This is a genomic window from Vreelandella sp. GE22 (assembly GCF_968212445.1).
Genome location: NZ_OZ309110.1, coordinates 3,819,005 through 3,875,721, shown reverse-complemented (window position 1 = coordinate 3,875,721; position 56,717 = coordinate 3,819,005). Strand labels below are relative to the sequence as shown.

Annotated in this window: 55 protein-coding genes (2 of these 55 running past the window's edge); 36 read left to right on the top strand and 19 right to left on the bottom strand. The window is 58.3% G+C overall.

Translation table 11 applies throughout. The annotated features are described in order from the left end of the window. Both hemW and rdgB read right to left on the bottom strand, forming a co-directional pair. On the bottom strand, positions 1–824 hold the 5' portion of the coding sequence (gene hemW / locus ACWHRL_RS18160; RefSeq protein WP_447894755.1) for a radical SAM family heme chaperone HemW. The gene continues 343 nt to the left of window position 1, outside the view; 824 of the gene's 1,167 nt are visible here — the first part of the coding sequence; it begins with the start codon at positions 822–824; its stop codon lies off the left edge, out of view. Then, complete coding sequence (rdgB, locus tag ACWHRL_RS18155; protein WP_447530471.1) at positions 817–1,425, bottom strand: RdgB/HAM1 family non-canonical purine NTP pyrophosphatase; 609 nt, start codon at positions 1,423–1,425, stop codon at positions 817–819. Before rdgB ends, hemW begins: the two co-directional genes overlap by 8 nt. 256 nt (positions 1,426–1,681) lie before the next feature. Between rdgB and ACWHRL_RS18150 the strand changes: the two genes are divergently transcribed. From ACWHRL_RS18150 to ACWHRL_RS18125, 6 genes are all read left to right on the top strand, one after another. Next, the gene (locus ACWHRL_RS18150) at positions 1,682–2,374 is read left to right on the top strand and encodes a LuxR C-terminal-related transcriptional regulator (protein ID WP_447530470.1); all 693 of its coding nucleotides are present in this window, start codon (positions 1,682–1,684) and stop codon (positions 2,372–2,374) included. A gap of 20 nt (positions 2,375–2,394) precedes the next feature. Then, positions 2,395–2,892 carry a CsgE family curli-type amyloid fiber assembly protein gene (locus ACWHRL_RS18145; protein WP_447530469.1) on the top strand — a complete coding sequence of 166 codons (498 nt, stop codon included), beginning with the start codon at positions 2,395–2,397 and terminating at the stop codon, positions 2,890–2,892. Next, complete coding sequence (locus ACWHRL_RS18140; RefSeq protein WP_447894754.1) at positions 2,892–3,314, top strand: curli assembly protein CsgF; 423 nt, start codon at positions 2,892–2,894, stop codon at positions 3,312–3,314. The genes ACWHRL_RS18145 and ACWHRL_RS18140 overlap by 1 nt, the downstream gene beginning before the upstream one ends. An 83-nt stretch (positions 3,315–3,397) precedes the next feature. Further along, positions 3,398–4,228: a CsgG/HfaB family protein gene (locus ACWHRL_RS18135; protein WP_447894753.1), complete on the top strand. Its 831-nt coding sequence runs from the start codon at positions 3,398–3,400 to the stop codon at positions 4,226–4,228. Positions 4,229–4,476: 248 nt separating this feature from the next. Beyond that, the gene (locus tag ACWHRL_RS18130; protein ID WP_447894752.1) at positions 4,477–5,001 is read left to right on the top strand and encodes a hypothetical protein; all 525 of its coding nucleotides are present in this window, start codon (positions 4,477–4,479) and stop codon (positions 4,999–5,001) included. A gap of 56 nt (positions 5,002–5,057) precedes the next feature. Further along, positions 5,058–5,894, top strand: a complete 837-nt coding sequence (locus tag ACWHRL_RS18125) for a curlin subunit CsgB (protein WP_447894751.1) — start codon at positions 5,058–5,060, stop codon at positions 5,892–5,894. A 112-nt stretch (positions 5,895–6,006) separates the two neighbouring features. Here ACWHRL_RS18125 and ACWHRL_RS18120 read toward each other — a convergent pair whose 3' ends face one another. The 5 genes from ACWHRL_RS18120 to ACWHRL_RS18100 all read right to left on the bottom strand — a co-directional run bounded on the left by ACWHRL_RS18120 (position 6,007) and on the right by ACWHRL_RS18100 (position 10,883). Continuing rightward, positions 6,007–6,276, bottom strand: coding sequence for a hypothetical protein (locus ACWHRL_RS18120; protein ID WP_447530464.1), 270 nt, complete (start codon positions 6,274–6,276; stop codon positions 6,007–6,009). A 174-nt stretch (positions 6,277–6,450) separates the two neighbouring features. Next, the gene (gene hemL, locus ACWHRL_RS18115; protein WP_447894750.1) at positions 6,451–7,731 is read right to left on the bottom strand and encodes a glutamate-1-semialdehyde 2,1-aminomutase; all 1,281 of its coding nucleotides are present in this window, start codon (positions 7,729–7,731) and stop codon (positions 6,451–6,453) included. A gap of 93 nt (positions 7,732–7,824) precedes the next feature. Beyond that, positions 7,825–8,634: a bifunctional hydroxymethylpyrimidine kinase/phosphomethylpyrimidine kinase gene (gene thiD, locus ACWHRL_RS18110; RefSeq protein ID WP_447894749.1), complete on the bottom strand. Its 810-nt coding sequence runs from the start codon at positions 8,632–8,634 to the stop codon at positions 7,825–7,827. Beyond that, positions 8,634–9,065, bottom strand: a complete 432-nt coding sequence (gene hemJ / locus ACWHRL_RS18105; protein ID WP_447530461.1) for a protoporphyrinogen oxidase HemJ — start codon at positions 9,063–9,065, stop codon at positions 8,634–8,636. The genes thiD and hemJ overlap by 1 nt, the downstream gene beginning before the upstream one ends. A gap of 9 nt (positions 9,066–9,074) precedes the next feature. Beyond that, the gene (locus ACWHRL_RS18100) at positions 9,075–10,883 is read right to left on the bottom strand and encodes a chloride channel protein (protein WP_447530460.1); all 1,809 of its coding nucleotides are present in this window, start codon (positions 10,881–10,883) and stop codon (positions 9,075–9,077) included. Between the two features lie 218 nt (positions 10,884–11,101). Between ACWHRL_RS18100 and argC the strand changes: the two genes are divergently transcribed. The 19 genes from argC (at position 11,102) to mgtE (ending at position 28,806) form a co-directional block, all read left to right on the top strand. Beyond that, the gene (gene argC / locus ACWHRL_RS18095; protein ID WP_447530459.1) at positions 11,102–12,130 is read left to right on the top strand and encodes an N-acetyl-gamma-glutamyl-phosphate reductase; all 1,029 of its coding nucleotides are present in this window, start codon (positions 11,102–11,104) and stop codon (positions 12,128–12,130) included. A 120-nt stretch (positions 12,131–12,250) separates the two neighbouring features. Further along, a complete protein-coding gene (gene erpA, locus ACWHRL_RS18090) occupies positions 12,251–12,604 on the top strand; it encodes an iron-sulfur cluster insertion protein ErpA (RefSeq protein ID WP_447530458.1) in 354 nt (117 codons plus the stop codon). A 166-nt stretch (positions 12,605–12,770) separates the two neighbouring features. Continuing rightward, positions 12,771–13,538 carry a transporter substrate-binding domain-containing protein gene (locus tag ACWHRL_RS18085; RefSeq protein WP_447894748.1) on the top strand — a complete coding sequence of 256 codons (768 nt, stop codon included), beginning with the start codon at positions 12,771–12,773 and terminating at the stop codon, positions 13,536–13,538. A gap of 103 nt (positions 13,539–13,641) precedes the next feature. Then, complete coding sequence (locus tag ACWHRL_RS18080) at positions 13,642–14,313, top strand: amino acid ABC transporter permease (RefSeq protein WP_447530456.1); 672 nt, start codon at positions 13,642–13,644, stop codon at positions 14,311–14,313. Between the two features lie 10 nt (positions 14,314–14,323). Next, positions 14,324–15,082 carry an amino acid ABC transporter ATP-binding protein gene (locus ACWHRL_RS18075; protein WP_447894747.1) on the top strand — a complete coding sequence of 253 codons (759 nt, stop codon included), beginning with the start codon at positions 14,324–14,326 and terminating at the stop codon, positions 15,080–15,082. Between the two features lie 576 nt (positions 15,083–15,658). Further along, positions 15,659–17,563, top strand: coding sequence for a tRNA uridine-5-carboxymethylaminomethyl(34) synthesis enzyme MnmG (mnmG, locus tag ACWHRL_RS18070; RefSeq protein ID WP_447894746.1), 1,905 nt, complete (start codon positions 15,659–15,661; stop codon positions 17,561–17,563). After that, positions 17,560–18,225: a 16S rRNA (guanine(527)-N(7))-methyltransferase RsmG gene (gene rsmG / locus ACWHRL_RS18065; protein ID WP_447894745.1), complete on the top strand. Its 666-nt coding sequence runs from the start codon at positions 17,560–17,562 to the stop codon at positions 18,223–18,225. The genes mnmG and rsmG overlap by 4 nt, the downstream gene beginning before the upstream one ends. Further along, positions 18,225–18,992 (top strand): ParA family protein, encoded by a 768-nt coding sequence (locus tag ACWHRL_RS18060; protein ID WP_447894744.1) that lies wholly within the window; start codon positions 18,225–18,227, stop codon positions 18,990–18,992. The genes rsmG and ACWHRL_RS18060 overlap by 1 nt, the downstream gene beginning before the upstream one ends. A gap of 53 nt (positions 18,993–19,045) precedes the next feature. Next, positions 19,046–19,978: a ParB/RepB/Spo0J family partition protein gene (locus ACWHRL_RS18055; protein ID WP_447894743.1), complete on the top strand. Its 933-nt coding sequence runs from the start codon at positions 19,046–19,048 to the stop codon at positions 19,976–19,978. A 224-nt stretch (positions 19,979–20,202) separates the two neighbouring features. Next, a complete protein-coding gene (locus ACWHRL_RS18050) occupies positions 20,203–20,592 on the top strand; it encodes an ATP synthase subunit I (RefSeq protein WP_447894742.1) in 390 nt (129 codons plus the stop codon). 16 nt (positions 20,593–20,608) lie between these two features. After that, positions 20,609–21,436, top strand: coding sequence for a F0F1 ATP synthase subunit A (gene atpB / locus ACWHRL_RS18045; protein WP_447530449.1), 828 nt, complete (start codon positions 20,609–20,611; stop codon positions 21,434–21,436). Positions 21,437–21,542: 106 nt separating this feature from the next. After that, positions 21,543–21,770, top strand: coding sequence for a F0F1 ATP synthase subunit C (atpE, locus tag ACWHRL_RS18040; RefSeq protein WP_018918432.1), 228 nt, complete (start codon positions 21,543–21,545; stop codon positions 21,768–21,770). 76 nt (positions 21,771–21,846) lie between these two features. After that, positions 21,847–22,317, top strand: a complete 471-nt coding sequence (locus ACWHRL_RS18035) for a F0F1 ATP synthase subunit B (RefSeq protein WP_447530448.1) — start codon at positions 21,847–21,849, stop codon at positions 22,315–22,317. An 11-nt stretch (positions 22,318–22,328) separates the two neighbouring features. Beyond that, on the top strand, positions 22,329–22,862 hold the full coding sequence (locus tag ACWHRL_RS18030) for a F0F1 ATP synthase subunit delta (RefSeq protein WP_447530447.1): 534 nt from the start codon (positions 22,329–22,331) through the stop codon (positions 22,860–22,862). A 16-nt stretch (positions 22,863–22,878) separates the two neighbouring features. Further along, positions 22,879–24,423, top strand: a complete 1,545-nt coding sequence (gene atpA / locus ACWHRL_RS18025) for a F0F1 ATP synthase subunit alpha (RefSeq protein WP_447530446.1) — start codon at positions 22,879–22,881, stop codon at positions 24,421–24,423. A 65-nt stretch (positions 24,424–24,488) separates the two neighbouring features. Beyond that, complete coding sequence (gene atpG / locus ACWHRL_RS18020) at positions 24,489–25,376, top strand: F0F1 ATP synthase subunit gamma (protein ID WP_447530445.1); 888 nt, start codon at positions 24,489–24,491, stop codon at positions 25,374–25,376. A 68-nt stretch (positions 25,377–25,444) separates the two neighbouring features. Beyond that, positions 25,445–26,824 carry a F0F1 ATP synthase subunit beta gene (gene atpD / locus ACWHRL_RS18015; RefSeq protein ID WP_447894741.1) on the top strand — a complete coding sequence of 460 codons (1,380 nt, stop codon included), beginning with the start codon at positions 25,445–25,447 and terminating at the stop codon, positions 26,822–26,824. A 24-nt stretch (positions 26,825–26,848) separates the two neighbouring features. After that, positions 26,849–27,277, top strand: a complete 429-nt coding sequence (locus ACWHRL_RS18010; RefSeq protein WP_447530443.1) for a F0F1 ATP synthase subunit epsilon — start codon at positions 26,849–26,851, stop codon at positions 27,275–27,277. Between the two features lie 149 nt (positions 27,278–27,426). Continuing rightward, positions 27,427–28,806: a magnesium transporter gene (gene mgtE, locus ACWHRL_RS18005; RefSeq protein ID WP_447530442.1), complete on the top strand. Its 1,380-nt coding sequence runs from the start codon at positions 27,427–27,429 to the stop codon at positions 28,804–28,806. Between the two features lie 192 nt (positions 28,807–28,998). Here the strand turns inward: mgtE and ACWHRL_RS18000 are convergent, their stop codons facing one another. Next, complete coding sequence (locus tag ACWHRL_RS18000) at positions 28,999–30,192, bottom strand: cation diffusion facilitator family transporter (RefSeq protein WP_447894740.1); 1,194 nt, start codon at positions 30,190–30,192, stop codon at positions 28,999–29,001. Between the two features lie 179 nt (positions 30,193–30,371). Between ACWHRL_RS18000 and ACWHRL_RS17995 the strand changes: the two genes are divergently transcribed. The 5 genes from ACWHRL_RS17995 to nhaD all read left to right on the top strand — a co-directional run bounded on the left by ACWHRL_RS17995 (position 30,372) and on the right by nhaD (position 37,154). Beyond that, entirely contained in the window at positions 30,372–31,172 is an 801-nt protein-coding gene (locus tag ACWHRL_RS17995) for an undecaprenyl-diphosphate phosphatase (RefSeq protein ID WP_447894739.1), read from the top strand. A gap of 27 nt (positions 31,173–31,199) precedes the next feature. Further along, positions 31,200–32,312, top strand: coding sequence for an FAD:protein FMN transferase (locus ACWHRL_RS17990; protein ID WP_447894738.1), 1,113 nt, complete (start codon positions 31,200–31,202; stop codon positions 32,310–32,312). Between the two features lies 1 nt (position 32,313). After that, complete coding sequence (gene glmU, locus ACWHRL_RS17985) at positions 32,314–33,681, top strand: bifunctional UDP-N-acetylglucosamine diphosphorylase/glucosamine-1-phosphate N-acetyltransferase GlmU (protein WP_447894737.1); 1,368 nt, start codon at positions 32,314–32,316, stop codon at positions 33,679–33,681. 30 nt (positions 33,682–33,711) lie between these two features. Next, positions 33,712–35,538: a glutamine--fructose-6-phosphate transaminase (isomerizing) gene (gene glmS, locus ACWHRL_RS17980; protein WP_447894736.1), complete on the top strand. Its 1,827-nt coding sequence runs from the start codon at positions 33,712–33,714 to the stop codon at positions 35,536–35,538. Between the two features lie 149 nt (positions 35,539–35,687). Next, positions 35,688–37,154, top strand: coding sequence for a sodium:proton antiporter NhaD (gene nhaD / locus ACWHRL_RS17975; RefSeq protein ID WP_447894735.1), 1,467 nt, complete (start codon positions 35,688–35,690; stop codon positions 37,152–37,154). A 116-nt stretch (positions 37,155–37,270) separates the two neighbouring features. Here the strand turns inward: nhaD and ACWHRL_RS17970 are convergent, their stop codons facing one another. The 3 genes from ACWHRL_RS17970 to ACWHRL_RS17960 all read right to left on the bottom strand — a co-directional run bounded on the left by ACWHRL_RS17970 (position 37,271) and on the right by ACWHRL_RS17960 (position 40,084). Then, positions 37,271–37,885, bottom strand: a complete 615-nt coding sequence (locus ACWHRL_RS17970; RefSeq protein ID WP_447894734.1) for a CBS domain-containing protein — start codon at positions 37,883–37,885, stop codon at positions 37,271–37,273. Positions 37,886–38,015: 130 nt separating this feature from the next. Next, on the bottom strand, positions 38,016–39,410 hold the full coding sequence (locus tag ACWHRL_RS17965) for an ATP-binding protein (protein ID WP_447894733.1): 1,395 nt from the start codon (positions 39,408–39,410) through the stop codon (positions 38,016–38,018). Continuing rightward, complete coding sequence (locus ACWHRL_RS17960) at positions 39,407–40,084, bottom strand: response regulator transcription factor (RefSeq protein WP_447530433.1); 678 nt, start codon at positions 40,082–40,084, stop codon at positions 39,407–39,409. Before ACWHRL_RS17960 ends, ACWHRL_RS17965 begins: the two co-directional genes overlap by 4 nt. Before the next feature lie 71 nt (positions 40,085–40,155). Between ACWHRL_RS17960 and ACWHRL_RS17955 the strand changes: the two genes are divergently transcribed. Both ACWHRL_RS17955 and ACWHRL_RS17950 read left to right on the top strand, forming a co-directional pair. Continuing rightward, positions 40,156–41,082, top strand: coding sequence for a GNAT family N-acetyltransferase (locus ACWHRL_RS17955; protein ID WP_447894732.1), 927 nt, complete (start codon positions 40,156–40,158; stop codon positions 41,080–41,082). A gap of 383 nt (positions 41,083–41,465) precedes the next feature. Next, complete coding sequence (locus ACWHRL_RS17950) at positions 41,466–42,062, top strand: c-type cytochrome (protein ID WP_447894731.1); 597 nt, start codon at positions 41,466–41,468, stop codon at positions 42,060–42,062. A 57-nt stretch (positions 42,063–42,119) separates the two neighbouring features. Here the strand turns inward: ACWHRL_RS17950 and rep are convergent, their stop codons facing one another. After that, positions 42,120–44,186 (bottom strand): DNA helicase Rep, encoded by a 2,067-nt coding sequence (rep, locus tag ACWHRL_RS17945; RefSeq protein ID WP_447894730.1) that lies wholly within the window; start codon positions 44,184–44,186, stop codon positions 42,120–42,122. 229 nt (positions 44,187–44,415) lie between these two features. On the opposite strand from rep, the gene ACWHRL_RS17940 reads away from it, so the two are divergent. Continuing rightward, positions 44,416–44,880, top strand: a complete 465-nt coding sequence (locus tag ACWHRL_RS17940) for a tRNA (cytidine(34)-2'-O)-methyltransferase (RefSeq protein ID WP_447894729.1) — start codon at positions 44,416–44,418, stop codon at positions 44,878–44,880. On the opposite strand, the gene pyrE is transcribed toward ACWHRL_RS17940, so the two are convergent. Next, the gene (gene pyrE / locus ACWHRL_RS17935; protein WP_447894727.1) at positions 44,875–45,552 is read right to left on the bottom strand and encodes an orotate phosphoribosyltransferase; all 678 of its coding nucleotides are present in this window, start codon (positions 45,550–45,552) and stop codon (positions 44,875–44,877) included. The two genes, ACWHRL_RS17940 and pyrE, sit on opposite strands and share 6 nt — an antisense overlap. A 136-nt stretch (positions 45,553–45,688) precedes the next feature. On the opposite strand from pyrE, the gene ACWHRL_RS17930 reads away from it, so the two are divergent. Next, a complete protein-coding gene (locus ACWHRL_RS17930; RefSeq protein ID WP_447894726.1) occupies positions 45,689–46,456 on the top strand; it encodes an exodeoxyribonuclease III in 768 nt (255 codons plus the stop codon). 104 nt (positions 46,457–46,560) lie between these two features. Here ACWHRL_RS17930 and rph read toward each other — a convergent pair whose 3' ends face one another. Next, positions 46,561–47,298 (bottom strand): ribonuclease PH, encoded by a 738-nt coding sequence (rph, locus tag ACWHRL_RS17925; protein WP_447894725.1) that lies wholly within the window; start codon positions 47,296–47,298, stop codon positions 46,561–46,563. A gap of 124 nt (positions 47,299–47,422) precedes the next feature. Here rph and ACWHRL_RS17920 point away from each other — a divergent pair, with 124 nt between their 5' ends. Together ACWHRL_RS17920 and ACWHRL_RS17915 are read left to right on the top strand one after the other, a co-directional pair. Then, on the top strand, positions 47,423–48,301 hold the full coding sequence (locus ACWHRL_RS17920) for a YicC/YloC family endoribonuclease (protein ID WP_447894724.1): 879 nt from the start codon (positions 47,423–47,425) through the stop codon (positions 48,299–48,301). A gap of 93 nt (positions 48,302–48,394) precedes the next feature. After that, positions 48,395–49,141, top strand: a complete 747-nt coding sequence (locus ACWHRL_RS17915) for a glutathione S-transferase family protein (protein WP_447894723.1) — start codon at positions 48,395–48,397, stop codon at positions 49,139–49,141. Between the two features lie 144 nt (positions 49,142–49,285). On the opposite strand, the gene ACWHRL_RS17910 is transcribed toward ACWHRL_RS17915, so the two are convergent. The 5 genes from ACWHRL_RS17910 to ACWHRL_RS17890 all read right to left on the bottom strand — a co-directional run. Then, positions 49,286–49,999 (bottom strand): M48 family metallopeptidase, encoded by a 714-nt coding sequence (locus ACWHRL_RS17910; RefSeq protein WP_447894722.1) that lies wholly within the window; start codon positions 49,997–49,999, stop codon positions 49,286–49,288. A gap of 16 nt (positions 50,000–50,015) precedes the next feature. Further along, positions 50,016–53,105: a type I restriction endonuclease subunit R gene (locus ACWHRL_RS17905; RefSeq protein ID WP_447894721.1), complete on the bottom strand. Its 3,090-nt coding sequence runs from the start codon at positions 53,103–53,105 to the stop codon at positions 50,016–50,018. Between the two features lie 145 nt (positions 53,106–53,250). Beyond that, positions 53,251–54,723, bottom strand: coding sequence for an ATP-binding protein (locus ACWHRL_RS17900; protein ID WP_447894720.1), 1,473 nt, complete (start codon positions 54,721–54,723; stop codon positions 53,251–53,253). Then, positions 54,713–56,038, bottom strand: coding sequence for a restriction endonuclease subunit S (locus ACWHRL_RS17895; RefSeq protein WP_447894719.1), 1,326 nt, complete (start codon positions 56,036–56,038; stop codon positions 54,713–54,715). Before ACWHRL_RS17895 ends, ACWHRL_RS17900 begins: the two co-directional genes overlap by 11 nt. Next, positions 56,031–56,717: the 3' portion of a PDDEXK nuclease domain-containing protein gene (locus ACWHRL_RS17890; RefSeq protein WP_447894718.1), read on the bottom strand. The gene runs 366 nt beyond the window's last position; 687 of the gene's 1,053 nt are visible here — the last part of the coding sequence; its start codon lies off the right edge, out of view; the stop codon is at positions 56,031–56,033. The genes ACWHRL_RS17895 and ACWHRL_RS17890 overlap by 8 nt, the downstream gene beginning before the upstream one ends.

The following is a 56,717-nucleotide window of genomic DNA, read 5'->3' as shown; positions in this document are numbered from 1 at the left end:
ATGTGCGAAAGTTTGCCGTGGGCACCGGCGCCTATCCCCAGGTAGTCGCCGAACTGCCAGTAGTTGAGGTTATGACGGCTTGCCTTGCCAGGCCTTGCATAGGCGGATATTTCGTAACGTGAAAGACCCGCCTTGACGAGACGCTCGTGGCCTCGCTCCTGAATATCCCAAAGCGCCTCCTCTTCGGGGAGTACCGGGGGGCTTGAATGAAATGCGGTGTTGGGTTCGAGCGTTAGCTGATACCAGGAGAGATGCTCCGGCGAAAGCGCCAGCGCCTGGTCGATATCCTCCAAGGCAAGCGTAGGTGTCTGGCCCGGCAGACCGTGCATCAGGTCGATATTCAGGTTATCAAAGCCCGCCACGCGGGCATGGCCCACTGCCTTGATGGCTTCATCGGCGCTGTGAATGCGTCCAAGGGCCTCGAGCTGAGCGCTTTGAAAGCTTTGGGTGCCGATCGAAAGACGGTTGATCCCCGCCTCCCGGTAGCCAACGAAGCGCGCCTGTTCGGTGGTGCCCGGGTTGGCTTCCAGCGTGATTTCGATATCCGGGGCGAAGGGCAGCCGCGCCTGTACTTCGCCTAAAAGGCGTCGGTAAAACGCCGGCGAGAGCAAACTCGGCGTGCCGCCGCCGATAAAGATCGTGGCGAGCTCGCGCCCGTCGGCCAGGGCCAGGTCATCGTCCAGGTCACTTAAAAGCGCCGCGAGATAGGCCTTTTCCGGCAGCGCCTGGGAACTCGGCTCGTGGGAGTTGAAGTCGCAATAAGGGCACTTGCGAACGCACCAGGGGGTGTGGATATAAAGCGAAAGCGGCGGGGTACTACCCATGCGCCACCTTCAAAAAATCGACCAGGCCCTGCAGGGCGCGGCCGCGATGGCTCAGTCGGTTTTTGGTATCCGCAGGCAGCTCGGCCACGCTCATGCTCTGCTCGGGTAGCCAGAAAAGCGGGTCATAACCGAAACCGTTTTCGCCTCGCGGATGGGCGAGAATCTCACCGTCCCAACTGCGCTGAACGATAATCGGTACCGGATCCTCGGCGTGGCGCAGGTACACCAGCACGCACCAGTAGCGCCCGCTACGCTGGCCCTCGGCGCAATCGGCAAGCGCACTCAAGAGTTTTTCGTTGTTGCGTTCATCGCTTTTGGGCTCACCGGCAAAGCGCGCCGAGTAGATACCCGGGGCACCGTGGAGCGCGTCGACTTCCAAACCCGAGTCATCGGCCAGCGCCGGCAACCCGCTAACCCGGCTGGCCTCGCGCGCCTTGAGCAGCGCATTTTCGACGAAGGTCAATCCGGTCTCTTCTACGTCATGAACGCCAAACTCCGACTGCAGGCGCACATCGAGCATCAAGGGGGCCAAAAGCTGTTTGAACTCTTTTAACTTGCCAGCATTGCCACTGGCTAACACAAGCGTATTGACGGCGGACATGGCGTAACCTCCCAGTAAGAGCCGCTCAGTTTACGCCTAACCGCACGCCAGCTAAAGATGCCTCGTCATCAGTACGGCCTCCCACCGGCCGTCTGCTGCCGCGCATCCAGTTTTTACCCCTATATTTCCTAATCGCATACTTCCATGAGCATTACTATTCGAACATTTTTAGTAACATAACTTTACTAAAAAATTATTATAGGTAACAATCCGCCCATGATCGTCTCACACTTTATTAGCAGCCGGAGGGTTATCAATGGCGCAGCACAAAACCCCGGGCGTGGTGTATATCGTCACCGAAAAAAGCCCTCAGTCTCACTTGTTTGCCGAGTATTTGAATAAGCAGACGGGTTACACCATTCATCTGTATGCCCCCGGGGTTTCACTGCCGGAGGCCACTATCGGCAAACAGCTTCTGCTGGTGGATGCCGACCACGTCAGCGTCGACGCCATCCCGGATTGGCAGGAGAAGCTTCCCGAGTCGCTCTCCCAGGCGCCGCTGGCGGCGTTTAACATCCGCGACATGGATCACGCCCTGGAAGCCCTCTCCTGCTCCCAGCTCAAGGGGGTGTTCTACCGTAACGAGAGTCTCGAGGTGATCTGCAAGGGCATTCACGCCCTGCTCAACGAAGAGCTTTGGATGTCCCGCGATTTAATGGCGCGGCTGATCATTTTTTACCGCAAATACCAAAGCAATGCGTTCCGCCCGGCCTGCGGGCTGACCAACCGGGAGATGGAGATCATCTCGCTTCTCAGCGGCGGGTCCTCCAACCAGCAGATCGCAGAAAAGCTTTTTGTCAGCGAGCACACGGTCAAATCGCACCTTTACAACATCTTTAGAAAGATCAATGTGCATAACCGTATTCAAGCGCTGAACTGGATCCACCAGAATCTCGGCCCCATCCTGCCCAATATCGAGACGGCGCGTAGCCTGCAGCGCGGGCGCTAAACCCTAACGAGAAAACGACCATGGTCTTGTATCGCACGCTTCTGCTGTTGGGTGCGCTGTCACTGGCGCTTGCGGGACCGGTATCGGCAAGCGACTCGCTGCCGGGAAACGAGCAGGCAGCGGTCGATGCGATCAACCGTCTCTCCGGCCCTGACGGGGCCGAGGTTGAGCCGCGCGGCTACGGTAGCAGCGAACTGACCGGTGTGATGGTCGACCGCACCATCACCATGGCAGGCAAGACCTTCTACCGCGCTTTTAGCCAGCGGGCCATGGGTAATCCGCTGATCAATAACGCGACCCTCATTGTTCAGGAGCGTCCGGATGCCCGCTGGGGAAGCCAGCTTTGGATCCTGCAGGGCAACCAGATGTATTTCCGTACACAGCTTTCGCCACGCATCAATCAGGCGGATCAAGCGGCAGAAGAGGCCGTGCAAATCGTTCAGGACGCGCTGCTGCGCGAGCAGTTGGCTACCACCCTGACCTTCGATAAAGACCTGGGAAGTGAGGAGTTACGATAATGAACGTCAAACGACACCCCCTGTGGCTAGGCACTATCGCGGTGGTAGCGCTTGCCGGGGGGAGCGCTGCGTTGGCAGGGGATCTTGTGTACCGGCCGCTGAACCCATCCTTTGGTGGCGACCCCTTCATGGGCACGTATCTGCTGGGTAAGGCGCAGGCGCAAGACACCAACACCGACCCCAATGCACGCAGCATACAGCAGCTCTCCTCCACGGACCGTTTGGTTCAAAACCTGGAAAGCCGGCTGATTTCACAGCTGATTTCCGATGTAGGCGCGGGTAACGCCAATCAGGGCTCTTTCGATAGCGGCGAGTTCAACGTAGTGGTCAGCGACAACGGCGGCCAGCTCGTGGTGCGCGTGGTGGACAAGCTTACCGGCGATGTCACCAATATCAGCGTGGGCGGGCTCTTCAACCCATAGTGAAGCGGTATTCGACACTGTTCAAAAATCAACCGGCTCAACACCAACATAACGCTTACGTGTGTCGTCAGGGGAACCTCTAAATGAAAATCATCGCTTCACTCATGCTGGCGGCGCTGTTGAGCGGCTGCGCCGGCATGGTCGCTAATTCCAACAATCTGGAAGGCGCCCAGGCCACGCTGACCCCCCGCGGCTCGACCTATCAAGACCTGGTTTCTTTACCGCCACCGGCGGGTAAAATTTTCGTTTCCGTCTACGACTTTCGCGATCAAACCGGCCAATACCGCCCGGCACCGGCCAGCACGTTCTCGACCGCGGTGACCCAGGGCGCGGCGGCAATGCTGACCGGGGCGCTGGCGGACTCCGGCTGGTTCATTCCGCTAGAGCGGGTCGGCCTGCAGAATCTTCTAACCGAGCGGCGTATCATCCGCGCCGAGTTCGAACGCTTCAATCAGCCGGATACACTCCCTTCGCTGCGCGCGGCCTCGGTCATGCTCGAAGGCGGCATCATCGCCTACGAATCCAACGTGCGTACCGGCGGCGCCGGAGCGGAATACTTCGGTATCGGCGCTTCCGGCCAGTATCAGGTCGACCAGGTAACGGTGAACCTGCGGGCGGTCGAAATATCCACCGGCGAGATACTCGCCAACGTCACCACGACCAAAACCATCTATTCGAAAGAGCTTCGCGCAGGCGTTTACCGGTTTATCGATTTCCGGCGCTTACTGGAAGCCGAAGTCGGCATTACCTCCAATGAGCCTGTTCAGATGGCCGTCATGTCGGCGGTCGAGTCGGCGGTCATTCATCTCATTGCCCGGGGCGTCGAGAATAATCTCTGGAACCTGGCCAGCAACGCTAACATGCAGGACACCCTATTAGCCGAATATCTTAATGCGCCAACGCCTGCTTTATAGGCCACTATCATGATTGGCCTACTAAAAAAATACTCATACGTTTAATTAACAAAAGCGGCGCTACTTAACGGTAGCGCCGCTTTTGTTAATTTTATTACGGGATATTAGAAAAACCGTACTTCAGAGTGCCGCTGTTTTTAGATATTTGATCACGCGTTTAAGAAAAGCCCTGATAGCGCAATTTATTAAATAGTTCAAACTCGACGCATCAATACACTTAGATACAAAACTTTTCAAAAGGTAATGAGATGAAGACTCGACAGGCGTTTTTACCACGTAAAACGCTGGCGCTCTCGAAGCCCCTGGTTCGGTCTTTTATAGCGTTTTTCATCACCTATTCAGCCGCGGTGAATGCCCAAGCTCAAAGCCGTGTAGAGCAGTACGCTCAAACCTCTCAAGCACCTGTTTATAAAGAAAATTACAGCATTATAAGACAAAACGGCCATCACAACCGTACCGCCGTAACACAGTCGTATTCCGCCCAATATCAACACGGCAACTTTTCCAATATTCGCCAAACCGGCAACTTCAATACCGCCTCCATTACGCAAGCCGGAGGTAATAATGCCGGGGTCATTTTACAAAATGGCGACCGTCACCTCGCCACGATCAATCAATCCTATGGCGTTCAGGGGTTACAAGTCTTTGTTTCCCAAACGGGTCATCAAAGCGATATCGAGATTTCACAATCGGGGAGTGGCTACCGCAGCGTTAGCGTGGAACAGCAAGCGTTCTCGGGTAACGCACGACCAGTCATCGTCGAAACTTACTGAGCCAATCGCTTTGTCTCAGTAACAACTAAAGCAAACGTCTTGAAGGGGAAATCCACATGAAAACTCAAATCGCCACTATTACCGCCGCCATTGCCATCACCATGAGCGCTGCTGCCTCCGCCCAGTTCGCTGGAAGTAACTCCACTATCTATCAAAGTGGCGACCACAACGCCAACAACGTAACCCAGTGGGGTTCACAGGCATCTCGTGTTCATCAAAACGGCGCGTACAACAAAACGACCGTCAACCAGGATGACGTTGACGGCGTTGCCACCACGCTTCCGGGCTGGAACGATTCAGGTATCGAGCAGGTCGGCGAAGGCAACGTGGCAAGCGTTGATCAGATGGGCGCCAAGAACCAGTCAACCATCTACCAGGGCGGCCTGAACAACCAAGCCTCTGCTGACCAGAACGGGGTTGCCAACGTCTCTGTTACCAACCAAAACGGCGAAAACAACACGACGGATGTTACCCAGGACGGCTGGATGAACGACAGCTATGCCTACCAGGAAGGTACTGGTAACAACGCCACCGTCACCCAGGAAGGCAAGCTCAACCAGTCCGTCATCGAGTCTATCGGCAGCAGCAACGACGCCACTATCGCTCAGGATGGCATCGCCAATGACAGCTACGCCTACCTGGAAGGCAACAACAACGTGGCCAACGTCAGCCAGCAAGGTTATTACAACGAGAGCAATCTTTTGACCACCGGCGGCTACAACACGGCCGACATCTCGCAGTCTGGCTACAACCACGACTCCTACGCTTACACCGAAGGTTACGGCAACCAGCAAACCGTCTCCCAAAGCGGCAGCTTCTTCGGCGGCGGCCACACCTCCAGCATCACTACCGTCGGCAACAACAACATGAACGTTGTTGCTCAAGGCCACTAAGCCAAGACTGTGATGCCTGAGTCACGATATCAGGTCCTCCACGCGCTGCTCGCTTGAAGGGCCTGGATTCAAAAAACCGCCCTTCGGGGCGGTTTTTTTATGACGTCTTTTACTAGCGAATCGTCAAGGTGAGCGTGCCGCCCTTACCCTGGGTCGACGAACGCGAACGGTTGGTGCCCTTCAAAATATCCACTTCCAGCCGCTCGTTATCGGTTAAAAGCGTCACCTCCCCCTCGAGCGCGGTGCCTTCATAGCTGAATTCAAAGGGTACGCTTTTGCGTTCCTCAAAGTACTCGGTGACTTCATCGCCGTTGCTCACCCGCCAATGGGCGGAAAACTCGGCACCTGGCGTGCCGCTCACGTTGATTTGAATTTGGGTCATATGCTGCTCCTGATAGGCAAGCGCGCCTGTGGATAAAGCAGAGGCCAAGCTTGCAACGCCAAGGGTGTAAGACCAAAACGACTGCCATTTCACGATGATTGACCTCGTTAACCAACAGCGCCGCTTCGATGAGCGGCGCTTTGAGTATAGCAGTGCGTTGGCCAAAGCCGCGGTTTATAGAAGGGCAAACGCCTTCTCGGCGGCGTCCAGGGTTTGCTGAATGTCTTCCGGCGCGTGGGCACTGGACATAAAGCCCGCCTCATAAGCCGAAGGCGCCAGGTAAACGCCCTGGTCCAGCATGGCGCTGAAAAAGCGCCGGAACATGTCCGCATCGCAAGCGGTGGCCTGGGCAAAGTTATCCACACGCGTTTGCGAGGTAAAAAAGAGCCCGAACATGCCCCCGGCGGACTGGGTCATCATGGCCACGTTCGCCGCATTCGCGCGCTCTTGCAGGCCTTCGCAAAGCGTTTGCACTCGCTGGGTCAGCGCATCGTGAAAGCCCGGTGTCTTGAGCTTTTGCAACAGCGTAACGCCGGCGGCCATGGCCAGCGGGTTGCCCGAGAGCGTACCGGCTTGATAAACCGGGCCCATGGGCGAGACGTTTTGCATGATGTCGCGCCGGCCGCCAAAGGCACCCACCGGCATACCGCCGCCGACGATCTTGCCCAGGCAAGTCAAATCCGGGGTGATACCGTAGTGGGCCTGGGCGCCGCCGAGCGCGACGCGAAAGCCGGTCATCACCTCGTCGAAAATTAACAAGCTACCGTACTCGTTGCACACCCGGCGCAGCGTTTCCAAAAAGCCGGGCTGAGGCGGAATGCAGTTCATGTTGCCCGCCACGGGTTCGACGATAATGCAGGCGATCTGCTCGCCGATTTCGGCAAAGCAGGCCTCTACGCCTTCCGGGTCGTTATAGGAGAGCGTAATGGTGTGCTCGGCAAGCGAGGCCGGCACGCCCGGCGAGCTCGGCTCGCCGTGGGTCAGCGCCCCGGAGCCGGCTTTCACCAGCAGCGAGTCGGAGTGACCGTGGTAGTTACCCTCGAACTTGACGATCTTGTCCCGGCCGGTGCTGCCCCGGGCCAGGCGAATCGCGGACATCGTCGCCTCGGTGCCGGAGCTTGTCATGCGCACCATGTCCATGGACGGGATCATTTCGCAGATCAGATCCGCCATGGTGGTTTCCACCGCCGTGGGCGTGCCGAAGGAAAGTCCGTTATCGAGGCGTGCACGTACCGCATCGAGCACCTGTGGGTCGGCATGGCCGGTGATCATCGGCCCCCAGGAACCGACGTAGTCGATATAGCGCTTGCCCTCGACGTCGAACAGGTAAGCCCCCTGGGCGCGCTCCATGAAGACCGGCGGGCGGTGAAGGCCCTTGAACGCGCGAACCGGCGAGTTGACCCCGCCGGGAATATGGCGGCTTGCAAGTTCAAAGAGTTCGGCAGAAGTGGTCATGGCATCCTCAACGTGAATGACTCGAAAGTGAATAGCTTAGTCCTTTAAACGCGGACTTAAATAGACGCGTTACCGACCCGGCGGCCCATGAGATCAAAAGCGGGTTGGGCGTGACAAGCGGTTGGGCAGATACTGCCCGTCCGGCGGCTCGAACGCCTCGGACAGAGCCTGCCAGGTAAAGCGCTGGGCCTGCTCGCAGGCAGTGGGTAAGCGCTCACCTACCGCCATGCGCGCGGCAATGGCGGAGGCTAGCGTACAGCCCGAGCCGTGAAAGCGCTGCGCCAGGCGTGGCCACTGCCACTGGCGCGTGGTATCCGGCGAGTGCAGCGTATGCACGACCTGGGCGTCGTTTCCCGGCAGTGGATCGTCGGTGGCCGTTACCAGCACCGCCTGGCACCCCTGGGAAATAAGCGCCACCGCGCGGGCGGTATCGTCCGCGCCCTCTTCAACGTCCGGCGTCAAGGCGGCGAGCTCGAACCGGTTGGGCGTCAGAATATCCACAAGGGGTAGCAGGCGCTCCACATAGCGTTTTTGAAGCGCGGCTGTGGATAACTCAGCGCCGCCCCCCGCCTTGAGCACTGGATCAGCAATCACCGGCACACCGGGAAAGCGGCGAATGATGCACTCGGCGGCCAACAGCGTCGCTTCATTGGCCAAAAGGCCCAGCTTGATCGCGCTGACGGGAAGCCCCTCGAGCGCTTGGGCCATCTGCAACATCATTTGCGGGTCGGCGGGCAGCACACGCTGGACATCGTGGCAGTTTTGCACGGTGGTGGCGGTGGGAATGGTCATTGCCCAGCCGCCACAGCCGGCCACGGCTTCGCTATCGGCGATCAGCCCCGCGCCCCCGGTCGGGTCGTGACCCGCCAGTACCAATACGACGGGAGGAAGCGGCTTTATCATCAAAAAGGCTTAATGACGGCAAGCAGAACGACGGCGATCAACACGATGACCGGGGCTTCATTGAAGAAGCGGAAAAAGCGATGGCTTTTGGTGCAGCGGTTTTGCGCAAACTGCTTCAAATAGATCAGGCAGACGTGATGGTAGGCCACCAGTAGCGCCACCAGCGTCAGTTTGACGTGCATCCACCCCTGGCTCATCCAGCCAGGTATCAGATAGAGCATGATCCCGCCAAACAACAGCACCAAAATCATCGAGGGGGTCATGATGCCGCGATAGAGCTTGCGCTCCATGGTCTTGAAGTAAGTGATCGCTTGCTCATCCCCGTTATCGCGGGCAGTAGCGTGGTAGACATACAGCCGCGGCAGATAAAAAAGCGCGGCGAACCAAGTCACAACGGCCATCAAATGCAGGGCCTTCATCCATAAATACATGGTTTCTCCTTACGCGGTCGGCTCATTGTCACGGGGGTCGGTTTTGTCACGAGGGTCAGCATAGTGGTAGTAACGCTCGATCGCCCCCCGGGTAATGATACCTGAAATTCGCTGCTGCTTTGGCCGATAACCGTGCACTACGTAAAGCGCACCCAGGGCGTTGTCCTGAAGCTTCAAAAAAGCTTCGGAAAGCGTGGCCTGTAGCGCGATCGGCGCCATCTCCACGCGCTGACCAGGAATTTCCAGAAGGTCCACTTGCTCGTCTTTTGGCGGTGGCTCACCGGCCAGCGCCTCGTCGTGTTCCAAAAGCCAGCGCGCCAGCGCCGAGGCTTTCAAACCCAGCACCGGCTTTTTATCGCTGGAGCGCTCGATCAGAAGCCACATCGGATTGGTTTCCAAGAGCTTACGCGCCTGATCCGGCGTGACGATTCGCTCGGTACGCACTAGCTGGCGCTCCATCACCGCGGGTACCGACACCCGGGAAAGCGCCTGCATCAGCGGCTGTTGAAGGGGGTGTAGGCCGTAACGTACCGAACTGATAAAAAAGCCTTCGCAGCCCGTTAGCTGGCGCGAGGTCAGACAGGCGACCACGACCACCAGCATGCCCGGCAGCATGATGTTCGGGCTGTGGGTCAGCTCCAAAAGCGCCATGAGCGCGGCCAGCGGCGCCTGAAGCACCGCGCCCATCATGGCCGCCATCCCCAGCATGGCAAAAACGCCTGGGTCGGCGGCGGGCGCCGGCCAAAGCCAAAGGCCAAGCGAGCCGCTGAGCGCACCGGCGGCCGCCCCAACCACCAGTACCGGGCCGATAATACCAATCGGTACGCCTCCGGCCACGGTTAGCGCGGTGATCAATAGCTTGGCAATGACCAGCCCCAGCAGCACGCTAACGCTTAGCTGGCCGTTGAGCGCCGCCGCCAGGCTATCGTAGCCAATGCCCTGTACCTGGGGGAACCACCAGGCCACTGCGCCGGTGGTCACACCGACCACCGCCAGGCGCAGCCAAATCGGCAGACGGCTCAAGCGCTGAGTGCGCGCAATGTGAATGAAAAGCCCGGCGAGCAGGCCGATCCCCAAGCCAGTCACCACCACCCAGGGCAGGTTCATCAGCGAGCCCAGCGCTACATCGGGAATGCGAAAGGCGGGTTCGCTGCCATAAACCGCCTGAGCGACCACCGCGCCCATGGTCGAGGCCAAAATGACCGGCATGAAGCTCATCAGGGTGTACTCCATCATCACCACTTCCATGGCGAAGATGACCCCAGCGATCGGCGTATTGAACGAGGCGGAAATACCCGCCGCGGTACCACAGGCGACCAGCACGCGAAGACTGTTGTTGGGCAAGCGAAGCTTGAGGCCAAGTCCGCTGGAGGCGGCCGCGCCCAGGTGGATCGCTGGGCCTTCGCGCCCGGCGGAAAGCCCGCCGAGTACCGACACCACGCCGACCCACCACTGGTTGAGCCAGTTGCGCATGGGAAAGCGCCCCTGGTGGTAGGAGAGCCGCTCGATCACGTGGCTAACGCCGAGTTTGTGTGCCGCGGCTTTCTGGCGGTAAAGAAAAACGCCAATGAGCGTCACCGCCAAAAGCGGCAGCAGCGCCCTAAGCCAGGGAGCAAGGCCTTCGAACGCCTCCGGGTCGCCCTCGGGCATATAGACAATCGCGCCGACTTCCAAAAGCAGACGAAAGCCCACCATCACAGCGCCGGTAATGACGCCGGAGACCAGGCCCAGTACGCAGAGCTGGGGCAACGCATCGACGTTGGCCAGTTGGCGGCGGAAGGCGTCGAGGGTGAAATCTGCTCGGGAATAGCGTGCCACAGCCGCGTTCCTTGCCTGTTGGTGGGTTCTTATTGGTCGAGGTTAAAGCGTAGTGCGTTTATTCGGGGCGGCCAAAAGTGAGGACTTACTCATTGAATCCGTCACTCCTGGGCTGTCACTCTTGTGTATCATAGCTTGAAGCGCTTCGACAGCCCGGTGCGGGTTTATTAGGCTTGAACGTACGCGGTTCACATTAACGAACGGACAAGAGGTGGCTTGTGATCAAGGTCGGTATCGTAGGCGGTACAGGGTATACCGGAGTAGAGCTTTTAAGGCTTTTAGCCGGGCATCCAGAGGTCAGCGTCGAGGCGATCACCTCGCGCTCGGAGGCCGGTGTCAAGGTGAGCGACATGTACCCCAACCTGCGCGGCCATTTTGATGCACTCGCCTTCAGCGAGCCCGATGCCAACGCGCTGGGCGCTCTGGACGCAGTGTTTTTCGCCACGCCCCACGGGGTGGCCCACGCGCTGGCCGGTGAGCTATTGGCGAACGGCACGCGGGTCATCGACCTTTCCGCGGATTTTCGTCTGCGCGACGCCGAACTCTGGAGCCAGTGGTACGGCCAGCCTCACGGCGCGCCGGCACTGCTCGAAGAGGCGGTCTATGGCTTGGCGGAAATGAACCGCGAAGCGATCAAGGGCGCGCGTTTGATCGCCGTACCTGGCTGCTACCCCACCGCCGTACAGCTTGGTTACCTGCCGCTACTCGAGGCCGGGCTGGTGGACGAAACACGGCTGATCGCCGACTGTAAATCCGGCGTGACCGGTGCCGGACGCGGTGCCAAGGTAGGCTCGCTTCTCGCCGAGGCGAGCGAATCGATGAAAGCCTACGGCGCCTCGGGCCATCGCCACCTGCCGGAAATCCGCCAGGGCCTGAACGACATGCAGGAACACCCGATCGAGCTAACCTTCGTGCCTCATCTAACGCCGATGATCCGGGGCATTCACGCCACGCTCTATAGCACCCTGAAGGTCGGCGCAACGGACCTGCAGGCGCTTTTCGAATCGCGCTATAAAAACGAGCCCTTCGTGGATGTGATGCCCGCCGGCAGCCACCCGGAAACGCGCAGTGTCAAAGGCAACAACACTTGCCGGCTCGCGGTTCATCAACAGGGCGGTACCGTCATCGTGCTGTCGGTCATCGACAACCTGGTCAAGGGTGCCTCGGGCCAGGCGATTCAGAATTTGAATTTGATGTTTGGCCTCGACGAGACCCTGGGCCTCAACGCCCCAGCGCTGATGCCCTAGACGGAAAGCGCTGTTGCAGAGGTGCTACTTAGAAAAAGGCGACGTAATAGTTGACCCTTTTGCTCGGGATTACCCATAATTGCGCTTTCACCCAGCCATTTTAGCTCGCGGGAGGTACCCATGAGCGGTGCAGAAGCTTTCGTACCAACCCCACTTTTGCTGTCCGACAGCGCGCGACGTCGTATTCAGGCGCTCATGACCGAGGAGCACAACGACGCGCTGAAGCTTCGCGTGTACGTGACCGGCGGCGGCTGCTCGGGCTTTCAGTATGGGTTCGACTTTGCCGACAACGTCGCCGACGACGACACGCTGATCGAGTTCGGCGCCGCCGCCCTGGTCGTCGACCCGCTTTCCTATCAATACCTGGTCGGCTCGACGATCGATTTCGAAGAGGGTCTGGCCGGCGCCCGTTTTCGCGTGCAAAACCCCAACGCCACCACCACCTGCGGGTGCGGTGCGTCGTTCATGGTTTAGGTCGTGTTTTAGAGCAAGACCCATTTCTTGCGTTAATACCACCCCCGGTTCGTGACTTGACGCCTTGGCGGTTTCTCGCCAAGGTTGATAGGTCTACAACATCGCGCGCGGTCGACGGGCATGACGCCCCACGACCGCTAGCGTCATATAAAACACGGGGAAACACATGAACACTCCGCTTACCTATAGCGCCATTGCCGCCGCGTTGACTCTAAGCCTTGGCAGCGCCTCGGCGCTTGCGCAGACACCTTCGGTCAACGTCGCCACCGACCCAAGCTTCGTGCCCTTTGAAATGATGGATTCCGAAACCGGCGAAATGATCGGCTTCGACATAGACATCATCAACGAAGTGGCCAGCCGCGCCGGGTTCGAGGTCAATCTCACCACCATGGAGTTTTCCGGCATCATTCCGGCGGTACAGACCGGCAGCCAGGAAATCGCCATCGCCGGTACCACGATTACCGAAGAGCGCGCCCAGGTCGTCGATTTTTCCGACCCCTACTACGACTCCGGTCTGCAGATCATCGTACGCGCCGATAACGATGACGTTGAAGACCTCCAAGACCTGGAAGGCCTGAGCATCGCGACCAAGATCGGCTCGACCAGCTATAACTACCTGCAAGAAGAGCTGGGTGACGACGCCGAGATCACGCCCTATCCCGGTACCGCGGATATGTACATGGCGCTTTTGGGTCGCAACGTCGACGCCGTGCTATACGACGCCCCCAACGTCGCCTACTTCTCGCAAACCCGTGGCGAAGGCCGTACCAAGGTCGTTGGCCCGCTCTACGAAGGTCAGCAGTACGGGATCGTTTTCCACAAGGGTAGCGAGTGGCTGGAGCCGACCAACGAAGCGCTGGCGGCCATGCGTGAAGACGGTACCTACGACGAAATCTACTCGAAGTGGTTCGGTGAAGCGCCCTCGGCGGACTAATACCATTTCGTAGACACGCAAGTACTCCTGCAGGGCCGGGCAACGCATTGCCCGGCCTTTCGTTTAATAGCCTCGTTTTATGATTTTTATCTGGAGATAACGCGTGGACGTTAACTTTCAGTTCGACTGGTCGGCGGCGCTGGCCTCGATCCCTCATCTGTTACCCGGTATTCCCTGGACGCTCGCGATCTCTTTCGGGGGACTGGCGATCGGCTTTTTCATCGGCATCTTTTTCGGTCTTTTACGCATCAGCCCCTCCGCCTGGCTTCGCTGGATCGCCAGTATCTATATCGAGGTATTTCGCGGCACGCCGATTCTGGTGCAGGTACTTTTCATCTTTTATGGCCTGCCGCAGCTTTTGGGTGGGCCAATCAACGCGTTGGTCGCGGGTATCGCCGCCATCGCGGTGAACTCCGGTGCCTATATCTCGGAAATCGTGCGCGGCGGCGTGCAGTCCATCGAGCGCGGCCAGCGCGAGGCCTCCTTGTCACTCGGGCTTTCGCGTACCCAGGCCTTTACCTACGTCATCTGGCCCCAAGCGCTTAGGCGCATGGTGCCGCCACTGGGCAACCAGGCGATCATTAGCATCAAGGACACCTCCCTGTTCTCGGTGATCGGCGTAGGCGAGCTGGTCCGTCAGGGCCAAATTTATATCGCCACGACCTTCACCGCCCTCGAGGTCTACTTCGTGGTGGCGCTGATGTATTTGGCGATTACCTGGACACTTTCCATGGTGCTGCGCTTACTCGAGCGTTCAAACTTCGTCGGTCAATAAGGAGCGCGCAATGAAAGCGACCCAACCCCCCATTGTGCGTATGGAAAAGCTCAATAAGCATTTTGGCAGCTTGCACGTACTCAACAATATCGATCTGGCGATCACCCCCGGCGAAGTCGTCGTGGTGATTGGCGCAAGCGGCTCGGGCAAATCGACGCTGATTCGCTGTATCAACGGTTTGGAAGAGTTTCAGTCCGGCACCCTCGAGGTGGATAACAACCCCCTTACGCCTCACGGCAAAAGCACCAAGTCGCTGCAGACCATTCGCACCGAAGTCGGCATGGTATTCCAGCAGTTCAATCTATTCCCGCATCTAAGCGTTGTGGACAACGTGACGCTGGCACCCATCAAGGTACGCCGCCAAAGCCGCGAGCAGGCCACACAGAACGCCAAACGCCTGCTCGACCGGGTCGGCATCGCCGACCAGGCCGACAAGTACCCAGGCCAGCTATCCGGCGGCCAGCAGCAACGCGTCGCCCTCGCTCGGGCACTCGCCATGGAGCCGCGCCTCATGCTCTTCGACGAGCCGACCTCGGCGCTGGACCCGGAGATGATCGGTGAGGTGCTCGATGCCATGCGCGAGCTCGCCAAGGAAGGCATGACCATGGTGATCGTCACCCACGAAATGGGCTTTGCCCGGGAAGTGGCGGATCGCGTCATCTTCATTCATAAAGGCGAAATCACCGAAGAGGGGCCGCCTGAACAATTGTTCGATACGCCTCGACACGAACGTACCCAGTCGTTTTTGGCGCGGGTGCTCAAGCACTGAAACACACCTGCCGAAGGCGTTTTTAAACCATCTTTTGGCTTAAAAATGCGAATAAAAAAGGGCCTGTCACCATGACAGGCCCTTTTTTTGCCTGTGGATATCATTTTTTCAATTTTCTTCACGTTTGTCTGCAACCCGCGTCACTTGGGCCATCGGCGCTTTAGCCCGGTTACCCACAGTGTGTTTATAGCCACGCGCACAGCACGGGTATGCAGCGGTGGATAACCCGTGTTTTTTTAGCGCTGTGCATAAGTGCCCCTTTCGTCCACAGCCCCAACACTGCTTCTACGCAGGCACTCCGCCGGTTAATCACCATTCCTTCAACAATATAATTGTTTAATAAATATAATAAATATTCGGTTATGCACAGATTTTATCCACACCAATAGTTACAACATCAACAGAACTTCTCTCTATATTTTTTATTTTGTTATTTATAAGCGTAAGGACGTGAAATCCCGGTGTGGAAAAACCTGACTGTTATTCACAGGAGGTTTATACTGGCCGGCTTATCGAGTCCTGCTCGTTTTCAAATGATCAATAGGCGCTTTTTAAAGGGCCAAGTTGAGGTGTTAATTGAATTACCCCGACCGCTTTGACGTGATTGTCATCGGCGGTGGCCATGCGGGAACCGAAGCCGCACTGGCCTCTGCTCGTATGGGTTGTCAAACCCTGCTGCTCACCCACAACATCGAAACCCTGGGGCAAATGTCGTGTAATCCCGCCATTGGCGGCATCGGCAAAAGTCACCTAGTCAAGGAAATCGATGCGCTGGGCGGCGCCATGGGGCTTGCCACTGACCTTGGCGGTATTCAGTTTCGCGTTCTAAACGCCAGCAAAGGCCCGGCGGTCCGTGCCACCCGTGCCCAGGCCGATCGTGTCCGTTACAAAGCCGCCATTCGCGGCATGCTGGAAAACCAGCCAAACCTGACGATTTTTCAGCAGGCGGCGGGCGATCTGATTGTGGATAACGATACCGTCCGCGGCGTGGTGACCGAGACCGGTATTCGGTTTATGTCCGAAACCGTCGTCCTGTCGACGGGTACGTTTTTGGGTGGCGTGATTCACATTGGCTTGGATAAAAGCCGCGGCGGCCGAGCCGGCGATCCGTCCTCCAACGCCCTGGCCGAGCGGCTACGCGCACTGCCGTTTCACGTTGATCGGCTAAAGACCGGCACACCGCCGCGTATCGACGCCAAAAGCGTGGATTTCAGCCAGCTCGAAGAGCAGCCCGGCGACACCCCGACCCCGATCATGTCCTACATGGGCTCGCGGGAGATGCACCCGCGCCAGGTCAGCTGCCACATCGCGCAGACCAACGAGCGTGCCCACGACATCATCAAGGCGAATCTGGACCGCTCGCCGATGTACTCCGGGGTGATCGACAGCACCGGCCCGCGCTACTGCCCGTCGATCGAGGACAAGGTTCACCGCTTTGCGGATAAAACCACCCACCAGGTTTTCATCGAGCCCGAAGGGTTGGAGACCAACGAGCTCTACCCCAACGGCATCTCGACCTCGCTGCCTTTCGACGTTCAGCTTCAGGTCGTGCGCTCGATGAAAGGCCTTGAAAACGCGCATATCACCCGGCCCGGCTACGCCATCGAGTACGATTTCTTCGACCCACGAGACCTCAAGCACTCGCTGGAGACGAAATTTATCCACAACCTGTTTTTCGCTGGCCAAATCAACGGCACCACCGGCTACGAAGAAGCCGGTGCCCAGGGGCTGTTGGCCGGCTTGAACGCCGCCCGCCGCGCCCGGGAGCTGGAGGCCTGGCATCCGCGCCGCGACGAGGCGTATCTGGGCGTGCTGGTGGACGACTTGATCACCATGGGCACCAAAGAGCCCTACCGGATGTTCACCTCGAGGGCGGAATACCGGCTGATGCTGCGTGAAGACAACGCGGATCTGCGCCTGACCGAAAAGGGCCGCGAACTTGGCCTGGTCGACGATGCGCGCTTTGCCGCGTTTAGCCAAAAGCGCGACGCCATCGAGCGCGAAAGTGCACGCCTTGCCACCGTCTGGGTACAGCCGAAAACCCCGGCAGCGGAGAAAGTCGCCGAGAAGACTGGCCAGCCGCTGCCGCGAGAGTACTCGCTGGCGGATCTTTTGAAGCGCCCGGAGCTTAGCTACGCCGATATCACCGCGCTTCCCGGCCTTGAAAGCGATCTGGTCGACGACGAGTTCGTGGCCGAGCAGGTCCAGATTCAGGCCAAGTATCAGGGCTATATCGCCCGTCAGCAGGATGAGATCGACAAGCTCAAGCGCCACGAGGCAACGCCGCTTCCCGCCGAGCTCGACTACCAAAAGGTCGAGGGGCTCTCCAACGAGATTCGCCAAAAGCTTGCCGAAGCGCGTCCGGAAACCTTGGCCCACGCGGGGCGTATCTCGGGCGTGACGCCGGCGGCGGTCTCGATTTTGCTGATTCACCTGAAAAAGCGCCGCATGATCAAAAATGCCGAGGTGGCGAACGGATGAGTTCGTTAGCGCCTTTGATCAAGGAGTTGCCCGGCGAGGTCGCGTCGCGCCTGGACAGCGGCCTCGAGCAACTCGACATCGCCATCAGTGCCGAGCAGCGCGACCAGCTTTTAGCGCTGGTGGCGTTATTGCACAAGTGGAATCGGGCTTATAACCTCACTGCGGTGCGCGATATAAACGACATGGTCGCCCGGCACGTGCTCGACAGCGCAGCGATCGCCCCCTACGTGACCGGGGCGACGCTTCTGGACGTGGGCGCAGGCCCAGGACTTCCGGGGCTGGTCATCGCCATTTTGAAACCGGATATGCACGTCACGCTGGTCGACAGTAACGGCAAAAAGGTGCGCTTTCAGCGCCAGGCCGTGATGGAGCTTGCCATTAAAAACGCCACGCCGACCCAAACCCGGGTCGAGGCGTTCAATGGCCAAACCTTCGATCAGGTGGTATCGCGCGCCTTTGCAAGCCTTGACGACTTCGTCACCCTGACCCGGACGCTAGTGGCCCCCGGTGGGCAGTGGCTGGCCATGAAAGGCCCCGGGGCCGATGAAGAGCTTGCGGCACTTCCCGCCGATATCGCGCTCACCGCGCGGCATTGGCTGCAAATCCCTTATGATACGGCGAAACGGCAGCTGTTGATTCTGACCCCTGAAGGAGCCTCGTAGTGAGCCAGATCATTGCCCTGACCAACCAAAAAGGCGGCGTGGGCAAATCCACTTCGGCCGTTAATCTCGCGGCGAGCCTTGCAAGCCTTGACCGGCGCGTACTGCTGGTGGACCTGGACCCCCAGGGCCACGCCAGCATGGGCAGCGGCATCGACAAGTACGAGCTTGATAAAAGCGTACTGGACGTACTGCTGGGCGAGGCCCGCGCCGCGGATGCAATCGTGACCAACCTGCCTGTCAATTACGACGTACTGCCGGGCAATGGCGACCTGACCGCCGCCGAGGTGGAGCTTCTGGATAGCGAAGAGCGCCAAAGCCGGCTCTCCACGGCGCTCAATACCGTGGCCGGTAATTACGATGTCGTCCTCATCGACTGTCCGCCGTCGCTCAACATGCTCACGGTCAATGCCTTGACCGCCGCCGACGGCGTGCTGATCCCTTTGCAGTGCGAGTTCTACGCCCTCGAAGGCCTCTCGGCGCTGTTGGACACGGTCGAGCAGATCAAGGAGAGCGTTAATCCAGCGCTTGCGATTTCCGGTATATTGCGCACGATGTACGATAAACGCACCAGTCTTACCCGGGAAGTGGACAAGCAGCTTCGCGATTTTTTCGGCGACGCGCTTTTGAAGACCACCATTCCGCGCAACGTAAAAGTAGCCGAGGCGCCCAGCCACGGCTTGCCGGTGACCCACTACGCACGCTTTTCTCGGGGAAGCCAGGCGTACCGCGTGCTTGCCAAAGAGTTGATTCGCAAGCTTTCGCTTTAATGGCGGTAAGTGCCTGAGGACAGGTTCTTGATACAACGTTTAAGGGGAAACGCATGACGCGTAAACGCGCGCTGGGACGTGGCCTGGATGCCCTCATTGGAGCGGGCGCACGCCGCCGTGACAGTCTGGATCTCACCAGTGAGGAAACGTTTGAAAGCGTCGATCCTGCTGCGCCGCCTGCAAGCGCAGCCTTCGACGCCGCCAGCGAACGCCTGGAGCGTTTGCCGCTTGGCCAGCTAAGCCGCGGCAAGTACCAGCCCCGCCGCGACATCCAGCCCGAAGCCCTGGAAGAACTCGCTGACTCCATCCGCGCCCAGGGCGTCATGCAGCCTATCGTGGTGCGCCCGGTCGGCGAGGCACGTTACGAAATCATCGCCGGCGAGCGGCGCTGGCGGGCCGCGCAGCTTGCCGAGCTCGACGTAATCCCCGCGGTGATCCGCGAAGTCAGCGACGAAGCCGCGCTGGCGCTGGCGCTGATCGAAAACATTCAGCGCGAAAACCTTAACGCGGTAGAAGAGGCGCTGGCGCTCAAACGGCTGGGGGATGAGTTCGAGCTGACCCAACAGCAGGTCGCCGATGCGGTGGGCAAGTCGCGCACTCAGGTGGCGAACCTTTTAAGGCTTTTGACCCTGGATCCGGAAGTACAGACGCTTTTAGAGCGCGGTGATCTGGATATGGGCCACGCGCGGGCGCTTTTATCGCTTGCCAGCGCCCAACAGCGCCGCATCGCCCACGAGGTGGTCAATAACGACCTGACCGTGCGCGCCACCGAAGCATTGGTGAAAAAGCTCGCCAGCGACGAAAGCGCGAAAGCGACCCCTAAACGCTCGATCAAGACGACGGATGTGACCCGGCTCGAGACCCAGCTGGGCGAGCTTCTCGGCGCGCCGGTTTCCATTGACCACGGCCAACGGGGTAAGGGAAAGGTCACGATCCGCTATACGAGCCTTGAAGAACTCGACGGAATTTTGGGCCATATAAAATAAATAGCAGGCTTATTAAAAAGTCGCACGATAGCGTCTTTTTTTAACTCTTTGGTCGCAACTGCGCGCTTGGACGGGCAAATTAGACGCAACTTCGGTTGAAGGTACGATAGCGCTTCCCTATAATCGCGCAAGATTTGTGCAGGTTGTTTCGATAATCAAAACGCCCGCATCAGGATTTTACAACGACTAGCCCGAGAAGCTGGGGCAACAGGTGCTGAGAAATCATGCAGCGATTCGAAGCCCAGCGCCGCCGAGCCTACAGCGTTTCGCTTTTACGGGCTCAATTGGCCGTAATGCTGATCGGGATGGCGCTGGCCTACGTTCTGGCGCAGCCTGGTGGGGCGATCTCGGTGGCGTTGGGTTCGCTGGTCGCGATAGTACCCTATGCTTTTTTCATAAAGCGTATGGGCGTTTTTTCGAAACGCCAAAAACGTAACGCAACGCAGTTGATGCGTGCAGAAGCGGGCAAGTTTGGTTTGACGGTGGCTCTTTTTACACTGGTCTTCGTGGCAGTGCCCCCCTCAAACCCTACTTTATTTTTTAGTGCTTACGTTGCGGTAATTTCGACGCATTGGCTCGCGCCCTGGCTAATGCTCAAAAAACCGCACAACTGATTGAGGTGACAACTCTATGGCCGCAGGAAACGAAGTCTCGACGACTTACTATATCCAGCACCACCTGCAGAATCTGACCTTCGGGCATCACCCGGTCAACGGTTGGTCGCTGGCGCAGTCGGCCGAAGAGGCAAGCGACATGGGGTTCTGGGCGATCCACCTGGATACCATGGGCTGGTCCATCGCCATGGGGCTTTTGTTCATCTGGCTGTTTCGCAAGGCGGGTAAAATCGCCACCTCCGGCGTGCCCGGTGGTCTGCAAAACGCCGTCGAAATGGTCGTCGAATTCATCGAGAACTTGACGCGTTCGACCTTTCACGGGCGTAACCCCCATATCGCGCCGCTGGCGCTGACGCTGTTCGTGTGGATTCTGCTCATGAACACGCTCAAGATTCTACCCGTCGACTACGGCCCGGTGCTGTTTGCCAAGCTCGGCGTGGATTACATGAAGATCGTGCCGACCACCGATGTCAACGCCACACTGGGCATGGCGCTGGGCGTGTTTGGCCTGATTCTTTACTACAACATCAAGGTCAAGGGTGCGGGCGGCTTCGCCAGAGAGCTCTCGCTGACGCCGTTCAACCACTGGCTGCTGATTCCGTTCAACCTGGTGCTCGAGATCGTCTCCTTGCTGGTCAAGCCGTTCAGCCTGGCGATGCGTCTGTTCGGTAACATGTTTGCCGGCGAAGTGATCTTCATTTTGATCGCCATGCTACCCTTCTGGGCCATCTGGGTGCTGGACGTGCCGTGGGCGATTTTCCACATCCTTATCGTGACGCTTCAGGCCTTCATCTTTACCACGCTAACCATCGTGTATTTGAGCGCCGCGCACGAACATCACTGATTAAGGCGTACCCGGCGCGCGGCGCCGGGTACGCTTGAGTTTTGCATCAACACCCGTTTCATTAACCCTCAACCCTTAACCAAAACTTGAACTCAGGAGCAACATCATGGAAATGGTTTATCTCTCAGCTGCCATCATCATCGGTTTGGGCGCACTGGCAACCGGTATCGGCTTCGCCATTCTGGGCGGCAAGCTGCTCGAATCGACCGCGCGTCAGCCGGAGCTTGGCGACCAGCTGCAAACCAAAACCTTCATCATGGCGGGTCTGCTCGACGCGGTTCCGATGATCGGTGTTGGTATCGCGATGTACCTGATCTTCGTTGTTGCCGGTTAATTTAACTTGACCGAGCGGTAGATCGCTCGGTTTTGTTTCACTCCGGTCGCCACGAACTTGTCAGAGGTACAGTCCTGTGAATATCAACATGACGCTTATCGGGCAGACGATCGCCTTCGCGATCTTTGTCTGGTTTTGCATAAAGTACGTGTGGCCTCCGATCAGCAATGCGCTTCACGAGCGCCAGAAGAAAATTGCTGATGGCTTGGACGCAGCCAGCCGTGCGACGCGCGATCTCGAGCTTGCTCAGGAACGCTCCGAGCAGACGCTCAAGGAGAGCAAGGAGCAGGCGTCCCAGATCATCGAGCAGGCCAACAAGCGCTCTGCCCAGATGATCGAAGAGGCTCGCGAAGAGGCTCGCGCCGAAGGCGAACGCATCGTTGCAAGCGCCCGCTCCGAAATAGAGCAGGAAGTGAACCGTGCTAAAAATGAGCTTCGCGCTCAGGTTTCTCATCTCGCGGTCATCGGCGCTGAGCGTATTTTGCAAGAGTCGGTCGACGAGTCAGCACATCGCAAGTTGCTTGATGAGCTTGCCGCCGAACTGTAAGGAGGTGACCCATGGCGGAACTACTTACCGTCGCTCGTCCTTACGCTAAGGCAGCGTTTGAATACGCGCGTGATTACGAAGCGTTTGATAGCTGGTCTCAGGCGCTGAATTTTTTGAGCGTTGCGGTTGCCGACGACGGCCTACGCCGGGTGTTGGGTAGCCCAAAAGTCGTCAATGAAACCAAGATCGAGCTGCTTTCCAGCATTTTGCCGGAACAGCCCGAGGGCATTAAGCGGTTTTTGACGGCCCTGGCGACCCAGGGCCGTCTGTTGGCACTGCCTTTCATCGCTGATCAGTTCGAGCGCTTGCGCGCCGAGTTCGAGCAGCGTGTCGAGGTGATGGTCACGTCGGCCTACAAGCTGACGGCGCCGCAGAAGACCAAATTGGCAAACGCGCTTAAGAAACGTCTGAATCGCGAAATCTCAATTTCTACTCAGGTAGACAAGTCGCTCATCGGCGGTGTCATCCTGCGTGCCGGCGATACCGTCATTGACGGCTCGGTGCGTGGTCGATTGAACCGCCTTACTGATGCGCTAACCGCTTGAGTCCGAGGGACATGGCATGCAGCAACTGAATCCTTCCGAGATCAGCGACATCATCAAGCAGCGAATCGAGAAGCTTGACGTCGCATCCGAAGCCCGTAATCAGGGTACCATCGTCACCGTTTCCGACGGCATCGTGAAAGTTCACGGCCTCGAAGACGCGATGTTTGGTGAAATGATCGAATTCCCGAACGCCATCTTCGGCATGGTGCTCAACCTCGAGCGCGACTCCGTAGGCGCCGTGGTACTGGGCGACTACCTCCAGCTCGAAGAGGGGATGACCGCCAAGTGTACCGGTCGCATTCTCGAAGTGCCGGTGGGCCCGGAACTCGCGGGCCGCGTAGTCGACGCACTCGGTAACCCCATCGACGGTAAGGGCGACATCAACGCCAAGCTCACCGACGCGGTCGAAAAAGTCGCGCCTGGCGTCATCACGCGTCAGTCCGTCGACGAGCCGATCCAAACCGGTTTGAAGTCGATCGATTCCATGGTGCCGATCGGCCGCGGTCAGCGTGAGCTGATCATCGGCGACCGTCAGATCGGTAAGTCGGCGATCGCCATCGACGCGATCATCAACCAGAAAGGCAAGGGCGTCACCTGTGTCTACGTGGCGATCGGTCAGAAGCAGTCGACCATTGCCAACGTCGTGCGCAAGCTCGAAGAGCACGGTGCGATGGAGCACACCATCGTGGTCGCGGCCGGCGCGTCCGACCCGGCGCCGATGCAGTTCCTCGCCGCCTACTCCGGCTGCACCATGGGCGAGTACTTCCGCGACCGTGGCGAAGACGCCATGATCGTCTACGATGACCTCTCCAAGCAGGCCGTGGCGTATCGTCAGGTATCGCTGCTGCTGCGCCGTCCGCCGGGCCGTGAAGCCTACCCGGGTGACGTGTTCTATCTCCACTCGCGTCTACTTGAGCGCGCCGCGCGCGTCAACGCCGACTACGTCGAGAAGTTCACTAACGGCGAAGTCACCGGCAAGACCGGCTCCTTGACCGCACTGCCAATCATCGAGACCCAGGGCGGCGACGTTTCCGCGTTCGTTCCGACCAACGTGATCTCGATCACCGACGGCCAGATCTTTCTGGAAACCAACCTGTTCAACTCCGGTATTCGTCCGGCGATCAACGCAGGTTTGTCGGTTTCTCGTGTCGGTGGTTCGGCCCAGACCAAGATCATCAAAAAGCTTGGCGGTAGCGTGCGTCTGGCGCTTGCGCAGTACCGGGAGCTTGCGGCGTTCTCGCAGTTCGCTTCTGATCTCGACGAAGCGACGCGTAAGCAGCTCGAACATGGTCAGCGCGTTACCGAGCTGATGAAGCAGCACCAGTACTCGCCGATGTCCGTGGCGGAAATGGCGCTGACGCTTTACGCCGCTAACGAAGGCCATCTGGATGATGTCAGCGTCGACAAGGTGTTGGACTTCGAGCGTGCCCTGCACGACTACATGAAGTCCGAACACGCTGAGCTGCTCGACAAGATCAACCAGACCGGTGACTACAACGACGAGATCAAGGACGGCATGAAGTCCGGTCTCGAACAGTTCAAGGCGACTCAGAGCTGGTAATGTCCGGCCCGCCTATAGGCGGGCTTGCCTACTTTCTGAGAGCCACGAACGAAGGGTAGATCGCTATGGCAGCTGCAAAAGAGATACGCAACCAGATCGGAAGCGTCAAAAATACGCAGAAAATCACCAGCGCTATGGAAATGGTCGCTGCGTCGAAAATGCGTAAAGCGCAAGATTTGATGAAGGCAGGCCAGCCGTACGCCAGGCAGATTCGTAACGTGGTCGGCCACATCGCGGACGCAAACCCCGAGTACAAGCACGACTACATGGTCGAGCGTAACGAGGTCAATCGCGTCGGTTATATCGTGGTCTCCACGGATCGTGGACTGTGCGGCGGCTTGAACGCCAATCTGTTCAAGGCCGTGGTGAAAGACGCCAAGGCCTGGCACGAGCAGGGCGCAGAGCTCGACTTCTGTGCCCTCGGCTCCAAAGCCAGCGCGTTTTTCCGTAACTACGGCGGTAACCTGGTGGCCGCGAAAAGCGGGCTGGGTGAAAAGCCAACGGTTGAAGGTTTGATCGGCAGCGTCAAGGTGATGCTGCAAGCTTATGATGAAGGACGTCTCGACCGGCTTTACGTGGTGTATAACGAGTTTATCAACACCATGACGCAAAAGCCGGTGGTCCGTCAGCTTCTGCCGCTTTCGCCGGATATGGGCGACGACGCCTCCAACGATGAAGAAAACGCCCGTCCCGGAAGCTGGGACTACCTGTATGAACCGGATGCCAAGGCGTTACTCGATGGCCTGTTGGTTCGCTTCATCGAATCCCAGGTCTATCAGGCGGTGGTCGAAAACGGCGCCTGCGAGCAGGCCGCCCGGATGATCGCCATGAAGAGTGCCACCGATAACGCGGGCAATCTGATCGACGATCTGGAGATGGTGTACAACAAGGCCCGCCAGGCCGCCATCACCCAGGAAATTTCCGAGATCGTCGGCGGCGCTTCAGCCGTATAACGCCCTTGATGCCGCGAGTCGGCATCGGGCAGACAGGTTTCATTTGCAGGTTTTAAAGAGGAACCAAGATGAGCGGACGTATCGTACAAATCATCGGCGCGGTGATTGACGTAGAGTTTCCGCGGGACTCTGTGCCCAAGGTCTACGACGCGCTAAAGGTCTCTGAAAAAGAGACCATCCTCGAAGTCCAGCAGCAGCTGGGCGACGGCGTGGTGCGGACCATCGCGATGGGCTCTACCGAGGGCTTGAAGCGTGGTCTGGACGTGACCAACACAGGGGCCGCAATTTCTGTACCCGTAGGTACCGAAACGCTAGGCCGGATCATGAACGTGCTGGGCGAGCCGATCGACGAAGCTGGCCCGATCGGCGAAGCCGAGCGCATGCCGATCCACCGCAAGGCACCGAGCTACGCCGACCAGGCGGCTTCCAACGAGCTTTTGGAAACCGGTATCAAGGTCATCGACCTTGTGTGCCCGTTTGCCAAGGGCGGTAAGGTAGGCCTGTTCGGCGGCGCCGGTGTCGGTAAAACCGTCAACATGATGGAGCTTATCCGCAACATCGCCACCGAGCACAGCGGCTACTCCGTATTCGCCGGTGTGGGTGAGCGTACGCGTGAGGGTAACGACTTCTATCACGAAATGACCGAATCCAACGTTATCGACAAGGTATCGCTGGTCTACGGTCAGATGAACGAGCCGCCGGGTAACCGCTTGCGCGTGGCGCTGACGGGTCTGACCATCGCGGAGAAATTCCGTGACGAAGGCCGCGACGTGCTACTGTTCGTCGATAACATCTACCGCTACACCCTGGCGGGTACCGAAGTATCGGCCCTGCTTGGCCGTATGCCGTCTGCGGTTGGTTATCAGCCAACGCTGGCCGAAGAGATGGGTGTGTTGCAGGAGCGTATCACCTCCACCAAAGCAGGCTCTATCACGTCTGTGCAGGCGGTTTACGTTCCCGCGGATGACTTGACCGACCCGTCACCGGCCACCACCTTCTCGCACCTGGACGCCACCGTGGTACTGGCGCGCTCCATCGCCGAGCTGGGTATTTATCCTGCGATCGACCCGCTGGATTCCACCTCGCGTCAGTTGGATCCGCTGGTCATCGGCGACGAGCACTACAACGTCGCCCGCGGCGTACAGGGTGTGCTGCAGCGCTACAAGGAACTCAAGGATATTATCGCCATTCTGGGTATGGACGAGCTGTCGGACGAAGACAAGCTGGCCGTGGCCCGGGCGCGTAAGATCCAGCGCTTCTTGTCGCAGCCGTTCTTCGTCGCCGAGGTGTTCACGGGTTCGCCGGGTAAATACGTGTCGCTGAAAGACACGATTAGCGGCTTCCAGGGCATTCTGGACGGCGAGTACGACGATATGCCCGAACAGGCCTTCTACATGGTCGGCTCTATCGACGAAGCGGTCGAAAAAGCCAACCAGATGAAGAAGTAATCCCGTTCACTAGGGGGATTCGCTATGGCGAATAGCTTCACTTGCACTATCGTCAGCGCCGAAGCGTCCATCTTCTCGGACAGCGTCGAGCAGGTCATCGCCTCCGGTTTGATGGGCGATCTGGGTATTTTACCCGGCCACACGCCGCTTTTGACCGAGCTTCAGCCGGGTCCGATCCGGGTGATCATGAACGGCGGCAAGGAAGAGAACTTCTTCGTGTCCGGCGGCTTCATGGAAGTTCAGCCCGAGGTGGTGACGATTCTGGCCGACGCCGCGGCGCGGGCGAGCGACCTTGACGAGGCCGCCGCCGAGCAGGCGCGTCAGGACGCGCTCAAGGCCTTCAACGAGAAGTCCGCCGAGCTCGACTACACGCGCGCCTCGGCGGAACTGGCCGAAGCCGTTGCTCAGCTGCGAACGATCCAGCAGTTGCGCAAGAAGGCGGGTAAAGGCTAGAGCTCACGCGTGACGTGAATAAAACGCTCCTTGAACCCCTGGCGGTTTAAGGGGCGTTTTTTTTATCTGCTACTATAAATTCCGGCAAAGTAGCGAGCTATCTATCTGCAAAACTCATCTAACATAACGCCTCTTTCAGGGAGATTGCGATGTCGCTATCCGATGAAACCTTGCAGGAATTGAAATCAACGCTGCTGGGCGAGCTTTCCCAGCAAGCGCCGAGCCAGGCGGTGTCCGAGCGTCTGGCGGAAGTACGTTCGGCGGATATCGCCCAGGTGCTCGAAGAGTTCATCGAGGATGACGAAGAGCTCACCGCGGCGATAGCGATTCTCGATATCCTCTCCACCGAGCGCGCGGCCAACGTGCTGGGCTACCTGCCCGGCGAAAGCCAGCTCGAGGTAGTCGCCGAGCTCTCCGATACCCAGGTTCTGAAACTATTGGAAGAGATGGGCTCGGACGAGCGGGCGGATCTTTTCAACCTGCTGGGGGAAGATCGCCGCGAAGCGCTTTTGCGGCGGATGGCCCACCAGGAGCGCGAAGACCTAAAGCGCCTGGCAAGCTATGTAGAGGGCACTGCCGGCGCCATCATGACCTCTGACTATGTCGCAATAGCCAGTGGCATGACGGTGTCGCAAGCGCTGATGCGGGTACGCCAGACCGCGCCGGACGCCGAAACCGTGTACCAGCTCTACGTGCTGGACAGCGACGGCGAGCTGATCGGCACGATGTCGCTTCGCCAGCTCATGGTCGCGCGCCCCGGGGCGATGGTCGACGACATCATGATCAAGGACGTGATCAGCACCGCCGTCGATAACGGCCAGGAAGAGGTCGCCCGGGTGGTGGCGCGCTACGACCTGCTGGCGCTACCGGTGATCGATATCGATGGGCGTATGGTGGGGATCGTCACCCACGATGACGCCATGGACGTGGCGGAGTCCGAGGCGACCGAAGATATCCACAAGGGGATGTCGATCGGCCAGCTCGAGGACGGCGTCAGCCGGGTCAAGCTCTGGAGCCTTTACCGCAAGCGCGTAACCTGGCTCGTACTATTGGTATTTGCCAATCTGTTTTCCGGGGCGGGCATTGCCTACTTCGAGGACGTCATCGCCTCTCAGGTGGCGCTGGTGTTCTTTTTGCCGCTTCTGATCGGTAGTGGCGGTAACGCCGGCGCCCAAGCGGCGACCTTGATGGTGCGCGGGATGGCCACCGGGGATGTTGGCGTCAAGGACTGGGGCAAGATGCTCGGACGCGAGCTCATGGTCGCCGGGGCGCTTGGGCTGACCATGGCGATTGCGGTCACGCCGATCGGCATCATGCGCGGCGGCGAAGCGGTGGCGATGATCGTGGCGCTGAGTATGGTGACCATCGTGTTGTTTGGCAGCTTGATCGGTATGTGCCTACCCTTCGTGCTGGAGCGTTTCAAGGTCGACCCGGCCACGGCGTCGGCGCCGCTGGTGACCACCCTGATCGACGCCACGGGCGTACTGATCTACTTCACCATCGCGACCATCATCCTCTCGGCGGTTTGAACCACCGCCCACGCCGGCGCTGCTCCTGTATTGCAAAAGGCAGCGCCCGCGCCACCCTGCGTTGATTCACGATTCACGATTCACGATTCACGATTCACGATTCACGATTCACGATTCACGATTCACGATTCACGATTCACGATTCACGATTCACGATTCACGATTCACGATTCACGATTCACGATTCACGATTCACCGAAGCGCGCTGCTCGCCGCCCGGGTGATAAAGAGAATCTCCACGTGGCCCAGCCACTCGATATCGCTGGCCATGGCCTTGAGCTGGCTGGCCAGGCACTGGGGCGGCTGATGCACGGCGTCGCTGATGATCAGTGACACCGAGACCTTGTTGTCCAGGTAGTGAAGCTGCAATTCGTTCAACGTGCGCCATACCGGGTGGGCGTACCAGCGCTCGTCGAGCGCTGCCTCGACCTCCGGGCGAAGCGGCAGCCCCGGCAGCTTGCTCGGGTCGCCTTCACCGGCGTCGTCCTCGGGGTCGATATGAAAAATGACGTCGGTGAGCAGGGGAAACTCGTGACGCAGCCGCCGGCTCACCTCGTTGCCGATCTCGTGAGCCTCGGACACCGTAATGGTGGGGCCGACCACGATGTGTAGATCGACCATGACCCAGCCCGCGGATTGGCGAGTGCGCAGGTCGTGCACGCTATCAACGCCAGCCACGCTACAGGCCACGTCGTGCATCTGCTGCTGGACGTTTTCGGGGAGTGCGGTATCGACCAGCTCCCGGGCGGATTGCCACAGTAGATCCCAGCCGACCTTACCCACCAAAAGCCCCACCACTACGGCGGCTACCGCGTCCAGCCAGCCAAGCCCGAACTGGGCACCTAAAAGCGCCACCAGCACCACGGCGGTCGAAAGCGCATCGCTTCGCGAGTGCCAGGCGTTGGCTTCCAGCAATTTAGACTGCACGCGCTTGGCCACGCGCATGGTGTAGCGAAATATCCACTCTTTACTGGCAAGTGCGGCGACGGTGATGGCGATCGCCACGTACCCCGGAGCGCTTACCCCCTCACCGCTTAACAACCGGTCCAGGCTTGACCAGGCGATGCCGCCGGCGACGAATATCAGGATACTGCCCAGCAATAGCGTGGTCAGCGTTTCGATACGCCCGTGGCCGTAGTGATGATCGTTATCCGGTTCCTGGCGGCCGTAGTGGATCGCGGTCAGCACGAAACCATCGGTGACCAGGTCCGAGAGCGAGTGGATACCGTCGGCGACCAGCGCCGCCGAGCCGACCAAAAAGCCCACCGCTACCTTGACGATGCTCAAAAGCCCGTCCAGCCAGGCGCCAATGTAGGTCACCCGCTTGGCTTGTTCGTGGTCAAGTGTATGATTTTGAACCACTGACGATTCTACGGTCTGAGACATGGGTACCTTGCAGGGCGTGCACGTTCATTAGAACTCCATTGTAGCGTATAGCGGCGTAATCTATAGCCCCTTAGCGCTTGTTCGTTTAGAGAAACGGACAATGCGCCAACGGGCATGTATTCTTTGCCCGCCTGACAGGTAAACATTCATTAAATAACGACAGACGAATAGGACAATCCATGGATTGGCTTCAGGTGGTAGTGCTAGCGGTCGTGCAGGGGCTGACCGAATTTTTACCCATTTCAAGTTCCGCTCACCTTATTTTAGTGCCCGTATTGACCGACTGGGACGACCAGGGCCTGGCCTTCGATGTCGCGCTTCACCTGGGCAGTTTAAGCGCGGTCATCCTCTACTTTCGCCGTGAACTCTGGCAGATGGTGGCTAGCAGCTTGGCAGCGGTGGCCGGCCGGGGCGTCAACCGCGAGGCATTGCTGGCGCTTTGGGTCGTAGTGGCCACGATACCGGTGTGTCTGGCCGGGTTTTTGCTGCAAGACATCGTGGAAGGTCATATGCGCTCCACGCTGGTGATCGCCATCAGTCTGATCGTCTTTGGCCTGGTGCTGGGCTACGCCGATTGGAAAAAGCGCGGCACCCGCTCCGAGTACGATATGCGCTTGAGGGATGCGCTGTTTATCGGCGCCGCCCAGATACTTGCGTTGATCCCCGGTACCTCGCGCTCGGGGATCACCATTACCGCCGCGCTGATGGCGGGCATGAGCCGCGAAAGCGCCTCGCGGTTCTCGTTTCTGCTTTCCATTCCTGTCATTATATTAGCCGGTGGGCTCGAGGCGTTTAAGCTTGCAAGCAAAAGCGTCACGGTCGACGTGCCGGTCATGCTGGGCGCGACGGTGCTGTCGGGCATCAGTGCTTACCTGTGTATCCACTACTTTTTAGCGGTGATTAAAAAGCTGAGCATGCAGCCGTTCGTCCTCTATCGTGTGCTGTTCGGCGCTTGGCTTTTGTGGTTTTTTTATTTCTAATGCCTGGGCGTTTTAAAGGGACCCAACATGAAAAACTATTCGCCGAGGTTGCGCCACGCCGCGTTTTTGCTGATGGCGCTACTGCTTTTGGGCTGCTCCGAGCAAGACCGCCCGCTTGATTCCCCCGTACGCTTCGAAGGCGGCATTTTTGGCACGTTTTATCAGGTGACCATTGCCGATTCGCTCACCCAGGGCGAAGCTCAAACGCTGGAAGAAGGTATTCTTGCCGAGCTCGAAGACGTCGACCAGGCAATGTCTACCTACCGCGACGACTCGGAGCTGATTGCGTTCAACAACGCCCCGCTGGGCGAGTGGCAACCGCTTTCCAACGAATTGATCGAAGTAATGGCGATTAGCCAGTCGGTGGCCGAGACGAGTAACGGCGCTTTCGATATCACCATCGGCGAGCTGGTCAATTTGTGGAGTTTTGGACCCGAGGCCCGCCCGGAAGAGGTTCCTTCCGAGCAGGAACTCGAGGATCGCCTGGCGCGCATCGGCTTCGACGCCGTCGAGGTCGACACCCAGCGCATGCAGGCCAGGCGCAATCGTGATGTTTTCATCGACCTTTCCGGCGTTGCCAAGGGCCACGCAACGGATCGCGTGGCGGCGTATCTGGACCAGCAGGGCATCGAGGATTACCTGGTGAACCTGGGCGGCGACTTGATCTCCCGCGGCCATCGCAGTGAGGCCGACCAGGAGCCCTGGCGCATCGGTATCGAAGTGCCTCAAAACGGCCAGCCCCGGGCCCAGCACGTCATTCCACTAGAGACGCTGTCGGTGGCGACCTCCGGCGACTACCGCCACTACTTCGAAGCCGACGGCCAGCGTTATGCGCACACCCTCGACCCGCGCACCGGCCGCCCGATTACCCATCGTTTGGCCTCGGTGTCGGTGTTTCACCCCTCCAACGCCTGGGCGGATGCCTGGGCGACCGCGCTTTCGGTGGCGGGGGAAGAGCGTGGCATGCAAATGGCCGTCGACAACGACTTGAGCGTGCTGATGCTCGTCAATATCGGCGAAGAACAGTGGCAGAGCCTGGCAAGCCCCGCTTTCGTCGACTATTTCGGCGAAGCGTTAATGGTCGAGCTGGGTATCGATGCTTGGAACGCCGAGACCTCACCCGCTTCAATCAGGGACTAACATGCAAGAACTCGACATCGTCATCCTCGCCGCCGGTAAAGGGTCGCGGATGCGCTCGCAAACCCCAAAGGTGCTGCATACGCTTGCCGGCAAGACATTGGTACAACACGTGCTCGATACCGCCGCCACGCTTGCGCCTACCCGCACCCACGTAGTGATCGGCCACGGCGGCGAGCAGCTTCGCCAAGCGCTGGCCGGTCAGGCGGTCACGTTTGCCGAACAAACCGAGCAAAAAGGCACCGGCCACGCGGTGATGCAGGCTACGCCCGCCTGTGGCAGCGGCAAAGTACTGGTACTTTACGGCGACGTGCCGCTGATTCAGGCCGAGACGCTCACCGCGCTGCTCGAGCAAGTGGACGAGACGCACATGGGGCTTTTGACCGTGACGCTTCCTGATCCCAGCGGCTACGGGCGCATCGTGCGCAACGCTGAGGGCGAGGCGGTGGCCATCGTCGAGCAGAAGGATGCCACTGACGCCGAGCTTGCCATCACCGAGTGCAACACCGGCATCATGGCGATGACCACCGAGCAGCTCGAACGCTGGCTGCCGAAGCTTTCCGATCAGAACGCCCAGGGCGAGTACTACCTGACCGACGTGATTGGCCTGGCAAGCGCGGAGGGCACGACGGTGTGCACCGCCCAGCCGCAAAGCGTCGCCGAGGTCGAAGGGGTCAACAACCGCGCGCAGATGGCGCGGCTCGAGCGCACCTACCAGCTCGATTTGGCCGAGGCGCTGATGGCCCAGGGCGTTGCCCTGGCCGACCCGGCAAGGCTCGATGTGCGCGGAACGCTCACCTGCGGCGAAGACGTCTTTATCGACGTGGGCTGTGTGTTCGAAGGCGACGTGCGCCTGGAAAACGGCGTACGCGTCGGCCCCTACAGTGTGATTAAAAACAGCGTCATCGGCGCGGAAAGCGTGATCGAAAGCCATAGCGTCATCGAAGATACCTGGAGTGCGGGGCGCAACCAGGTGGGCCCCTTTGCCAGGCTTCGCCCGGGTACCCGGCTGGCGCTCGACGCCAAGGTCGGCAATTTCGTCGAAACCAAGAACGCCGAGGTGGGCGAGGGCAGCAAGATCAACCACCTAAGTTATGTGGGCGACGCCACCCTGGGGCGGGGGGTGAACGTCGGCGCCGGCACGATTACCTGCAACTACGATGGCGCCAACAAGCACCGCACCGTGATCGGCGACGAGGCGTTTATCGGCTCCAACAGCGCCCTGGTTGCCCCGGTCACCGTGGGCGCCGGGGCCACGGTCGGTGCGGGCTCTACGATCACCCAGGATGTCAGCGACCAGGCGCTTGCGCTCACCCGTAGCCCGCAGACGCAAAAAGCGCCCTGGTCGCGCCCGACCAAAAAAACCTCTTGAACCCATCGCCCAAAAGCCAAGGAGAGACCCATGTGTGGCATCGTCGCAGCGGTTGCACAGCGTAACGTACAGGAGATCCTGCTGGAGGGACTCAAACGCCTGGAGTACCGCGGCTACGACTCCTCTGGCATGACGGTGCTTAGCGAGGGGGCCCTAAGGCGCCACCGGGCGGTGGGCAAGGTCGGCGCCCTTGCCGAAAAGCTCGGACGTGAAGCGCTTCCCGGCACCTCGGGTATTGCTCACACGCGCTGGGCCACCCACGGCAAGCCCACCGAGGCGAATGCACACCCGCACCACAGCCAGGACCAGGTGGCCGTGGTGCATAACGGCATCATCGAAAATTTCGAGCCCATCAAGGCGCGCCTCGAAAATGACGGTTACGCGTTCAGCTCACAAACCGACACCGAAGTGATCGCTCACTTGCTCAGCGAGAAGCTGGCCAGCGGATCGGATTTGTTCGAAGCGACCCGGTATATCGTCAAAAACCTGGGCGGCGCCTACGCGCTGGGTGTGATGAGCAAAAGCGAGCCCAATGTGGTGGTTGGCGCCCGCCAGGGCAGCCCGCTAGTGGTGGGGGTAGGTATCGACGAGGCGTTTCTCGCCTCGGACCCGATGGCGCTTTTGCCCGTGACCGATCGGTTTATCTATCTGGAAGAGGGCGATCTGGTCGTGCTGCGCGACAAGGGCGCGATCACCGTGGTCGACCGCGACGGCCAGAGCGTCGAGCGCCCTATCCACACCTTCGAGCACGGCGATGGTTCGGCGAGCAAGGGCGAGTATCGCCACTATATGCTCAAGGAGATTTTCGAGCAGCCCGCGTTGATGGGCGCGGCCCTTGAAGGCCGGTTAAGTGCTGACGGTGTCCTGGTTGAAAGCTTCGGCCCCGATGCCCACGCACTTTTCGAAAAGGCGCGCCAGATCCACATCATCGCCTGCGGCACTAGTTTTCACGCGGGGCTTGTGGCGCGCTATTGGCTCGAGCGCTACGCCGGTGTACCCGTGCAGGTGGAAGTGGCCTCGGAGTATCGCTACCGCTACCCGGTGGTGCCCGAAGGCACGCTGTTCGTGACCCTCTCCCAGTCCGGGGAAACCGCGGATACCCTGGCGGCGCTGCGCTTTGCCAAAACCCTGGGGTATCTGGGTACGCTTGCGATATGCAACGTACCGGGAAGCTCGCTGGTGCGCGAATCCGACATGGCGCTGATGACCCGGGCCGGCCCGGAGATCGGCGTGGCCTCGACCAAGGCGTTCACCACCCAACTGGTTGCGCTGATGCTTTTGACCCTGAGCGTGGCGAAAGCCAACGGGCGTGGGGATTACGGTGAGATCGTTGAGGTGTTGCGCGAACTGCCCGCGCTTTGCCAAAAGGTGCTGGCGATGGACAGCCAGATCGAGGCGCTTTCCCAGGCGTTTGCCGAAAAACACCACGCGCTCTTTCTGGGGCGTGGCGCCCACTATCCGGTCGCGCTGGAAGGCGCACTCAAGCTCAAGGAAATCTCCTACATTCACGCCGAAGCCTACCCCGCTGGCGAGCTCAAACACGGGCCGCTGGCGCTGGTGGACAGCGAAATGCCGGTGATATCAATCGCGCCCAACGATGACCTGCTGGAAAAGCTCAAGTCCAACCTGCAGGAAGTACGCGCCCGGGGCGGGCAGCTTTTCGTCTTTGCCGACGAGAACGTGGGCATCGTCGCCCAGGAAGGCATCGAGGTACTGACGCTGCCCCACGTGCACGAAGCGCTGGCGCCGCTGCTCTACACGCTTCCGCTGCAGCTTTTGAGCTATCACGTGGCGGTTCTCAAGGGGACCGACGTCGACCAGCCCCGCAACCTGGCCAAGAGTGTAACCGTCGAGTAGGGCTCATAAACCTTCGTTAATCGACTTTGCAAGGCGCAGTGAATTGGCGCATCTTATGCGCAACCGCTGCGTTGCAACACTTAGTTAGTGTGCTTATCATTTGGCGGTGTCTCTCCATTCCTACTTAAAACGCTCAGGATCCCGCCGCCATGACTTCATCGAACGTCCTTGCAACCCGGTGCTTGAACCGCCGGGGTGCTTGGTTGTTGATCACGCTTCTCCTCCTCGCTTTTCCTTCGCTCTCCTTTGCCGCTGCTGGCCCGCTCGATCTGACCACCACCGTCGCTGGTATTAGCTGTGTGATTATCTTCATTCTCGCCTATGCGCTGGTGATGAGTGAAGAGATCATCCATATGCGCAAGTCCAAACCCGTGCTGGTGGCCGCCGGGCTCATCTGGGCCATCGTTGCCTGGATTTACGTGCAGGCGGGGATGCCCGAGGAGGCCGAAACGGCGTTTCGCGAAACGCTTTTGGAGTACACCGAGCTTTTGCTCTTCTTGCTGGTGGCGATGACCTACATCAACGCCATGGAGGAGCGGCGCATTTTCGATGCGCTGCGCGCCTGGCTCGTGCGCAAGGGCTTTAGCTACCGCAGTCTTTTCTGGATCACTGGCTTTCTCGCCTTCTTCATCTCGTCCATCGCCAACAACATGACCACCGCCATGCTCATGTGTGCGGTGGTGCTCAAGGTCGCCGAAGGCGATAACAAGTTCATCGGGCTTTGCTGTGTGAACGTGGTGGTGGCCTCCAACGCCGGCGGCGCCTTCAGCCCCTTCGGCGATATCACCACATTGATGGTTTGGCAGGGCGGACAAATCCCCTTCGAGGGTTTCTTCGTACTGCTGATACCGGCGATCATCAACTTCGTCGTGCCCGCCACTATCATGAATTTCTTCATTATCAACCGCCAGCCCGCCGCCTTGACCGAGAACGTCTGGCTCAAGCGCGGCTCGCGGCGCATCATCGCGCTGTTTTTGGTCACCGTTGCGATCTCGGTGCTTTGCCACTCGGTGCTCAACCTGCCGCCGGCCATGGGCATGATGTTTGGCCTGGGGCTTTTGCAGTTTTTCGGCTACTACTTGCGCCAGAGCCTGCCCCGCTCGCTGGAGCGTAAGCGCGAGCGCTACTCTCGCCGGGGGGATTGGAAAAAGCTCGAGCAGTTGGGTAGCGTCGTACCGTTCGATATTTTCAGCCGGATCGCCCGCTCGGAGTGGGACACATTGCTGTTCTTCTACGGGGTCGTGCTGTGTGTCGGCGGTTTGGGCTTCATGGGGTATCTGAGCCTGCTCTCCGAGACCCTCTACGGTAGCTGGAACCCGATCTGGGCCAACGTGGTGCTGGGGCTCATTTCGGCGGTGGTCGATAATATTCCGGTGATGTTCGCGGTGCTTTCGATGGCGCCGGATATGACCGAGGGCAACTGGCTGTTGATCACCCTGACCGCCGGCGTGGGTGGAAGCCTGCTCTCCATGGGCTCGGCGGCGGGCGTGGCCTTGATGGGCCAGGCGCGCGGCATTTACACCTTCGCGGTACACTTGCGCTGGGTGCCGGCCATTTTGCTGGGCTACGCGGCCAGCATCGGCGCGCATCTTTGGATCAACGCGTCGCTGTTTTAAGCCAGGGGCACCGCAGGGTGCCCTTGCCCTGACCAGTTGGTATGAAAGTGTTGGCCAGCCAAACAAAACCGCCCTCTAAAAGAGGGCGGTTTTTTCGTGATGGGGTGCGGCGCGTTTTATAAATCGTGGCCGGTGATGACTTGGCAAATGTCGGCGAAGCTGCTGGCCATGGGCACCACGGTATTGTCGATCTTGCCATTGCCCTGACCGATGGCGTTTTGAATATCGGTCACTGAAATCAGGCCGCGAACGCTCAAGGCGTGCTCGGCGTTGTGTTCGGTGATCAAAAGATGCTGCTCGGTGAAGCTCTCCATCGAGAGGATCAAATCCTGGATGCTCATGGACGTGAGCTGCTCCATGGGCATGGCGCTGAGTTTTTCCCAGGGCGTCATGATCATTTCGGCGGTGATCTCTTCGCGGTCGAGCTGGCGCTGCTGCATGGCCAGGTTCACCCGGCGGGTGCCGATGACTTCCTTGGCGGTCAAAACACCCACGCAGTGCTCGTTGCGATCGATCACGAACAGCAGTCTTACGCCGCTGTGGCGCATTTTCAGGTGCGCTTCGTTGATCGGGGTGTCCGCGGCGATGGACTGCGGCGCTACCTGGGTGAAATCGGTCAGCAGCGAAAGCGCCGGGCTTTGCTGGGTAAGCTCCTTGGCCGCGGGGGTGGTCAAAAGCGGTGTTTGGCCAAACTGAACGAGCGGCTTGGGCTTGCGAACCATTAAATTCATGGCAGTACCTCCGTGATCTGTCAGGGTGCGCAGGCGGTTACGCCTGCTTTATGCATTCAGATTTACACGGAATCCTTACCACAACCTTAAGGGTGTCCAATTATTGTTTAATCAACATGATAACCAACGGCTATGGTGGCTCGGCATTGCCGCCTTTGGCCAGCACGGCGCGCACGCGAAGCCCGCCCTGGGGGGCGTCTTCCAGGCTTAATTGCCCGGCGTGGCGTTTGACCAAACGCTCGACGATCGAAAGCCCCAGGCCCGCACCGGCACCCGGGCCCGCGCGCTGAAAGCGCTCCATCGCGCGCAGCCGCTCGCTTTCCACGATCCCCGGGCCCTGGTCGTCGACGGTGATCGTGACCGTATCGACGGTGGCGCTGAGGGTTACGGTAATGGTGCTCTGCTGTGGGGCGTGTTGAAGCGCGTTACCTACCAGGTTTTGGATCAGCGTCTCGATCGCGCCGGGCTCCTCGTTCATTTGCCACGGGGCCCGGTCGTCGGCGTCGAGCAGCAGCTGCTGGCCGCCTTTCGCCGCCAGGGGGGAGAGCTTTGCCAGGGTTTCGCGTGCTTCGATGGCCACGTCGACCTGCCTCGAGGCCGGGTGGGCGTCGGTGTCCGGGTCTAGCCGCGCCAATGTGAGCAGTTGGCTGACCAGGCGGGTAGAGCGGGCCACGCCGTCGCGCAGCCGCGTCAGCGACGCTTCGCGGTCGTGGGCGTTATCGGCGGCCAGGGCGTTCTGGGCGTGAAGGTCGAGCACGGCAAGCGGGGTGCGAAGCTCGTGAGCGGCGTCGGCGATAAAGCGCTTCTCGCGCACGCGCAGGCGGCTGACCCGTTCGAGCAGCCGGTTGAGGGCGCCGGCGATGGTATCGAGTTCAAACGGCAGCGGCTCGCGCGGCAGCGGCTTCAAATTATTGGGGTCACGGCTTCTGATCTGTTCGGCCATGCGCGAAAGCGGCGCCAACCCCCAGCCGATCGACCACCATAAAAGCACCGTTAATAGCGGCAGGCCCAAAAGATCCGGCAACAAGGTACGCAGCGCCACCGTGGTAATCAGCTCGTCGCGCATGTCTTCGCGCTCGCCGACCACTACCTGGCGGGCGGTGTTGGGCACGTCCAGTACGTAAATTCGCCACTCGGCATCGCCAAGCTCTAGCGACGAATAGCCGGAGGGCTGCTGATTCAGCGAAGCCTGTGGGGCGTTGGCCGAGCGCAGCAGCAGTGCATCCGCTTCCCACAGTTGAAAGACGAGCTGGCTTTCGTAGCGGTGGCCCGCCGTGTGCTCGGGGGCCTCGTTGGCCGTGCGCAGCGCGTCTTCCAGGCTGCCCAACAGCACCGCCCGGTCGGCCTCGGGCAGTGGCGCGCGCAGCAGGCCTTCCAACAGGCGCGCGTTTTGCGACAGGCTGGCGTCGTAAAGCTCTTCGATCTCCTGGGCGGCGTAGCGGTAGCTGATGAACCCGATGACCAGCATACTGAGCCCGAACACCAGTAGCGTAAGTCCCAGCGTGCGCTGGCGAAGCGACTTCATGAGGCCGACCCCGAGGCCGCTTTATCCATTACGTAGCCAATGCCGCGCACCGTGCGTACCGCATCGCTGAACAGTTTGCGGCGCAGGTGATGCACGTGTACCTCGATGGCGTTGCTTTCGACGTCCTCCTCCCAGCCGTAAAGCAGTTGAGCGAGCGTATCCCGGGTAAATACGCGGCCGGGGTGGCTCATGAACTCCTGTAACAGGGTCAGCTCGCGACGCGAGAGCGCAATCTCCTGGCCCTGGTAGGTCACGCAGAGCGTGTCCGGGTCGAGTACGATGCCCCGGCAGGTCAACTGCGAACTCACCTGGCCTTGACTTCGCCGCAGCAGCGCGCGTAGACGCGCTTTGAGCTCTTCGACTTCAAAGGGCTTGGTGAGGTAGTCGTCGGCGCCGGCGTCGAGCCCGGCAATGCGGCTGTCCACGTCGTCGCGGGCGGTCAGCACCAGCACCGGCACCTGGACGCCCTGGCGGCGGGCACCTTCCAGCACCGCCATGCCGTCCAGCCGGGGAAGCCCCAAATCCAGAATGACGGCGTCGAAAACTTCGTTTTTCAAGGCGTTCAACGCCGCGGTACCTTCGCTAAGATGGTCCACGGTATAGTGCTCGGGCTTCAGGGCCAGGCGAATGCCGGAGGCCAGGCTGGGATCGTCTTCGACCAGCAGTATACGCATAGGGGCGGATGACTCCTTTCATTCACAGCGGGCTCGTTCAGGGGCTATCGCAACGCGTCGGAAAATCTAACATGCCATGTCACGAGGCTTTCGACCACTCCTACCTTGGCCCTTGTCCTGCCCATCGACGGTTGGAGGCGCTAAGCCACTTGGCCGCGTTTTACGATCCGGCACAGCAGGCGGCTCTGAAAGCCTCTTTGGAGCGCGCCCAGGCCGGCCCGCCGCTCAATTGGGACGGCTTTTGGATCATCACGCGCGCAGAGCGCATCGAGGCCACCCTTTGGGTAGAGCCGCTGGCCGACGCCACCGCCCAGCTTTGGCTACCCGCCCGGCAAAATAGCGCCGCCGAGGCGTTACTCGCCGGTGTCCATCGGTGGGTAAGCCGCCAGGGCTTCGATCTTTGCCACGTCATGCTAAGCAGTGGGCAAAGCGACTGGGCGGCGATGCTGGCGGCGAGCGGGATGGAGCGCATCGCCCGGGTGGCGCATTTGCGGGCGCCCTGCGCGGCGACGGACACCGCCTCGTCGCCTCTTCTCATGGCGCCCTTTGGCGGGCTGACCCGGGCGCGTCAGCTCGCGCTGTTGCGCGCCATTAGCGAAGCGTCGCTGGACTGCCCGGCGCTGCTCGAGGCACTGTCCATGGAGACCTTATTAGCCGGATTTTACGCCCAGGCGCCGGCGGCGCCGCGCCATTGGTACCAGGCCATCTACAAGGGCGAGACCGTCGGCGTTTTGCTGCTGGCCCCGCAAACGTCGTCGAGCTGGGCGCTGCAACTGATGGGGATCGTTCCGGCCTGGCGCGGCAAGGGGCTGGGCCAGGCGCTTGTCGAGCAGGCGCAGGCGCTGGCCCACCAAGGCGGCGCCCACACGCTCACGCTAACGGTCGATGCGCACAATACGCCCGCCTGGCAGGCCTACACACGGGCCGGTTTCCGCGGCGATAGCACCCAGCAGCTCTACGCATGGCGCCGACAAGACCCCGAGGGTCGAACCGGCTGACGCAAGGGGCTGAAGAGCGGGTCTGACAAGGTCGTCATGGTGCGAGTTTTTACTCTATACTGAGCGCGTTCCATTAAGGAATACCCGTCTACTCATGGAGGAATCGCAATGAAAATTATCCTGGGCATCATCGTATTCATTTTTCTTGTCGGGCTTTTGACGCTGACCGGTGTCTTTAACCTCATTTTCTGATCCCGCGGCCCCAGGCAGGCGCCGCTCTGCCGATGCTTTACGATTGGATCGCTACACGCGCTGGTATCACGCCTTCTACGCACCAAGGGGCGCGATGCCAGCGTTTGACGTTAACGGTCGCGTTTTATAGGGGGTCCGGAGTGAATTTCAAGCGCGTGGCAGGGGCTTTATTAAGCGTTGTCTCAAGTTTTGTGTGGGCTGATAACGACGCGTTGAGAGCGCAAGGCGAGGCGGTCTACGACCGGCTTTGTATGGCGTGCCACCAAACCGGGGTGGCCAGTGCGCCGATTCGCGGTGATAGCGAGGCCTGGGCGCCCCGCCTGCCCCAGGGCTTCGAGGTACTGTTGCGCCACGCAATCGACGGGGTCGGCGCGATGCCACCGCGCGGGGGCAACCCCAATCTTTCCGACGACGAAATGCGCGCGGCGACCTTCTATCTGGTCGAGCCCGTGATGGAGGAGCCGGCGCCGCAGCAACGAGGCGAAGCGCCAACCGAGCCCTCAGCCCCCGACCCCGCTGACGACGAAGAGGGCGCTTCCCACCGCCAACTCGATGGTGAAGCGCTTTACGCCCGCGCCCGGTGCGCCTCCTGCCATGCCACCGGCATTGCCGGTGCCCCGGCGCTTGGCGATTCCAACGCCTGGGGCGAGCGCCTGGATAAAGACCCCGACGTGCTCTATCAAAGCGTGATTGCCGGTAAAGGGGTGATGCCACCCCGCGGCGCGAGTACCGCTTCCGACGACGAGCTCAAGGCGATGGTCGACTTCATGGTCGAGCGTTCTCGCTAGCTCACTTCGTTTATCCACAGCCGCATCGAACGAAGGCGCTGTGGATAACCCAAACCGCTAGTCGAGCAGCGAGCGCAGCCCGGCGATGGCATCCTTGCCACGCGCCTGCTTTTTAACCGGGTCCTCTTTATCGGCGTGGCCTTCCCAGTCGAGATCCTCCGCGGGCAGCTCGTCCAAAAAGCGGCTGGGCTGGCAGTCCATCAGCTCGCCGTAGGCCTTACGCTGGCGAGCTAGCGTCATCGTCAGCGTACGCCGCGCGCGGGTGATGCCCACGTAAGCCAAACGGCGCTCCTCTTCCACCGTGCCGACCTCGATGGCGTTGCGGTGAGGCAGCAAGTCCTCTTCCAACCCCATCAGGTAGACGTGAGGGAACTCGAGGCCTTTGGAGGCGTGCATGGTCAAAAGCTGTACGCGGTCCGAGTCGTCCTCCTCGGCCTGCTGCTCGAGAATATCGCGCAGCACCAGCCGCGAAATGGCGGCTTCGACGCCGTCGGTTTCTGTGGCGGTGGAATCGTCGTCCTCTTCCGGGTCGCGGTTGAGCGACTTTTCGAGCTGGTCGATCAGAATCCACACGTTGGCCATGCGCCGCTCGGCGATGGTCGGCGCGCTGGCGTTTTGATAAAGCCAGGCTTCGTAGTCCATATCGCGCAGCATATCGCGAATGGCAGCGATGGCGTCGCCCTGGTCCATGCGTTTGCGCACGCCTTCTATAAAGTGGGTAAAGCGCGCGAGCCGCTCCACCGCTTTGGTCGGCAGCACCTGCTCGAGGCCCAGTTCCCGGCAGGCGTTAAAAAGTGAGGTATTGCGCCCGGTGGTCTGGTCGTTGGCGTAGTTGGCGAGCTTTTCAAGCGTGCCCGGGCCGATCTCCCGGCGCGGCACGTTGACGATGCGCAAAAAAGCGTTGTCGTCAGCCGGGTTGATCAAAAGGCGCAGGTAGGCCATGGCGTCCTTGATCTCGTTACGCGAGAAAAACGACGTGCCGCCGGAGAGCTTGTAGGGAATCTGGTAGTGCTGAAGCTTCAATTCCAAAAGCCTGGCCTGGAAGTTACCCCGGTAGAGCACCGCGAAGTCGCGCCACTCGGCACGCTCCTTGATGCGCCGGGTGAGCATTTCGCTGGCCACGCGCTCGGCTTCGGCCTCTTCGTGGCGATTGACCACCACGCGGATCGGCGCGCCGTCGCCCATGTCCGACCAAAGGGTCTTGTCGTAAACGTGGGGGTTGTTGGCAATCAGCGTGTTCGCCGCGCGCAGAATGGTCCCGGTGGAGCGGTAGTTTTGCTCGAGCTTGATGACGTTCAAGCGGGGAAAGTCCTCGCCCAGTGTCACCAGGTTTTCCGGCCGCGCCCCGCGCCAGGCGTAAATCGACTGGTCATCGTCGCCGACCACGGTGAAGGTGGCACGTTCGGCCATCAATAGCTTTACCAACAGGTACTGAGACACGTTGGTGTCCTGGTACTCGTCCACCAGCATGTAGTGGATCTTGCGCCGCCAACGGGCCAGCGCCTCGGCATCGTTTTGTAAAAGCACCACCGGCAGCAGAATCAGATCGTCGAAATCCACCGCGTTGTAGGCTTTCAGGTGGCGGTTGTAGGCTTCATAGACGCGCGCGGCGAACTGCTCGTCTTCGTCTTCGGCGTGGGAGAGCGCCTGACCGGGCAGTACCAGGTCGTTCTTCCAAGTGGAAATCTTGCCCTGCACCGAATTGATCTGCTCGGCGTCGACCTGGGCGTCCTTGTTCATCAGATCGCGCAAAAGCGCCTTGGCGTCTTCCGGGTCGAAAAGCGAAAAGCCGGGCTTGTAGCCCAGGGTCTTGAGCTCGCCGCGAATGATGTTGAGCCCCAGGGTGTGAAAGGTCGACACGGTTAGGCCGTGGCCCTCCTTGCCCTTGAGCATCTGGCCCACGCGCTCTTTCATCTCCCGGGCGGCCTTGTTGGTGAAGGTGACCGCCGCGATCCGCCGGGCGCTCATCCCGCACTCCTGCACCAGATAAGCGATCTTGGTGGTGATCACGCTGGTTTTGCCCGACCCCGCCCCGGCAAGGACCAGGCAGGGGCCATCGATATACCGAACAGCCTCTTGCTGGCGCGGATTAAGGCCTTTGATGCGGCTTAAAATAGAGGACATGGACACTACCTGGCAGGAAAGCGGGACGCTTTGGCCGTATCATACAGGGCGGCGGGTCGAAGGCGAAACCGGTGAATAAATACGTCGAATGGAGTCAAAAAAATCTTTTCTAACATTAGACCAAAGTTCTATAAGAGTTTGTATAATACCGCGCCACCGCTGGGCGAAATCGTCACCCGGCGGGGGCGTGCCACCGGAGCGACGTTGTGCAGGCCAAAGGGTACTCGTCATGTTTGAAGTAGCGTTGTTCGAGCCGCGCATGGCGCCCAATACGGGCAACATCATGCGCCTGGTCGCCAATAACGGCTGCCGGCTTCACCTGATCGAGCCATTGGGCTTTGATCTTGAAGAGAAAAAGCTGCGCCGCGCCGGGCTCGACTATCGGGATCTGGCCAACGTGACGCGCCACGCCGACTTTGCGGCGTTTGCAAAGGCCATGGCCGGGCGCACCATGTGGGCCATTACCACCAAGGGGGGAAGGGCGCACAGCGAGGCGGCATTTGCCCCCGGGGACGTGCTGCTGTTCGGCTCGGAAACCGGTGGCTTATCGGCCGAGGTGCACGCAGCACTGGCAGAAGAGCAGAAGCTGCGCATCCCCATGCAGCCCAATAACCGCAGCCTGAATTTGTCCAACGCCGTGGCGGTGGTGAGTTTCGAGGCCTGGCGGCAGCAGGGCTACGAAGGCGCGCTATAGCGCCCAGGAAGCCACCACGCCGTAGCGGTCGCGGTAGGCGCGTACCGCCTCGGCGTAGGCGAGCATCTCGCCGCCTTCGTGCTCTTCGAGATATTCAAGTACTTGCTCGAGAGTGACGATACTTACCACGGGCATGGCGTACTGGTCGCTCACTTCCTGCAGGGCACTCTTCGCGCCCTGGCCGCGCTCCTGGCGGTCCAGCGCTATGATCACCCCGGCGGCGTGGGCGTTTTCGGCCTCGATCAGCGCCATGACCTCGCGAATGGCGGTGCCCGCCGTGATCACGTCGTCGATGATCAAAATATTGCCGGCAAGCGGCGCGCCGACGATATTGCCGCCTTCACCGTGGGCCTTGGCCTCCTTGCGGTTGAACGCGTAAGGCATGTCCTGGTCATGGTGGTCGGCCAAAGCGGCGGCGGTGACGGCGGCCAGTGGAATGCCCTTGTAGGCCGGGCCGAAAAGCACGTCGGCCTCGAGGTCGCTGTCCATGATGGCCTGGGCGTAGAAGCGGCCCAGCTTGGCCAAGGCGCGGCCGGTTTGGAACAAACCTGCGTTGAAGAAATAGGGGCTGACGCGCCCGGACTTAAGCGTGAACTCGCCGAATTTAAGCACGCCCTGCTCAATAGCGAAGGCAATGAAGTCGCGCTGATAGGGTTTTAAAGTCGCAGTCACGGCGATGGTCTCTTAAGCAAAAATGTGAGTGAACGTAACCGTTAATGATCAGGTAAATAGTCTGATTAAGCTTGCCTATTTACCCAAACGTCTAAACGTCGGGTATCATACAGCAGCGACGCAAAAGGGACGATTTATGAAAATTGCCAGCATTAATGTCAATGGTATACGTGATGCCGTCGACCGTGGCTTCCTGGACTGGCTGGCTCAGCAGGATGTCGACGTGGTCTGCGTGCAGAACCTCAAAGCCAAGAGCTTTGAGCTGGGCGACCATATCCTCTATCCGGAAGGTTTCGAAGGCTACTTTTTGGACGCCGAAGAGGATGGCTTCGCCGGTGTCGGTTTATATTGCCGCAAGATTCCCAAAGCCATCATGTACGGGCTGGGCTTTCCCCAGTGCGACCACGAAGGGCGCTTTTTGCAGGCGGACTACGACCGTTTCAGCATCGCTACCTTCCTGATGCCCGACGGCTCCGATCAAAAAGCCAAACAGGCCTTCATGGAGCAGTACCAGGAGTACCTGACGAAGATGTCGCGCAAACGCCGCGAATACATCATCTGCGGTACCTGGCACGTCGCCCATAAAACCGTGGATCTGGCCAACTGGTCCGACAACCAGCTCACCTCGGGCTTTCGCCCGGAAGAGCGCGCCTGGATGGACCAGGTGCTCGGCCCGACCGGCTTCATCGACACCTTCCGCGAGATCAATCGTGACGCCGGTGAGTATACCTGGTGGCCGAAACTCGACCAGGAAGTCTCCCGGGACCGCCAGGAAGGTTGGCGCATCGACTACCAGCTGGTCGGCCCGAACTTTCGCCGCCACGTGGTCGACGCCTGGATCGACTATGACGCGACCTTCTCCGAGTACGCCCCGCTGATCGTCGAGTACGACCTGGCCCTTTAAGGCCAAGCGGCTTCCCGCGTCGCGCCGGTAGTCACTTTCAAGTAGTCGTCAGCAAAAGGCCAGCTTAGCGCTGGCCTTTTGCGTCTCGATAGCGGCGTAATGGTTTACCCGCGAATGCCCAGCGCCTCGCGCTGATGTTCGCGTAGCTCCTCTCCGGCCTTCTCGGCCAAATCCAGCATGGCGTTGAGTTCGGCGCGGCTGAACGATTCGGCCTCGGCGGTGCCCTGCACCTCGATCAGCTCGTTGGTGTCGGTCATCACCACGTTCAGGTCGGTGTCCGCCTTGCTGTCTTCCGGGTAGTCGAGATCGAGCACCGGCACGCCCTTGTAGATACCTACCGAAATAGCGCTGACCAACTGCTTGAAGGGGTCGCCCTTGATCTTTTTCTCGCGCTGTAGGTAGCGAATCGCGTCCAGCAGTGCCACGCAGCCGCCGGTGATCGCCGCGGTGCGCGTGCCGCCATCGGCCTGGATCACGTCGCAATCCACGGTGATCGTGAACTCGCCAAGCTTCTTCAAATTCACCGCCGCGCGCAGGCTGCGCCCGATCAGGCGCTGGATTTCCAGCGTCCGGCCGCCCTGTTTGCCGCGGCTGGCTTCGCGGCCACTGCGCGAGTGGGTCGCCCGGGGCAGCATGCCGTACTCGGCGGTCACCCAGCCCTGGTGCTTGCCACGCAGCCAGCGCGGCACGCCCGCCTCCACGCTTGCGTTACACAGCACTTTGGTGTCGCCAAACTCGACTAGCACCGAGCCTTCGGCGTGGCGGGTGTAGTCGCGGGTCAGGCGGATATCGCGCAGCTGGTCGGCCTCGCGGCCACTGGGGCGAACAACATCGGGACGCATAGCACCTCTCAATTGCGCTCAAAAGCGCATCACTCGGAAAAGCCGTCTATTGTACACGTCCTGACGGTTAAACCCGCCCCTATCGGGTAGACTGAAGAAAATGCGCTTTCAAAGGATCTGATCAATGGGTAACACTCGCTGCGTACACAGTATGACCGCTTTTGCCCGGACCGAGCAGGCAAGCGCTTTCGGCACGCTGCAGATCGAAATTCGCTCCGTGAACCAGCGCTACCTGGACCCGCATTTTCGCCTGCCGGAGGCGCTACGCGAGCTCGAGCCCACGCTTCGCGAAACGCTCAGGCAGCGTCTGGCCCGGGGCAAGATAGAGTGCACCCTGCGCTTTGAAAGCGCCGATGACGTCCAGGCGCCCACGGTCAACCAGGCGCGGCTAAAAGAGATCGCCGACGTGCTCGCGACCATTCAGGCCCAGGTACCCGGCGCCGCGGCGCCGACGACGCTGGCGCTTTTGAACCACCCCGGCGTGATGGAGACCCAGCACCTCGACCAGGAGGCCATCAAGACCGCCGCCCACGCCCTTTTTGAGCAGGCCCTGGACGAGCTGATTGACGCCCGCGCCCGCGAAGGCGAAAAGCTCAGCGCGATGATCGAAAGCCGCCTCGATGCGGTCAGCGAGCAGGTGGGCCTGGTGCGCGGTTTTCTCCCGCAGATTCTAGAGCGCCAGCGCGCATTGCTGCTCGAACGCCTGGAAATCGCCCGCACCGAGCTCGACCCCCAACGCCTGGAAGCGGAGCTTGTCATGGTCGCCCAAAAGGCCGACGTGGACGAAGAGCTCGACCGGCTGGAGGCCCACGTGGATGAGGTACGCCGCCAGCTGGTTGAGCCCGGCCCCCAGGGGCGCCGGCTGGATTTTCTGATGCAGGAGCTCAACCGCGAAGCCAACACGCTCTCGTCGAAATCCGTGGTCGCCGACACCACCCGCTGCGCGGTGGAGCTGAAGGTATTGATCGAGCAGATGCGGGAGCAGATTCAGAATATTGAGTGATCGACGTTTTTGACCCAAAGCGTCGGGTTTTCGCAATGGCCGCCCCGTGCACTACGCTGTCTCTATACCGTTTAGCAGACACGAGCTTTGCCCATGCCCATAACCCTCTACGCCCATCGTCTCTCCCAGCCTTCGCGGGCTGTCGAAATTCTAGCCCGCGAGCTGGGCCTCGAGTACGACTTCAACGAGATCGACTTCGCAGGGGGTGAAACCCATGCGCCGTGGTTTGCCGAGATCAACCCCTTCGAAACCGTCCCCGCCCTGCAGGCGACCTCATCGGCAGGTGACACGTTCTCCCTCGGCGAAAGCCAGGCGATCATGAAATACCTCTGCCGTACGGCAAACGATCGATCGGCCGCCACGCGCTGGTACCCTGGTGACGAGGATCCGGTCGTTTCCGCGCGGATCGACCAGTGGCTTGCCTGGATGCACACCGGCGTGCGTCGCTTCGACATGTTCCACTCCATCATGAACCTGCACCTGACGCTGCTCATGCTCAAACGCGAGATTCAGGCCACCCAGCTGAAACCGCTGCAGGATGGCCTGGCGCCGGGGCTTGGCGTGCTGGAGGCGCAGCTTGCGCGACACGCGAAGGCCGGCCACCCGCCCACGTTGCTGGGCGGCGAGCACCCCACCCTGGCCGACCTGGCCATTAGCTGCGAGCTCTATCAGATCAAGGCGACGGGCTACTCGTTCGGCGGCTACACCCACGTGCAAGCGTGGCTGAACGCCCTGGCCGAGCGCGCGCACTTCAAGGCCGTTTGCGAAGAGATCGACGAACAAGGGCGCGAGATCCGTGAGCAAAACGGCGAGTATCTGGCGCTGGAGGCGTTTGATTAAAAGTTGAGCCAACCCCCTATGGGCGTTGATTTAATTCCTTCACGTCTGCACTATCGTGATAAATGGACTGGGAGCACTCGGTCGGCGTCTAAACCTCGGTGAGTGCATCGGGGCTTTCGCTTTTTGTAGCGCTTTAAATAAATATCAGTAAAGCCAATGGTTATGTGCCAATGGCATGCTATTAAGCAGGTTTCTGCGTTCACGCCAATCGGGTAAATATTTGTCCATATAGGCCATAAAGCGCTCGTTGTGATGGCGTTCCAATAAGTGCACTAGCTCATGTACCAAAATGTACTCAAGGCACTCGGGGGGCTTTTTGGCCAGCTCCAGGTTTAGCCAGATGCGTTTTGCGTCGGTGTTACAGCTGCCCCATTTGGTTTTCATCTTTTTGACGCCCCAGCCAGACGCTTCAACCCCCATCTGCTCCTGCCAGTAGGTGAGCAACTCGGGGATGCGGGATTTGATTTCTGCCCGGTAAAACTCGATTAATACCCGATGTTTATTATCGAGCGAGGTGTTTGGATTTACCTGCAAGTTGAGCTTGCGTCGACTGACTTGGATGTCATGCTTGCCGCTTCGCTCAACAAGGTTGAGACGATGTGACTTGCCCCAAAGGTAATGGCTTTCACCGCTGACCATTTCACGTTCGGACTGGCGTGGTTGCTTAGCAAAGTCACGCTGCTGCTGTTTGATCCACGGGATGCGGCTGATGACCGCCATACGTATCGACGTGTCTGACATGGCGGTAGGCGCAGACACTCGCACACGGCCGTCCGGCGGCAGTACGCTAATGTGTAGATGCTTGATCGGTTTACGATTGAGCTGCATGGTTATCGTGCCAATCTCGATGTTGGCCATCAGGTTGCGTCTCGACTCATAAATAATCTTTCTGGGCTTTGGCGAGTTCCAGTACGCTTTGGATATCTACCTCGTAACCGGCGGTTTCCTGGCGTACGGCATTGGCAATTTCGCGTTCTTTAAAGCGATCGCCCACCCAATCTGCTTTTTTGGTGTGGCGAATCGCTTCATCGATTTTCGTGGCAAGCTGCTCGTCTTTGCCGAAGTTATCGTAAAGCGCACGCTTAGCACCCGAGTTGATGGTGGCTGGATAATCCGCGGTACTTTGCTCAGGGCGGATGACCTGTCTGGATAAATCACGAATGCGCTGCAGGTATTCCTTATAGGTTATGGCCTGTTGTCTGCGCTGTTTGATGAGTTCATCCAGCAATACCGACATCTGCTCGTAATACCTGGGGTTGACCGGATTTTCATCAACAATCGTTTTACGTACGTTGTTTTCGATGGTTTCCGCCATGGCCTCGGTATTATTGCGAATATTTTCCGGCAGTGCTTTTACGGCATCCTCGCCTTTCTCGACGATCAGTTCAATCAATCCCAGCTCTTCAAAATCCATCAGCACTTCGCTGTCGTCTGCACGGATATACATATCCAGCAGGTGGCGCATGGCTGGTTCATAGCGCTTCATCTCAACGAGATCACCGCTCGCTAGCTTCACTTCATCGCGTACACTTTCAAAATGCGTAACTTCCTGGCGTACCGCGTCAATCTCAGCACTGGAGTAACCCGCATCCGGCATTTCATTGGCGATATTGGCAAACGCGCGTAGTAACTTAGCGACGTACTGGTAGAGAGTTAAACGTAGCGCCTCTTTTTCCGTTAGCTCCTCTTGATTGCTTCCAGACTCACCGCAGAAGTAGTGGGTATAGTCTTGGGTATGGCGGGGGGCTTTCACTGGTTCGCACAGGGCGCGTACCATTTCCAACGCGTTATCGAGATCCTCTCTGGCCTGCTCTAAACGATCTTTGAGCAAGCCTGCGACATCTTCTTTGTCGTAGCCGTCAAACGCCTCCTGGGTGTAATCAGTAATCGCTTTATCCAAGGAGCGGAACAGGTCTTTATAGTCGATAACGTAGCCGTACTCTTTATCATCCCCGTCCAGCCGGTTCACGCGGCAAATGGCTTGGAACAGGTTGTGGTCGGCCATGTGCTTATCAATGTAGAGATAGGTGGCCGAGGGGGCGTCAAACCCTGTCAGCAGTTTATCGACCACAATCAGCAGGCGCATCTGGCCTGGTTCATCGACGAAACGCTTTTTCACCTCTTTCTCAAACGCTTCTACCTGGCTGGCCGCTTTATCCTCGGGCAGCTCGAAGTAGTCCGCTAACATCTTGCGATAAGTATCGTATTTAAAGAGTTTTTCGGTCAGGCCTTCACCCGTTGTTTCGCCTTTAATACTCGCCGCCGTAGGCTGAAAGCTGGTGACGATGGCGACTTTGCCTGCTAGATCTGACTGATTGAACATTTCAAACGCTTTACAGGCCTGATAGACACTGGCGCACACCAGCATGGCGTTGCCGCGACCGTCCATCAGCCGGGGTTTGGTGTCCATATCCAGCAAGATATCGTTAACGATCTGCTGCAAGCGCGACTTGCTGGAGAGCACCTTTTGCAGGGTGCCCCACTTTTGTTTGAGCTGCGTTTTAGCAATATTGGATAAGCCGCGCGTTTTGGCCTCAAACCATTCATCCACCTTTTTCTGTGAGGTAATGGTCTGGTCGATATCACGCGCCTCGTAGCGTAAGTCCAGCACAACGCCATCGGCCACCGCCTCATCAAACTTGTAGGTGTGAATATAGGCACCAAAGACCTCGATGGACTTCTTCTTATCCTTCTTCATTAACGGCGTGCCGGTAAAGCCGATAAACATCGCTTCCGGCAAAAGTACTTTCATGGCTTCGTGGAGCTTGCCGGTTTGGGTGCGGTGGCACTCGTCCACAAACACGAACAGGTCGCCCTTGGCACGGAAACTTTGCGGCAATGACTGCTTTAATTCTTCGATAAACGCATCGGTGGCCGCATCGCTTTGCGACTCAGAGTGGTGGCCAAACTTGTGTACCAGCGAACACACCAGCCAAGGGTTCGGTTGGTCGAGGGTGGCGATAAGATCAGAACCGCTTGTCGTGCGGTAAATATCCTCATCCACGCCGGTAAACACCTTCTCGATTTGCTCGTCCAGCTCCGTGCGGTCGGTCACAATCAACACGCGGCTATCTTTAATATGTTCGCGAATCCATTTGGCCAGCCACACCATGGTGAGGCTTTTACCCGAGCCTTGGGTGTGCCAAATAATACCGCCTTCGCGGCGGGCAATATGCTGTTTTGACGCTTCAACGCCGAAGAACTGATTATGGCGGCAGGTCTTTTTCACCCCGGCATCAAAAACGATAAAGTCATGGATCACTTGCAGCAAGCGCGCCTTGTTGCAAAGGCGGCTCAGGTGAAAATCCAGCGTGTAATCAAACGGGTTGGCGGTGTCTTCTTTCCACTCCAGGTAATACTTTTCCGGGGTTTCGATGGTGGCGTAGCGCAGCCCTTGGGTGTCGTTGCCTGCCATCACTAATTGAATAGTGCTGAAAAAATCACGGATAAAGGCTTTTTTCTGGTTATCCAGGTTCTGACGAATACCTTCCGCAACCGAAACCGAAGAGCGCTTAAGCTCAATCACGCCCAACGCAATGCCATTTACATACAGCACAATGTCCGGGCGCTTTTTGTTTTCACCCTTGATGGAGACTTCTTCCGCAATGGCAAAGTCGTTGGCTTCCGGGTATTCCCAATCAATCAGCCAAACGGTCTGGTTTTGTTCGCCCGCGCCTTCCTTGCCCTTAACGCCATAGCGCAGTAGCCGGTAAACCTCTTTATTGGCGTAATAGAGCTTCTTGCCTTCCCCCAACGCTGCGGCGATCTCCAGTTGACGCATGGCCCGCGTAATCAGCATCTCACTGGTGCCACGCTGCCTTAGCCAGGTGCTGAGCTGCGCCACATCAATATTCTTATTGTCTTGATCATGCTTATCGCCTAGGTAGCGATAGCCCAACTCAGACTGAAAAAAATTAACGATACGCTGTTGGGTGGCACGCTCACGCTGGCCGACGTTGCTCATAACCCTGTTCCCTTTATTTATTCAAAACGCTTGCCAGTCAAGCAACGATCAAGCAAATATATTCTATATTTTTCAATAAATTAAAAATATATCTTGCTGGATAAAGCTCTTGTTTTGCTTGGAAATCAAGCAATGATCAAGCAAATTATGCCCACCAAGGCACATAGCGCATTGCCTTGGTGCCTGCTCCTGGGTCGTAAGGGCGTATTAGATCCGCGTTTACCGTATCTTTTAATACTCGGCTAACTTGGGCCTGATTTTTTTGCTCAATTCCAAACCGTTCGCGCAAAGAGCCATTATTGGTAGTCTCGCGATTAACATGGCGCAAGCAGGAGTGCAGGTAGCAGGCATGGATACGTTCTTCTTTATCCATCTCAGCAAATGTCTTATAACTAAAAAGGATGCTGCGGGTGTGCTTGTCGGTCACTTCAAATACTGGCGCTGGCAATTGGTACAATTCCGTTTGGGAAACAACTTTATCAATGCCAGTACCACGCTCTTCACAAATTTTAATTCGCCGCATGAAAGAAGCCAATGCTTCATTACGACTTTGTGGTGGTGAGTCAAGGAATCGATGAACGTCAACAAGTGGTATGCCGGGATTAGTAATTTCCATGCGGGATTCAAATATTTCGATCATTGGCCCAGTGCCAGTAATTGAAAAATCCTGATGAATAACAGCATTGGCCACTAACTCGCGAATAGCTAGTTCAGGATACATTGGCACTTCTTTTCGGAACGCTTTAACTATTTCTTCATTAGATGGTAAAAGTGTTTTTAAATAATCTATTAATCCTTCAAAGCCAACCGCGTAACCTTTACTTCCTTCGAGTTCACGAACTGTCTCAATACGGCTATTTCCCTTGTATTGAATTAAACGTACAGCTTTACGTCCAAGGTGGTGGAAGTTTTGCAACTTTTTGGCAAATAAAATAGCGCCTAAGTTAGTTATATGCCAAAAATCGCCTTGGGCTTCTTGGATCATTTTATCTGACTTTAGCGTTTCTAGAATGCCTGATCGATTATCAGGCAAAGGCAAACCCGTTAAATCAAAATATTCTGGATAATCCAGTAGTTTCAGCACCTGCTCTGAGCTAACATTCGAAGCAGCGTACTGAAGCTCAAAAGGTGTTTTATCAAACGCACGCCATAGAGCCCGTTCTTTTTCAGGAAATTCTTTTAGTTTTTTCTTATATGACCCTATGCGAATATATTCAATACCATCAAATTGGACAGGGTTATGTGCAGCAGGTTGAATCTCGACGATTACTATCGGTAAGTTGTCTAATTTACCAGCTAAGAACTCATAAAAGCGAAAATGTATTTTTGGAGAAATTTTTTGTAACAACCAGCTTTCAAGCTCTTGCTGTTTATATTTCTTAACGGAAGGTTTAAAGGATGTGCCAATAATTTCATGTGTTTTATCATTGATTCCATAAATTAAATATGAGTTTTCCTTGCCTAGCAAGGCTGCGGAATTAGCCAAGGCGGAAATGTATTCACCTATTTTGACCTCGTCGGCATTGTGTTTAAATTCTACCCATTCGGTTTCATTTGGGAGAGAGCAAAGCTCCTTTAATAAAGAACGTAGTTGCACTACTGTCATATCAACTGGCATGGTTCTCTCCTTCTGATAAAGGCTTAACCAAGCGGGTTCTGCCCGTGAGCAGCTCTTGCATCATACCTTGCTTAATTTGGCGGGTTTTGCCAAGGCGCTGTTCGAGTGACTGAATTTCTTCATCCATATTGGAGAGAATGGTAGCGATGGCGGTTTGTTCTTGTTGATTGGAGCTAATTGAAAATTGCAGGCTCCGTACTTGTGAAAAATTAAGCCCCTCTCTATTTCCTCCGGCCTGATAGCTGTCTATTTGATTTTGTCCAAAATCTGAATTGATAAGCTCTACAAGAATTAAAGGGTTAATTTGGTGTTTATTAACTCTAATAATGCAGACATGTTGGTTTACATTGCCACCTGCGATTCGCGCATCGGCTTTCGAACACCTACCAATTGATGCACCTGTGATATTTAATAACACATCATCCGTTTCAAGCTCTGAACCAAGAAATGTCCTGTGAATATCCTCTGTAATAAACGCAACATCTGTTAAATCAAGAGATCCCCATCCCACGTTCTGGCTTCTTATAAATGGTCTCCCCGAATCAACATATACGGTCGACCCTCCCGATGGGGTTTTTCCGCTACCAACTTTAATTGTAAATTCAGTTAAGGCGATAGCATCCCAATCTTCCGGTATCTCTCCCAGCTCACTTTGCTTATAGCCCTTTGGCGTGCCGTCTTCATGTAACGCAAACTGCGGCAGGCGTGTACGACCTGTCAGCAGTTGCTGCATGGTGGCGGTTTTGATGGCTTGTTTTTTGGCGATCAGCTTTTCCAGCTCGCTTATGAGTGCATCGACATCGGAGAGAGCATTGGTGATGGCGGTTTGTTCTTCGATTGGAGGCACAGCAATTTTTTCTTGGTGCAAATCGTTACGGTTGACCCCTGGAACACCGCTTTTGCCACTGTGAGAGGCAAAATCTACAGTTTTCAGTATATAAAGTGCGTATTCTGGCAGTAGCTTCTTGAACTCTCGAACATAAAGAGTCGTATTCAGTGGCCAGAAGTCTTCCTGTAAGTAAAAAATATTACCTATAGTGCCGTATCTTCCAGTAACTATACTTGGCGCTTTTACTGCTGCTGTATTGTGGAAGCCACTGGCACCAGAAGAAGAGATAATAGGAATATTACCTGCTTCTCGAAGGCGTTGAGGTAAATCAAAACCACGCTGGAAAGTGATTGCTTGCCCAAGCTCGCAAGCCATCCAATCTTCCGGGATAACCCCTGCTTCCGTCTGCTTATATCCCACCGGCATGGCATCTTGGGTTGCTTCAACCAGATACGTTGCACTCATTTCCCCGACCTGTTCACTCATTGCTTGGCTCCTGTTGCTGGAGTTGTTCCACTACCTGCGCGCGCGCGCGCTCGCGCTCCAGCTCGCGTTTGAGTTCATCCTCAGAGGGTAAATAGGGCAGGTATTTTGCGGCAAACAGCTGCTTTTGCTCTGCGAGCACCGAGTACTTCACTACCGCCTCGCTTTTTTCGCTGCATAGCACCAGGCCGATGGTGGGGTTGTCGTCGCTACCTTTACGCTGCTCATCGTACAGGCGCACGTAGGTATCCATCTGGCCGATATCCTGATGCTTGAGCTTGCCGAGTTTTAGATCCACCAGTAAAAAGCACTTCAGTTTGAAGTTGTAAAACACCAAGTCGATGTAGAAATCTTCATCGTCAAAGCGAATGCGCTGCTGGCGCTCTACAAAGGCAAAACCTCTGCCCAGTTCCAGCAGAAACTGCTGAAGGTTGCTGATAATGGCCTGTTCCAACTGGCTTTCCTGGTAGGTTTTATCCTGCAGGTTTAGAAAGTCCAGTATGTAAGGATCGCGCAGGTAGTCTTTGGCGGTTTCCGCCAACGGCTGGGTGTTTTTTTGAGCTTCGGCTTCTACCAGGGATTTGTCTTGGCTGGCCAGCAGGCGCTCGTAATAGAGAGTGCTTATCTGGCGTTCCAGGGCTCTGGCGCTCCAGCTTTGATTGATGGCCTCTTGCAAATACCA

Excerpts from the sequence above, each read along its gene's own strand:
- rdgB (WP_447530471.1), bottom strand. The coding sequence starts at position 1,425 with ATGTCCGCCGTCAATACGCTTGTGTTAGCCAGTGGCAATGCTGGCAAG.
- ACWHRL_RS18150 (WP_447530470.1), top strand. The coding sequence starts at position 1,682 with ATGGCGCAGCACAAAACCCCGGGCGTGGTGTATATCGTCACCGAAAAA.
- ACWHRL_RS18145 (WP_447530469.1), top strand. The coding sequence starts at position 2,395 with ATGGTCTTGTATCGCACGCTTCTGCTGTTGGGTGCGCTGTCACTGGCG.
- ACWHRL_RS18140 (WP_447894754.1), top strand. The coding sequence starts at position 2,892 with ATGAACGTCAAACGACACCCCCTGTGGCTAGGCACTATCGCGGTGGTA.
- ACWHRL_RS18135 (WP_447894753.1), top strand. The coding sequence starts at position 3,398 with ATGAAAATCATCGCTTCACTCATGCTGGCGGCGCTGTTGAGCGGCTGC.
- ACWHRL_RS18130 (WP_447894752.1), top strand. The coding sequence starts at position 4,477 with ATGAAGACTCGACAGGCGTTTTTACCACGTAAAACGCTGGCGCTCTCG.
- ACWHRL_RS18125 (WP_447894751.1), top strand. The coding sequence starts at position 5,058 with ATGAAAACTCAAATCGCCACTATTACCGCCGCCATTGCCATCACCATG.
- ACWHRL_RS18120 (WP_447530464.1), bottom strand. The coding sequence starts at position 6,276 with ATGACCCAAATTCAAATCAACGTGAGCGGCACGCCAGGTGCCGAGTTT.
- hemL (WP_447894750.1), bottom strand. The coding sequence starts at position 7,731 with ATGACCACTTCTGCCGAACTCTTTGAACTTGCAAGCCGCCATATTCCC.
- thiD (WP_447894749.1), bottom strand. The coding sequence starts at position 8,634 with ATGATAAAGCCGCTTCCTCCCGTCGTATTGGTACTGGCGGGTCACGAC.
- hemJ (WP_447530461.1), bottom strand. The coding sequence starts at position 9,065 with ATGTATTTATGGATGAAGGCCCTGCATTTGATGGCCGTTGTGACTTGG.
- erpA (WP_447530458.1), top strand. The coding sequence starts at position 12,251 with ATGAGCGGTGCAGAAGCTTTCGTACCAACCCCACTTTTGCTGTCCGAC.
- ACWHRL_RS18085 (WP_447894748.1), top strand. The coding sequence starts at position 12,771 with ATGAACACTCCGCTTACCTATAGCGCCATTGCCGCCGCGTTGACTCTA.
- ACWHRL_RS18075 (WP_447894747.1), top strand. The coding sequence starts at position 14,324 with ATGAAAGCGACCCAACCCCCCATTGTGCGTATGGAAAAGCTCAATAAG.
- rsmG (WP_447894745.1), top strand. The coding sequence starts at position 17,560 with ATGAGTTCGTTAGCGCCTTTGATCAAGGAGTTGCCCGGCGAGGTCGCG.
- ACWHRL_RS18055 (WP_447894743.1), top strand. The coding sequence starts at position 19,046 with ATGACGCGTAAACGCGCGCTGGGACGTGGCCTGGATGCCCTCATTGGA.
- ACWHRL_RS18050 (WP_447894742.1), top strand. The coding sequence starts at position 20,203 with ATGCAGCGATTCGAAGCCCAGCGCCGCCGAGCCTACAGCGTTTCGCTT.
- atpB (WP_447530449.1), top strand. The coding sequence starts at position 20,609 with ATGGCCGCAGGAAACGAAGTCTCGACGACTTACTATATCCAGCACCAC.
- atpE (WP_018918432.1), top strand. The coding sequence starts at position 21,543 with ATGGAAATGGTTTATCTCTCAGCTGCCATCATCATCGGTTTGGGCGCA.
- ACWHRL_RS18030 (WP_447530447.1), top strand. The coding sequence starts at position 22,329 with ATGGCGGAACTACTTACCGTCGCTCGTCCTTACGCTAAGGCAGCGTTT.
- atpA (WP_447530446.1), top strand. The coding sequence starts at position 22,879 with ATGCAGCAACTGAATCCTTCCGAGATCAGCGACATCATCAAGCAGCGA.
- atpG (WP_447530445.1), top strand. The coding sequence starts at position 24,489 with ATGGCAGCTGCAAAAGAGATACGCAACCAGATCGGAAGCGTCAAAAAT.
- atpD (WP_447894741.1), top strand. The coding sequence starts at position 25,445 with ATGAGCGGACGTATCGTACAAATCATCGGCGCGGTGATTGACGTAGAG.
- ACWHRL_RS18010 (WP_447530443.1), top strand. The coding sequence starts at position 26,849 with ATGGCGAATAGCTTCACTTGCACTATCGTCAGCGCCGAAGCGTCCATC.
- mgtE (WP_447530442.1), top strand. The coding sequence starts at position 27,427 with ATGTCGCTATCCGATGAAACCTTGCAGGAATTGAAATCAACGCTGCTG.
- ACWHRL_RS18000 (WP_447894740.1), bottom strand. The coding sequence starts at position 30,192 with ATGTCTCAGACCGTAGAATCGTCAGTGGTTCAAAATCATACACTTGAC.
- ACWHRL_RS17995 (WP_447894739.1), top strand. The coding sequence starts at position 30,372 with ATGGATTGGCTTCAGGTGGTAGTGCTAGCGGTCGTGCAGGGGCTGACC.
- ACWHRL_RS17990 (WP_447894738.1), top strand. The coding sequence starts at position 31,200 with ATGAAAAACTATTCGCCGAGGTTGCGCCACGCCGCGTTTTTGCTGATG.
- glmU (WP_447894737.1), top strand. The coding sequence starts at position 32,314 with ATGCAAGAACTCGACATCGTCATCCTCGCCGCCGGTAAAGGGTCGCGG.
- glmS (WP_447894736.1), top strand. The coding sequence starts at position 33,712 with ATGTGTGGCATCGTCGCAGCGGTTGCACAGCGTAACGTACAGGAGATC.
- nhaD (WP_447894735.1), top strand. The coding sequence starts at position 35,688 with ATGACTTCATCGAACGTCCTTGCAACCCGGTGCTTGAACCGCCGGGGT.
- ACWHRL_RS17970 (WP_447894734.1), bottom strand. The coding sequence starts at position 37,885 with ATGAATTTAATGGTTCGCAAGCCCAAGCCGCTCGTTCAGTTTGGCCAA.
- ACWHRL_RS17965 (WP_447894733.1), bottom strand. The coding sequence starts at position 39,410 with ATGAAGTCGCTTCGCCAGCGCACGCTGGGACTTACGCTACTGGTGTTC.
- ACWHRL_RS17960 (WP_447530433.1), bottom strand. The coding sequence starts at position 40,084 with ATGCGTATACTGCTGGTCGAAGACGATCCCAGCCTGGCCTCCGGCATT.
- ACWHRL_RS17955 (WP_447894732.1), top strand. The coding sequence starts at position 40,156 with ATGCCATGTCACGAGGCTTTCGACCACTCCTACCTTGGCCCTTGTCCT.
- rep (WP_447894730.1), bottom strand. The coding sequence starts at position 44,186 with ATGTCCTCTATTTTAAGCCGCATCAAAGGCCTTAATCCGCGCCAGCAA.
- ACWHRL_RS17940 (WP_447894729.1), top strand. The coding sequence starts at position 44,416 with ATGTTTGAAGTAGCGTTGTTCGAGCCGCGCATGGCGCCCAATACGGGC.
- ACWHRL_RS17930 (WP_447894726.1), top strand. The coding sequence starts at position 45,689 with ATGAAAATTGCCAGCATTAATGTCAATGGTATACGTGATGCCGTCGAC.
- rph (WP_447894725.1), bottom strand. The coding sequence starts at position 47,298 with ATGCGTCCCGATGTTGTTCGCCCCAGTGGCCGCGAGGCCGACCAGCTG.
- ACWHRL_RS17920 (WP_447894724.1), top strand. The coding sequence starts at position 47,423 with ATGGGTAACACTCGCTGCGTACACAGTATGACCGCTTTTGCCCGGACC.
- ACWHRL_RS17915 (WP_447894723.1), top strand. The coding sequence starts at position 48,395 with ATGCCCATAACCCTCTACGCCCATCGTCTCTCCCAGCCTTCGCGGGCT.
- ACWHRL_RS17910 (WP_447894722.1), bottom strand. The coding sequence starts at position 49,999 with ATGGCCAACATCGAGATTGGCACGATAACCATGCAGCTCAATCGTAAA.
- ACWHRL_RS17905 (WP_447894721.1), bottom strand. The coding sequence starts at position 53,105 with ATGAGCAACGTCGGCCAGCGTGAGCGTGCCACCCAACAGCGTATCGTT.
- ACWHRL_RS17900 (WP_447894720.1), bottom strand. The coding sequence starts at position 54,723 with ATGCCAGTTGATATGACAGTAGTGCAACTACGTTCTTTATTAAAGGAG.
- ACWHRL_RS17895 (WP_447894719.1), bottom strand. The coding sequence starts at position 56,038 with ATGAGTGAACAGGTCGGGGAAATGAGTGCAACGTATCTGGTTGAAGCA.